48 protein-coding genes, 4 tRNA genes and 6 pseudogenes (1 of these 58 running past the window's edge) are annotated in these 57671 nt (G+C 46.8%); 16 read left to right on the top strand and 42 right to left on the bottom strand.

What is annotated here, in order from left to right; translation table 11 throughout:
• The 9 genes and pseudogenes from D791_RS15800 to D791_RS15760 form a co-directional block, all read left to right on the top strand.
• Window positions 1-12, top strand: partial view of a MerR family transcriptional regulator gene (locus D791_RS15800; RefSeq protein WP_036513664.1) — the 3' portion only. 441 nt of this gene lie to the left of the window's left edge; 12 of the gene's 453 nt are visible here — the last part of the coding sequence; the start codon falls outside the window, past its left edge; it ends in the stop codon at window positions 10-12.
• A gap of 22 nt (window positions 13-34) precedes the next feature.
• A pseudogene (locus tag D791_RS15795) lies at window positions 35-1200 on the top strand (isovaleryl-CoA dehydrogenase).
• 22 nt (window positions 1201-1222) lie between these two features.
• Window positions 1223-2829, top strand: a pseudogene (locus D791_RS15790) (carboxyl transferase domain-containing protein).
• 10 nt (window positions 2830-2839) lie between these two features.
• On the top strand, window positions 2840-3658 hold the full coding sequence (locus tag D791_RS15785; protein WP_036513662.1) for an enoyl-CoA hydratase-related protein: 819 nt from the start codon (window positions 2840-2842) through the stop codon (window positions 3656-3658).
• A pseudogene (locus tag D791_RS15780) lies at window positions 3648-5641 on the top strand (acetyl/propionyl/methylcrotonyl-CoA carboxylase subunit alpha). Before D791_RS15785 ends, D791_RS15780 begins: the two are co-directional and overlap by 11 nt.
• Complete coding sequence (locus D791_RS15775) at window positions 5638-6549, top strand: hydroxymethylglutaryl-CoA lyase (protein WP_036513659.1); 912 nt, start codon at window positions 5638-5640, stop codon at window positions 6547-6549. The pseudogene D791_RS15780 and the gene D791_RS15775 overlap by 4 nt, the downstream one beginning before the upstream one ends.
• Window positions 6539-7114 carry a peroxidase-related enzyme gene (locus D791_RS15770; RefSeq protein WP_036513656.1) on the top strand — a complete coding sequence of 192 codons (576 nt, stop codon included), beginning with the start codon at window positions 6539-6541 and terminating at the stop codon, window positions 7112-7114. The genes D791_RS15775 and D791_RS15770 overlap by 11 nt, the downstream gene beginning before the upstream one ends.
• A gap of 66 nt (window positions 7115-7180) precedes the next feature.
• Window positions 7181-8869 (top strand): AMP-binding protein, encoded by a 1689-nt coding sequence (locus tag D791_RS15765; RefSeq protein WP_036513654.1) that lies wholly within the window; start codon window positions 7181-7183, stop codon window positions 8867-8869.
• 108 nt (window positions 8870-8977) lie between these two features.
• Window positions 8978-9532, top strand: coding sequence for a DUF4124 domain-containing protein (locus D791_RS15760; protein ID WP_157682409.1), 555 nt, complete (start codon window positions 8978-8980; stop codon window positions 9530-9532).
• Between the two features lie 56 nt (window positions 9533-9588).
• Here the strand turns inward: D791_RS15760 and clpX are convergent.
• The 3 genes and pseudogenes from clpX to tig all read right to left on the bottom strand — a co-directional run bounded on the left by clpX (window position 9589) and on the right by tig (window position 13005).
• Window positions 9589-10862: pseudogene (clpX, locus tag D791_RS15755) on the bottom strand (ATP-dependent Clp protease ATP-binding subunit ClpX).
• Between the two features lie 65 nt (window positions 10863-10927).
• Window positions 10928-11569 carry an ATP-dependent Clp endopeptidase proteolytic subunit ClpP gene (clpP, locus tag D791_RS15750; protein WP_036513650.1) on the bottom strand — a complete coding sequence of 214 codons (642 nt, stop codon included), beginning with the start codon at window positions 11567-11569 and terminating at the stop codon, window positions 10928-10930.
• 116 nt (window positions 11570-11685) lie between these two features.
• A complete protein-coding gene (gene tig / locus D791_RS15745; RefSeq protein ID WP_036513647.1) occupies window positions 11686-13005 on the bottom strand; it encodes a trigger factor in 1320 nt (439 codons plus the stop codon).
• A 496-nt stretch (window positions 13006-13501) separates the two neighbouring features.
• Between tig and D791_RS15740 the strand changes: the two genes are divergently transcribed.
• Window positions 13502-15364, top strand: a complete 1863-nt coding sequence (locus D791_RS15740; protein WP_420329356.1) for a PQQ-dependent methanol/ethanol family dehydrogenase — start codon at window positions 13502-13504, stop codon at window positions 15362-15364.
• A 76-nt stretch (window positions 15365-15440) separates the two neighbouring features.
• On the top strand, window positions 15441-16088 hold the full coding sequence (locus tag D791_RS15735; RefSeq protein WP_036513645.1) for a pentapeptide repeat-containing protein: 648 nt from the start codon (window positions 15441-15443) through the stop codon (window positions 16086-16088).
• A gap of 32 nt (window positions 16089-16120) precedes the next feature.
• On the opposite strand, the gene D791_RS15730 is transcribed toward D791_RS15735, so the two are convergent.
• The 6 genes from D791_RS15730 to D791_RS15705 form a co-directional block, all read right to left on the bottom strand.
• On the bottom strand, window positions 16121-16780 hold the full coding sequence (locus D791_RS15730; RefSeq protein WP_036513643.1) for a response regulator transcription factor: 660 nt from the start codon (window positions 16778-16780) through the stop codon (window positions 16121-16123).
• Complete coding sequence (locus D791_RS15725) at window positions 16780-18042, bottom strand: sensor histidine kinase (RefSeq protein ID WP_036513640.1); 1263 nt, start codon at window positions 18040-18042, stop codon at window positions 16780-16782. The genes D791_RS15730 and D791_RS15725 overlap by 1 nt, the downstream gene beginning before the upstream one ends.
• Before the next feature lie 251 nt (window positions 18043-18293).
• Window positions 18294-18369: transfer RNA gene (locus D791_RS15720), tRNA-His, on the bottom strand.
• 24 nt (window positions 18370-18393) lie between these two features.
• A tRNA-Leu gene (locus D791_RS15715) sits at window positions 18394-18478 on the bottom strand.
• 19 nt (window positions 18479-18497) lie between these two features.
• Window positions 18498-18573: transfer RNA gene (locus D791_RS15710), tRNA-His, on the bottom strand.
• Between the two features lie 30 nt (window positions 18574-18603).
• Window positions 18604-18680 (bottom strand) — tRNA-Arg (locus D791_RS15705).
• 239 nt (window positions 18681-18919) lie between these two features.
• Here D791_RS15705 and folD point away from each other — a divergent pair.
• The 5 genes from folD (at window position 18920) to D791_RS15680 (ending at window position 22613) form a co-directional block, all read left to right on the top strand.
• A complete protein-coding gene (gene folD, locus D791_RS15700) occupies window positions 18920-19774 on the top strand; it encodes a bifunctional methylenetetrahydrofolate dehydrogenase/methenyltetrahydrofolate cyclohydrolase FolD (RefSeq protein WP_036513723.1) in 855 nt (284 codons plus the stop codon).
• 193 nt (window positions 19775-19967) lie between these two features.
• Window positions 19968-20888 (top strand): MotA/TolQ/ExbB proton channel family protein, encoded by a 921-nt coding sequence (locus D791_RS15695; protein ID WP_081763914.1) that lies wholly within the window; start codon window positions 19968-19970, stop codon window positions 20886-20888.
• Window positions 20878-21276 carry an ExbD/TolR family protein gene (locus D791_RS15690; RefSeq protein WP_036513638.1) on the top strand — a complete coding sequence of 133 codons (399 nt, stop codon included), beginning with the start codon at window positions 20878-20880 and terminating at the stop codon, window positions 21274-21276. The genes D791_RS15695 and D791_RS15690 overlap by 11 nt, the downstream gene beginning before the upstream one ends.
• A 3-nt stretch (window positions 21277-21279) precedes the next feature.
• Window positions 21280-21705: an ExbD/TolR family protein gene (locus tag D791_RS15685; RefSeq protein ID WP_036513636.1), complete on the top strand. Its 426-nt coding sequence runs from the start codon at window positions 21280-21282 to the stop codon at window positions 21703-21705.
• Entirely contained in the window at window positions 21702-22613 is a 912-nt protein-coding gene (locus tag D791_RS15680) for an energy transducer TonB (RefSeq protein WP_036513634.1), read from the top strand. The genes D791_RS15685 and D791_RS15680 overlap by 4 nt, the downstream gene beginning before the upstream one ends.
• A gap of 29 nt (window positions 22614-22642) precedes the next feature.
• Here D791_RS15680 and D791_RS15675 read toward each other — a convergent pair whose 3' ends face one another.
• From D791_RS15675 to D791_RS15525, 33 genes and pseudogenes are all read right to left on the bottom strand, one after another.
• Window positions 22643-24580, bottom strand: coding sequence for a MacB family efflux pump subunit (locus D791_RS15675; protein WP_036513632.1), 1938 nt, complete (start codon window positions 24578-24580; stop codon window positions 22643-22645).
• Window positions 24581-24584: 4 nt separating this feature from the next.
• Window positions 24585-25844, bottom strand: coding sequence for an efflux RND transporter periplasmic adaptor subunit (locus D791_RS15670; RefSeq protein WP_202806893.1), 1260 nt, complete (start codon window positions 25842-25844; stop codon window positions 24585-24587).
• Window positions 25845-26020: 176 nt separating this feature from the next.
• Complete coding sequence (locus tag D791_RS15665) at window positions 26021-28312, bottom strand: TonB-dependent receptor domain-containing protein (protein ID WP_036513630.1); 2292 nt, start codon at window positions 28310-28312, stop codon at window positions 26021-26023.
• Window positions 28313-28451: 139 nt separating this feature from the next.
• A complete protein-coding gene (locus D791_RS15660; RefSeq protein ID WP_036513629.1) occupies window positions 28452-30665 on the bottom strand; it encodes a TonB-dependent receptor domain-containing protein in 2214 nt (737 codons plus the stop codon).
• Between the two features lie 233 nt (window positions 30666-30898).
• Window positions 30899-31420, bottom strand: coding sequence for a heme utilization protein HutZ (gene hutZ / locus D791_RS15655; RefSeq protein ID WP_036513627.1), 522 nt, complete (start codon window positions 31418-31420; stop codon window positions 30899-30901).
• Between the two features lie 22 nt (window positions 31421-31442).
• Complete coding sequence (locus tag D791_RS15650) at window positions 31443-32231, bottom strand: heme ABC transporter ATP-binding protein (protein ID WP_036513624.1); 789 nt, start codon at window positions 32229-32231, stop codon at window positions 31443-31445.
• A 1-nt stretch (window position 32232) separates the two neighbouring features.
• Window positions 32233-33267, bottom strand: a complete 1035-nt coding sequence (locus tag D791_RS15645) for a FecCD family ABC transporter permease (protein ID WP_202806892.1) — start codon at window positions 33265-33267, stop codon at window positions 32233-32235.
• Window positions 33255-34163 (bottom strand): heme/hemin ABC transporter substrate-binding protein, encoded by a 909-nt coding sequence (locus D791_RS15640; RefSeq protein ID WP_051514617.1) that lies wholly within the window; start codon window positions 34161-34163, stop codon window positions 33255-33257. Before D791_RS15640 ends, D791_RS15645 begins: the two co-directional genes overlap by 13 nt.
• Window positions 34153-34668 carry a heme utilization cystosolic carrier protein HutX gene (gene hutX, locus D791_RS15635; RefSeq protein ID WP_036513622.1) on the bottom strand — a complete coding sequence of 172 codons (516 nt, stop codon included), beginning with the start codon at window positions 34666-34668 and terminating at the stop codon, window positions 34153-34155. Before hutX ends, D791_RS15640 begins: the two co-directional genes overlap by 11 nt.
• Before the next feature lie 56 nt (window positions 34669-34724).
• Window positions 34725-35468 carry a TonB-dependent receptor domain-containing protein gene (locus tag D791_RS19260; RefSeq protein WP_051514616.1) on the bottom strand — a complete coding sequence of 248 codons (744 nt, stop codon included), beginning with the start codon at window positions 35466-35468 and terminating at the stop codon, window positions 34725-34727.
• On the bottom strand, window positions 35468-36880 hold the full coding sequence (locus D791_RS19255; protein ID WP_051514615.1) for a TonB-dependent receptor plug domain-containing protein: 1413 nt from the start codon (window positions 36878-36880) through the stop codon (window positions 35468-35470). The genes D791_RS19260 and D791_RS19255 overlap by 1 nt, the downstream gene beginning before the upstream one ends.
• A gap of 220 nt (window positions 36881-37100) precedes the next feature.
• Entirely contained in the window at window positions 37101-37295 is a 195-nt protein-coding gene (gene hemP, locus D791_RS15625; protein WP_036513621.1) for a hemin uptake protein HemP, read from the bottom strand.
• Window positions 37296-37459: 164 nt separating this feature from the next.
• Window positions 37460-38853, bottom strand: a pseudogene (gene cysS, locus D791_RS15620) (cysteine--tRNA ligase).
• A 99-nt stretch (window positions 38854-38952) separates the two neighbouring features.
• Window positions 38953-39981, bottom strand: coding sequence for a hypothetical protein (locus tag D791_RS15615; RefSeq protein WP_051514614.1), 1029 nt, complete (start codon window positions 39979-39981; stop codon window positions 38953-38955).
• A gap of 8 nt (window positions 39982-39989) precedes the next feature.
• Window positions 39990-41671, bottom strand: a pseudogene (locus tag D791_RS15610) (glutamine--tRNA ligase/YqeY domain fusion protein).
• A gap of 131 nt (window positions 41672-41802) precedes the next feature.
• A complete protein-coding gene (locus D791_RS15605; RefSeq protein ID WP_036513619.1) occupies window positions 41803-42573 on the bottom strand; it encodes a hypothetical protein in 771 nt (256 codons plus the stop codon).
• Window positions 42570-43448, bottom strand: coding sequence for a metal ABC transporter permease (locus D791_RS15600; RefSeq protein WP_036513616.1), 879 nt, complete (start codon window positions 43446-43448; stop codon window positions 42570-42572). Before D791_RS15600 ends, D791_RS15605 begins: the two co-directional genes overlap by 4 nt.
• Window positions 43448-44164 carry a metal ABC transporter ATP-binding protein gene (locus tag D791_RS15595; protein WP_051514613.1) on the bottom strand — a complete coding sequence of 239 codons (717 nt, stop codon included), beginning with the start codon at window positions 44162-44164 and terminating at the stop codon, window positions 43448-43450. Before D791_RS15595 ends, D791_RS15600 begins: the two co-directional genes overlap by 1 nt.
• Before the next feature lies 1 nt (window position 44165).
• On the bottom strand, window positions 44166-45044 hold the full coding sequence (locus D791_RS15590; RefSeq protein WP_036513614.1) for a metal ABC transporter solute-binding protein, Zn/Mn family: 879 nt from the start codon (window positions 45042-45044) through the stop codon (window positions 44166-44168).
• Window positions 45041-45568 (bottom strand): DUF6162 family protein, encoded by a 528-nt coding sequence (locus D791_RS15585; RefSeq protein ID WP_036513612.1) that lies wholly within the window; start codon window positions 45566-45568, stop codon window positions 45041-45043. Before D791_RS15585 ends, D791_RS15590 begins: the two co-directional genes overlap by 4 nt.
• Complete coding sequence (locus tag D791_RS15580; RefSeq protein ID WP_036513610.1) at window positions 45555-45857, bottom strand: hypothetical protein; 303 nt, start codon at window positions 45855-45857, stop codon at window positions 45555-45557. Before D791_RS15580 ends, D791_RS15585 begins: the two co-directional genes overlap by 14 nt.
• A gap of 14 nt (window positions 45858-45871) precedes the next feature.
• Window positions 45872-46693, bottom strand: a complete 822-nt coding sequence (locus D791_RS15575; RefSeq protein WP_036513608.1) for a DUF4198 domain-containing protein — start codon at window positions 46691-46693, stop codon at window positions 45872-45874.
• Complete coding sequence (locus D791_RS15570; RefSeq protein WP_036513606.1) at window positions 46690-47190, bottom strand: DUF2271 domain-containing protein; 501 nt, start codon at window positions 47188-47190, stop codon at window positions 46690-46692. Before D791_RS15570 ends, D791_RS15575 begins: the two co-directional genes overlap by 4 nt.
• Window positions 47191-47647: 457 nt before the next feature.
• Entirely contained in the window at window positions 47648-47848 is a 201-nt protein-coding gene (locus tag D791_RS15565; RefSeq protein ID WP_157682408.1) for a hypothetical protein, read from the bottom strand.
• Window positions 47849-47983: 135 nt separating this feature from the next.
• Complete coding sequence (locus D791_RS20095) at window positions 47984-48157, bottom strand: hypothetical protein (RefSeq protein WP_157682407.1); 174 nt, start codon at window positions 48155-48157, stop codon at window positions 47984-47986.
• Window positions 48158-48661: 504 nt separating this feature from the next.
• Window positions 48662-49441: a hypothetical protein gene (locus tag D791_RS15560; RefSeq protein ID WP_036513601.1), complete on the bottom strand. Its 780-nt coding sequence runs from the start codon at window positions 49439-49441 to the stop codon at window positions 48662-48664.
• 179 nt (window positions 49442-49620) lie between these two features.
• A complete protein-coding gene (locus D791_RS15555) occupies window positions 49621-50577 on the bottom strand; it encodes a hypothetical protein (RefSeq protein ID WP_157682406.1) in 957 nt (318 codons plus the stop codon).
• A 179-nt stretch (window positions 50578-50756) separates the two neighbouring features.
• Complete coding sequence (locus tag D791_RS15550; protein ID WP_036513597.1) at window positions 50757-51014, bottom strand: hypothetical protein; 258 nt, start codon at window positions 51012-51014, stop codon at window positions 50757-50759.
• Between the two features lie 35 nt (window positions 51015-51049).
• Window positions 51050-51712: a hypothetical protein gene (locus D791_RS15545; protein ID WP_036513595.1), complete on the bottom strand. Its 663-nt coding sequence runs from the start codon at window positions 51710-51712 to the stop codon at window positions 51050-51052.
• A gap of 19 nt (window positions 51713-51731) precedes the next feature.
• Window positions 51732-54539, bottom strand: coding sequence for a toxin VasX (locus D791_RS15540; RefSeq protein ID WP_036513593.1), 2808 nt, complete (start codon window positions 54537-54539; stop codon window positions 51732-51734).
• Between the two features lie 108 nt (window positions 54540-54647).
• On the bottom strand, window positions 54648-55946 hold the full coding sequence (locus D791_RS19250; protein ID WP_051514612.1) for a DUF4123 domain-containing protein: 1299 nt from the start codon (window positions 55944-55946) through the stop codon (window positions 54648-54650).
• Window positions 55947-55987: 41 nt separating this feature from the next.
• Entirely contained in the window at window positions 55988-56245 is a 258-nt protein-coding gene (locus D791_RS15530; protein ID WP_036513591.1) for a PAAR domain-containing protein, read from the bottom strand.
• A 3-nt stretch (window positions 56246-56248) separates the two neighbouring features.
• Window positions 56249-57671, bottom strand: a 1423-nt coding sequence (locus D791_RS15525) for a type VI secretion system Vgr family protein (protein ID WP_051514610.1), incomplete at its 5' end; no start/stop codon positions are given.

Genomic DNA, 57671 nt, shown 5'->3' with positions numbered 1-57671 from the left:
TCCTTACATTAAAAATAACAAACAGGTAACCAACATGATTTCACAATACTCAGAATTAAATTTTGGACTTGGTGAAACACTGGACATGCTGCGTCAGCAAATTAATAGCTTTGCTGCTGCAGAAATTGCCCCGCGGGCAGCCGATATTGATCACGAGAATGTCTTTCCGGCCGATTTATGGAAAAAATTTGGCGACATGGGTTTGCTCGGCATCACAGTCAGCGAAGAGTTCGGCGGTGCAGGCATGGGTTACTTGGCACACGTTATTGCGATGGAAGAACTCAGCCGCGCATCTGCATCTGTTGCCCTCTCCTACGGAGCCCACTCGAACCTTTGTGTAAACCAAATTCATCGCAACGGCACACAAGCGCAAAAAGAAAAATATTTACCCAAACTGATTTCCGGGGAACATATCGGCGCACTCGCCATGTCAGAACCCAACGCAGGCTCCGATGTGGTCTCGATGAAATTGAGCGCACGTGATGCCGGCGACCACTATGTTTTGAATGGCAATAAAATGTGGATCACCAACGGTCCAGACGCCAATGTGTACGTTATCTATGCCAAAACTGACTTACAAGCTGGGCCAAAAGGCATTACAGCGTTTATCGTTGAACGAGACACCGAAGGCTTCACTCAGGCTCAAAAGCTCGACAAGCTGGGAATGCGCGGCTCTAACACCTGCGAACTGGTTTTCCAAGACTGCAAAGTACCGAAGGAAAATATACTGGGAACACTGAACGGTGGCGTCAAAGTTCTGATGTCCGGGTTGGATTATGAGCGCCTGGTTCTCGCTGGCGGCCCCTTAGGCATCATGCAAGCCGCTATGGATGTTGCGGTACCTTATATTCGTGATCGAAAGCAATTTGGCAAAGCATCGGTGAGTTTGAGCTCGTTCAAGGCAAAATTGCAGACATGTATACGCGCATGAATGCGGCTAAATCCTACGTATATATGGTCGCACTCGCGGCTGATCGCGGTGAAACGACACGTAAAGATGCCGCAGGTGTCATTTTGTACTCGGCTGAGATGGCGACTCAAATAGCTCTTGATGCTATCCAGCTTTTGGGTGGGAATGGCTACATCAACGAATACCCGACGGGACGTCTATTACGCGATGCCAAACTCTATGAAATCGGTGCAGGCACCTCTGAAATTCGCCGCATGCTGATAGGCCGCGAACTTTTTCTGAACAACTAATCCGGCTCGTGGAGGCTTACAGATGCCAATTCTACAAACAAAAATAAATGCGCGTTCTGAAGAGTTTAAAGCGAAAGCAGACGCCATGTCTGTGGTGGTTGCAGATCTCAAAGAAAAAGTAGCCAAAATTCAAGAAGGCGGTGGTGCTGCGTACCAAGAGCGCCACCTTGCACGTGGAAAATTACTCCCCAGAGAACGCATCAATCATTTAATTGATGATGGCTCCCCTTTTTTAGAATTATCGCAACTCGCAGCCTACCAGGTCTATGATGAGGATGTCCCTGCCGCCGGAATTATTACCGGGGTGGGTCGTGTATCCGGCATTGAATGCATGATCATTGCCAATGATGCAACCGTTAAAGGGGGCACCTACTACCCCCTCACCGTCAAAAAGCACTTACGTGCACAGGAAATCGCAGAGCAAAACCACCTGCCCTGCATCTATCTAGTCGACTCTGGCGGCGCCAACCTGCCTCGTCAAGACGAAGTCTTCCCTGACCGAGACCATTTTGGGCGTATTTTTTACAACCAAGCGCGTATGTCAGCTAAAGGGATTCCACAGGTCGCCGTGGTAATGGGCCTTTGCACGGCGGGTGGCGCCTATGTCCCAGCAATGGCAGATGAGTCCATCATTGTCAAAAACCAAGGCACTATTTTTCTTGCAGGCCCCCCTTTAGTTAAAGCCGCAACAGGCGAAATCGTCAGTGCTGAAGACCTAGGCGGAGCTGACGTGCACTGCAAAGTCTCTGGCGTAGCAGATCACTATGCCGAAAACGACCAGCATGCCTTGCAAATTGCACGCCGCTGTATTGCCAACCTTAATAAAAAGAAACAACTCCTGCTTGCGGTTAAAAAACCTCAAGCCCCTTTATTCGATCCCGCCGAACTCTATGGCGTTGTCGGCACAGATCTTCGCAAACCCTTTGATGTTCGCGAAGTGATTGCACGGCTGGTTGATGGCTCGGAATTTGACGAGTTTAAGCAACTCTATGGCACCACACTAGTGACAGGTTTTGCCCACATTCACGGCTACCCTGTCGGCATTATTGCCAACAACGGTATTTTATTTGCGGAGTCCGCGCAAAAAGGCGCTCACTTTATTGAGCTCTGCTGCCAACGCAATATTCCCTTATTATTCCTACAGAACATTACAGGGTTCATGGTTGGCCGCAAATACGAGGCTGAGGGTATAGCCAAACATGGTGCGAAAATGGTCATGGCCGTTGCCTGCGCCAATGTTCCTAAGCTCACTATTTTAATTGGCGGCAGCTTTGGCGCGGGTAATTATGGTATGTGCGGTCGCGCCTATAATCCTGACTTCCTCTGGATGTGGCCAAATGCCCGAATCTCTGTTATGGGCGGCGAGCAAGCGGCAGGGGTGCTGGCCACCGTGCGCCGTGAAAGCTTGAACGCGCAGGGAAAGAGTGGTCAAGCGAAGATGAAGCGACGTTCAAAAAGCCCATCGTCGACACTTACGAGCACCAAGGGCACCCCTATTTTGCAAGCGCAAGACTCTGGGATGATGGCGTTATCGACCCTATCCAAACACGTGAAGTCATCGCATTAAGTCTTTCAGCCAGCTTAAATCGCCCTCAAGAACCCACGCGCTTTGGCGTGTTCCGCATGTGAGACTGACATCATGACAGACACCAACACCTACAGTACGCTAACGGAACGTCGTCCCGGGATTTTCGAGCTCACGCTCAATCGTCCTGAAAAGCACAACGCCTTTGATGATGCGATGATTCAAAACCTGATCACACTCTTGGATCAAGCGGAAACAATTGAGCACCTTCGCCTTCTCGTCGTCAGATCCGAAGGTAAGCATTTTTCGGCAGGTGCAGATCTTGGCTGGATGAAGCGCATGGCAGGCAACAGCCACAACGAGAATCTGATCGATGCACGCCAACTGGCCAAATTGATGGATAAGCTTAACCACTTTTCTCGTCCAACACTCGCCTTGGTACAAGGGGCAGCCTATGGTGGCGCGGTCGGTCTGGCCGCGTGCTGCGATCTTGTCATTGCAAGTCGAGATGCACGCTTTTGCCTAAGCGAAGTCAAAATTGGTTTAATCCCAGCCGTGATCAGCCCCTATGTGATTCGGGCTATCGGTGAGCGCCAAGCTCGGCGCTATTTTTTAACAGCAGAAGCCTTTACTGCTGAAGAGGCTCAGATGTTTGGCTTGGTTCATAAGGTTGTTGACACGTCTGCGGACCTGCCGCATAGCGCTGAAACCTTCATCCAGCAATTGAGCTTAAACAGCCCTGAAGCAATGATGGCGGCAAAATCACTCATTTTTACAGTCAGCCAGCACGCAATAGACGCTGAATTAATTGAAGAAACAGCAAAGCGTATTGCGGATATTCGCGTCAGCGCTGAAGGTCAGGAAGGGCTCAATGCCTTTTTAAACAAGCGCCAGCCTAACTGGATACAGGAGAATAATAACAATGTTCAGTAAAATCCTGATTGCAAATCGCGGTGAAATTGCTTGCCGCGTCATTCAAACAGCCCATCGGCTTGGTATTCGTTGCGTTGCCGTGTATTCAGAAGCCGATGCCAATGCTCGCCATGTTGCAATGGCTGATGAAGCCTTCTTACTCGGCCCCGCCCCCAGCGCTGAGAGCTACCTTCGCGCTGACAAGATCATCGACATTGCCTTACAGTCGGGTGCACAAGCGATTCATCCAGGCTATGGTTTCTTATCGGAAAATACCAACTTTGCGGAAGCCTGTGCGAAGAATAATCTTGTCTTTATTGGCCCTCCTGCCAGCGCAATTGCCGCCATGGGATCTAAGTCAGCGGCGAAAGCATTATGGAAAGCGCAGGCGTCCCTCTGGTTCCGGGTTACCATGGCGCGGAGCAATCGGTTGAGATTCTTCGTGCCGAGGCTGAGAAATGCGGCTTCCCCTTATTACTGAAAGCCGTTGCAGGCGGTGGCGGTAAAGGGATGCGTGTGGTCAACCAAATGTCGGAGTTTAATGACGCGCTTGCCGCCGCTCAACGCGAAGCCAAAAATGCTTTTGGCAATCCAGACATGCTGCTTGAGCGCTATTTAACACAACCACGCCATGTCGAAATCCAAGTATTTTGCGACACTCAAGGCAATGGCGTTTACCTCGCCGAGCGGGATTGCTCTGTTCAGCGCCGCCATCAAAAAGTGCTGGAAGAAGCACCGGCTCCCGGCCTGTCACTCGACACTCGCAAAGCCATGGGTGAAGCCGCCGTTAAAGCCGCACAAGCCATCAACTATGTCGGTGCGGGTACCGTTGAATTTTTATACGATGTCGATGGCTCATTTTTCTTTATGGAAATGAACACACGCTTGCAGGTTGAACACCCTGTCACCGAGATGGTTACAGGACAAGACCTTGTCGAATGGCAGTTGCGTGTCGCCTATGGTGAGCCACTCCCTCTTCAGCAGGACGAACTGCGTATTCGCGGCCATGCCCTTGAAGCTCGTATCTATGCAGAAGATCCAGATAATGACTTTTTGCCTGCAACAGGCACCTTAACCTACTTGCGCACACCGGATGAAAGCACTCATGTGCGTGTGGACACTGGGGTTGTTGAAGGCGATGAAGTCAGCATTCATTATGACCCGATGATCGCCAAGCTAATTGTATGGGACGAAAACCGTGATCAAGCGATTAATCGAATGGTCCAAGCACTAGAGCAGTATCGCATTAATGGTGTTAAAACCAATATTCGCTTTTTACATGCGCTTTCAGACTCGCAGCCCTTTCGTGAAGCACAGCTAGACACAGGCTTCATCGAAAAACACCGCCCTCTGCTATTCCCTGCTCCACGCCTGGATTTGCATCGCGCATTAATTCTATCTGCAGGATTTTTGCTTGAACAAGCCAGAGTGACCTTGCCGCACAATCAAGACCTGTGGTCGCCCTATGCTCAGCAAAATAGCTGGCGTTTAAACTCTGAATACGCAAAGCCGCTTCTACTTCGTGTCGATGAACAACTTTACGAACTTAAAGTACTCGAAAAGAATCATGCATACGAGATCTCGATAGGTGAAAGCTTCTATCGATTGCACGCAGAGCTCGTCAATGATCAATTAAAAGCCGTTATCAATGGCCACCGGATTTCAGTGCACGGCGCTTTAAATGAGCGTGAGCTCGTCTTATTCCATGAAGGCGAATCCTTCCGTTGCGAGCGTCATGAAGAAACCTTTGGCGAACATGAAAGCACGAACCTGGGCAGCTTAACCGCACCAATGAATGGCTCTGTCGTCGCCGTGATGGTCAACCCCGGCGATCTTGTCAAGGCAGGACAAACCCTGGTGATTATGGAGGCCATGAAAATGGAGCATGCAATACGCTCCCCGGTTGACGGCACCGTTGATGAAATTTACTTCAATGAAGGTGAGCTCGTTCCGGAAGGTGCCGAACTGCTTGCCGTGACAGCCAACGAAGAGGTCAGCGCATGAGTTTTCCAAGCACGGTGCGCCTGTTTGAAATGAGCGCACGAGACGGCCTGCAAAATGAGCCTGGTGACTTTATCGCCACGCCCATCAAGATTGAGCTCATTGAACGACTCGCCGATGCAGGCCTAACACACATAGAAGCGGCCAGCTTTGTATCACCTAAATGGGTGCCACAAATGGCAGATGCGCATGACGTTTTATCTGGAATTCAGCGCCGTCCAGGCGTGACATTCGCCGCTCTAACACCCAATTTAAAAGGACTTGAGGGCGCCATTGCCGCTAAAGCAGATGAAGTCGCTGTCTTTAGCGCAGCATCTGAAGCCTTTACCCAAAAAAACATTAATTGCTCGATCGCAGAAAGTTTAGAGCGGTTTATTCCCGTCATTGAAACCGCTCGCCAGAATGGCATACGGGTTCGCGGCTACGTGTCGACTGTGATGGGATGCCCTTATCAAGGCGAGGTTTCACCGTCGGCGGTCGCTAAAGTCGCGCAGCAACTAATAGAAATGGGCTGCTATGAAGTGTCCCTAGGTGACACCATCGGTGTAGGCACCCCGCTAAAAGCAAAGCGTATGCTTGAAGCCGTGACTCAACACGTGCCAATTGACAAACTCGCTGCACATTTTCACGACACCTACGGTCAAGCCGTTGCAAACCTATACGCCGTCCTTGAAGAAGGCATTCAGGTTATTGATGCCTCGGTTGCTGGCTTAGGCGGCTGTCCTTACGCAAAAGGGGCGTCGGGAAATGTTGCAACCGAAGACGTCCTCTACTTGCTAGAAGGGTTAGGCATCGAAACAGGCATTGATTTACAAAAACTAATTAATACTGGCTTTTGGATTACTCAGCAGCTGAAACGGAACAATGGATCAAAAGTCGCTTTAGCAAAAGGAGCGTGTCATGGCCTCTAAACCCATCACTGGATTAGCTCTGAACATTCCGACATTGGACGCCCTTCCAGACGATATACAAAGATACTTCAAGAAATGTGAAGAAAAGCTGGGAATGATTCCCAACGTACTTAAAGCCTATAGCCACAACCCGGCGCAACTTGAAGTATTCAGTCGCTTTTACAACGAACTGATGTTTGGCGAAAGCGAGCTCTCTCCCTTGGAAAGAGAAATGATTGCGGTCGTTGTTTCTTCCGAGAACAAGTGTTTTTACTGCTTAGTTGCACATGGCGCAGCCGTCAGAGAGTACAGTCAAGACCCGAGTCTTGGCGAGCACTTAGTAATGAATTACCGCAGTGCCGATTTATCAAAACGCCACAAAGCCATGCTGGATTATGCTTCGTTGCTAACCCGAACCCCATCTATGGTCACACCTGCGGAGTCCGACACATTGAGATCTGTTGGATTTAGTGATCAGGGCATTTGGGATATTTGCAACCTTGTTGGGTTTTACAACATGACCAACCGAGTCGCCTTGGCGGTCGATATGCAACCGAATTCCGAATACCACGCTCAGCATCGCTAATCCTGAGCACTCAGGGCAGATATATCCTGGCCTATTGGCTATAAAAACAATAATGGAGTCAGTACGATGAATACGTTACCGAGTTACACCAGCGGTGTAAGCGCCAAACCTCTGCTGGGCATGACCATTGGCGATATGTTTGACGCAACCGCTTCCCTTCACCCAGACAACGATGCCTTAATCGTATTGCATCAAGGTATACGTTGGACCTATCGGGAGCTGCAAAACCAAGTCAATATCTGTGCAAGAGCCATGCTTGCTGCAGGGGTACGTCGCGGTGATCGCGTCGCCATTTGGTCACCTAATCGCTATGAATGGACCCTTACTCAGTTTGCAACGGCAAAAGTAGGTGCTATTCTGGTGAACATCAACCCGGCCTATCGGACACATGAGCTTGAGTATGCACTTAACCAGTCCGAAGCACGCTTTTTGATCACCGCCGATAAATTCAAAACATCTGACTATCGCGGTATGATTTATGAGCTAGCGCCTGAACTTAAAATGAGTGCAGAAGGCCAATTACACGCCCAAAAACTCCCGGAGCTCAAGGGGGTGATTAACCTAGACAACGTCAAACATCCAGGTATGTGGCGTTGGCAAGATTTTATGGACTTGGCCGATGAAATTCCGCAAGAAGTGCTTGATGATGTTCAATCAGGCCTACAATTTGATGACCCTATCAATATTCAGTACACCTCTGGAACAACTGGTTTTCCGAAAGGCGCCACACTGTCGCACCACAACATTCTAAACAATGGTTACTTTGTTGCTGAGAGTATGGGGTTTACACACCTCGACCGCTTAGTTATCCCCGTTCCGCTTTATCATTGTTTCGGCATGGTAATGGGCAATCTTGGCTGCGTCACCCATGGTGCCACCATGATTTATCCAGATGAAGGTTTTGAGCCGGGATCCGTTTTGAAGGCCGTTCATCAAGAACGCGCAACGGCGTTGTATGGTGTACCCACTATGTTCATCGCAGAACTGAACCACCCTGACTTTGCCCACTCAGACCTATCATCACTGCGCACAGGCATTATGGCAGGCTCACTCTGCCCAACCGAAATCATGAAGCAAGTCATTCACAAAATGAACATGAAGGAAGTTCAAATTGCCTACGGAATGACAGAAACCAGCCCTGTATCCACCCAAACAGGGGCCAATGATCCGCTTGAAAAACGTGTGACAACGGTTGGACGCACCCAACCTCATTTAGAGTCCAAAATTATAGACCCAGTGACTGGGCGTATTTTACCCAGAGGCCAAGTCGGTGAACTGTGTACACGTGGATACAGTGTCATGTTGAAATACTGGAATAATGAAAAAGGCACGGCTGAAGCCATTGATGAGTCAGGCTGGATGCACACGGGTGATTTAGCCAGCATGGATGAAGAAGGCTATATTCAGATTGTTGGCCGGATAAAAGACATGGTGATTCGAGGCGGCGAGAACATCTATCCGAAGGAGGTTGAGGAGTTCTTGTATACCCATCCAAGCATTGCAGAAGTCCAAGTAACGGGAATTCCAGATGCCAAGTATGGTGAAGAGCTTATTGCGTGGATTAAATTGCAACCGGGTGCCGATGAGGTGACTGAGGAAGCACTTCGTGACTTCTGTAAGGGCAAAATCACTCACTTTAAAATCCCACGTTACTTTAAATTCGTCGACACGTTTCCAATGACTGTCACCGGAAAAATTCAGAAATTCAAAATGAGAGAGATCTCCATTAAAGAGTTGGGACTCGAAGACGTCTAAACGGTCCAGGCCGGGCTGTTTTTAGGCCTGGCCACTTTCATTAACGTATTGCAGTTCAACCTGAAGCAATTTAAGCTTAAGGCAAGCGTTAAATGTCAGGAGTTAATCGTGAAACACTTTCTATGGATGGTCAGTGCCAGCCTCCTAAGCGTATCTCTGAGCGCACAGCCTATTTATAAATGCGTCCATCCCGATGGACGGCTGATTTTCTCTGATACCCAGTGTGGTGATCAAGCCGAAATCCTGGAACAGGAAGGCTCTCTTAACTCAATTCCATCCTTTGCTCAACCGGCTGAAGCGACACGCTCGGAGCCCACCACCGATAGCAAGCCCGAAGCGCTCAGCATATCTGAACGAAACCAACTCAATAATCGTTACACACAACTCTCTAGAGAAATAGATGCCTTCTTCCTCTACTCTGAGCGCCATGAGTTGCAGCATTTGCAAAGTGTCTTATCGCACAATCATCAAGCCGCGCTCGCTGCAACATCGGTGGCTCAAGATGCGCATGCCATTAATCAGCGCTTTAACAACCAAGCCCGAGATCTTCGCACCCGCCTTTGGCAAAACAAAAAACTCATGGCTCGCGAATTGATCAAACTTGAAGCACAACGTGATGCTGCGCTTTATGGGCTCGCCTCGTCTAAGCAACGACGCCCGTAACGGATTTATGACAATAAAAAACCCAGCATTTGCCGGGTTTTTTTATTGGAGTCTCATCAATGATCAGGAGCCGCCTTCGCGTGCTCTTGGTTTTCATAGATTAAGATCGGATCTGAGGTGCCTTGAATAACACCCTCATCGATCACAACCTTAGATACATTTTCCATTGATGGCAACTGGTACATAATATCCAACAAGGTCGCCTCAAGAATTGAGCGCAGACCACGAGCACCTGTTTTACGCTCCAACGCCTTATGAGCAACAGCACGCAGCGCTTCTTCACGGAAGTTAACCTCTGCACCTTCCATTTCAAAGAGTGCGGCATACTGCTTGGTTAGACTGTTCTTAGGCTGAGTCAAAATCTCTATCAATGCTTCCTCATCCAATTCTGATAAGGTTGCAATCATCGGTAAACGACCCACAAACTCAGGAATCAAACCAAACTTAACGAGATCGTCCGCTTCAACATCGTGCAGAACATCGCTGAGATTGCTCTCATCTTTGCTCTTAACCACAGCATTAAAGCCGATAGAGCTTTTCACACTGCGATTACGAATCAGCTTTTCAAGCCCAGCAAATGCACCGCCACAAATAAACAAGATATTCGAGGTATCAACTTGCAAAAACTCTTGCTGCGGGTGCTTACGACCGCCCTGTGGTGGAACGGATGCAACGGTTCCCTCTATCAGCTTAAGCAAAGCCTGTTGGACACCCTCACCAGAAACATCACGCGTTATCGATGGGTTATCAGACTTGCGCGATATTTTATCGATTTCATCGATGTATACGATGCCGACTTGCGCTTTTTCAACGTCATAGTCACATTTCTGCAAAAGCTTTTGAATGATGTTTTCAACATCTTCGCCCACATAACCCGCTTCGGTTAATGTCGTTGCATCGGCAATGGTGAAAGGCACATTGAGCATACGAGCTAAGGTCTGAGCTAACAGGGTTTTACCGCTACCCGTTGGCCCAATCAGTAAAATATTACTTTTACTTAACTCGACATCTGAGTTTTTGTCCTTGTAACGCAAGCGCTTATAATGGTTATAAACTGCCACAGCAAGAACTTTCTTGGCCCGCTCCTGACCTATGACGTAATCATCTAGGCCTTTCTTAATTTCGGCAGGCAAAGGCAATCTATCCCCTGCTTCTTGCTGAACGGTATCTTGCATCTCTTCGGTGATGATGTCGTTACAAAGATCAACACACTCATCACAAATAAACACTGAAGGCCCCGCAATTAATTTGCGAACTTCATCCTGCTTTTGCCACAAAAAGAACAAAACAGCTTGGTGCCATCACCCTTACCTGTGTTACCGTCTGACATCCGGTTACCTCGAACTTGCAAAAAACACGTCTTCAAACACTTTTATGAACACGTGTGTAAATTAGTTAAACCCCTGGTACAGCTCGCTTATCCAATACTTGGTCAATTAAGCCGTATTCTTTTGCGGTTTGCGGATCCATGAAGTTGTCGCGCTCAGTATCTCGCTCCAAAGTTTCAATCGATTGACCACTATGCTCAGCAAGAAGACGATTTAGTGTTTCACGAATCTTCAAAATTTCACGCGTGTGGATTTCGATATCCGTTGCTTGACCCCGGTAGCCGCCTAAGGGCTGGTGAATCATGACACGTGAGTTAGGCAGCGCATAACGCTTGCCTTTTTCGCCCGCAGATAAAAGAAACGCACCCATGCTGGCCGCTTGTCCTATACACATGGTGCTGACTTGTGGCTGGATGAACTTCATCGTATCGTAAATTGCCATACCTGCCGTCACCGAACCACCAGGGGAGTTGATATAAAGATGTATATCTTTTTCCGGGTTTTCAGCTTCTAAGAAAAGCAACTGAGCAACGATCAGGTTAGCCATGTGATCTTCAACCTGCCCAACCAAAAAGATAATACGCTCTTTGAGCAAACGCGAGTAGATATCGTAAGCACGCTCACCCCGTGAGCTTTGCTCGACAACCATAGGCACTAGGCCACCCGCATTGGTAATGTCACTGGAACGTCCGGTGTAAATCTCCGACATGCGTAAACTCCTAAAACCTGTAAGGTATTAACCCTGTAAAGCGAAAAACGACAGTAGGCTAGCCTAACTGTCGCTTTACAATAATTAATCAGAGAATAAAAGCAATAATATGCTAATTATTCAGCCGCCTGACGCTGAGCTGGCTTGATCGCCTCTTCATAGCTAACGTTAGATTCTGTCACTTTAGCACTGTTGATCAGATGATCCAATACTTGATCTTCTAAGACCAGCGCCTTGATTTGATTCAAAATCTCATCGTTACCGTAATACCAGTCGATGACTTCTTGTGGATCTTGGTAAGTCTCTGCCATCTCTTCAATGGTTTCACGAACTTTAGCATCTTCAGGTTTGATTTCATTAACCTTAATCAGTTCCTGAATCAACAAGCCAACAGTCACTCGACGCTTCGCTTGATCAACAAACATTTCTTTTGGCAGCATGTTTGGATCGAACTGTGCATTAGCACCACCGAACTGTTGAACGGCCTGCTTGCGAAGTACGTCAATTTCACGATCAACCAATGCAGTTGGTACGTCGATCTGGTTTACTTCGATCAACTTGGTGAAGACTTGATCTTTTAGCTTAGTTTTCAAAGCATGCTTGAGTTCACGTGCCATGTTTTTGCGAACTTCTGCACGGAAACCATCAAAGGTTGTTTCTTCGATGCCGAAACGGCTGAAGAACTCTTCGTTAAGTTCTGGCAATTTTTGCTCAGACACAGTCAAAACGGTCACTTTAAAGAGTGCTGGCTTACCTTTTAGGTTTTCAGCGTGGTAATCTTCAGGGAAGGTCACATTCAGCTCAACGTCTGCATTTGCAGCAGCACCAACTAGGCCTGCCTCAAATCCTGGAATCATGCTGTTTGAGCCGATAACAAGATCCATGCCTTCCGCACGACCGCCGTCAAACGCTTCACCATCAATGAAACCTTCGAAGTTGATGCGAACACGGTCATTTTCAGCTGCAGCACGCTCAACTTCAGTCCACTCGGCTTGTTGCTTACGCAGAGTGTCGATCATTTTGTCCAGATCTTCTTCAGCAATTTCAGCCGATTGTTTTTCAATTTCAACGCCAGAGAAGTCTTGCAAAACAATTTCAGGGTACACTTCAAAAGTCGCAATGTACTCTAGATCTTCACCCTCTTTATCTTTACGAAACTCGATATTAGGGCCACCCGCAGGCATTAATTTTTCCTGGTCTACAGCCTTGTAAAAAGTCTCTTGTACTACTTGGCTCAGAACGTCTTCACGAATGGCTTTACCAAACATACGCTTAATAACAGAGACCGGCACTTTACCAGGACGGAAGCCATCCAAGCGGCGAGTACGTGCCTGCTGTTGAACCAGCTTGTTTACATCCTGATCAATTCGCTCAGCAGGAACAGTTACAGTAACCTGACGTTCAAGGCCGGAAGTCGTTTCAACAGAAACTTGCATGGAATTCCTCACAGTACATTGCAGTATAATATAATGGCTTGACTGCAACCCACTTTGACTGCTGCAATCAGCAGACCAAAGGACAAGATGCCAAACCTTAATTCTAAAGGGCAAAATTCTCCGTGAACTCTACTCAATAGTCAAGTGATTGCCGTTGTCCATGCACAAAAGACTCCTTTTTTATCCTACATCCCTTTTCTTTTTTGACGTTTCTGGCCTGATTTAAGGTCTAAATGATTTTTTTAAACTCAACGCTAGTATACGGCTCAGGAATGAAATACACTGTCCTTAAGTCGTAAAACTTTACGATAACACATTGTTTAATTTGGGAAATATTCCCTACCACCTTCCTTTTTCCCTTTTTTTAACTCTCTTTATCCTTAACATTAAGGGTGCTATTCCATCGCTGTTATTTTGCCTGCTCACCATAATACCCATGCACTAAGGCATTGAACTTAACTCAACTGCTGAGTTCCTCTTTCAACAGGGTATTATTATGATGCATACAAGAAAAATAACGTCACGTCACACTCCTTTAGGCTATGCAATTAAAGCGGCCCTTCTATCCACAGCAATAGGCCTGGGTAGTGTATCGGCTCACTCAGCTTCATCGGTCACGTGGGACGACATCGTTAATGATCCAGACAACACTCAAACAGTCTTAAGTTATGGCTTTGGACCCAAAGCTCAACGCTACAGCCCAATGACGATGGTGAATGCGGAAAACGTAAACCGCTTAACTCCCGCTTGGTCTTTTTCGTTTGGTGATGAAAAGCAACGCGGTCAAGAATCACAAGCATTGGTTCATGAAGGCGTTATTTATGTCACCGGGTCTTACTCACGCGTATTTGCGATTGATGCCAAAACAGGCAAACAACTCTGGAACTACGCTGCTCGCCTTCCCGATGACATTCGCCCATGCTGCGATGTCGTCAATCGCGGCGCTGCAATTTTCGAAGATAAAATTTTCTTTGGCACGCTGGATGCGGCGATGGTTGCTTTAGATAAAAACACCGGACGCGTTGTCTGGCGCAAGAAATTTGGCGACCATTCAGCAGGCTATACCATGACTGGCGCCCCTACGATTGTTAAAGATCAGGCAAGTGGACGCACACTGCTAATCCATGGTTCATCTGGAAATGAATTTGGCATCGTCGGCAAACTCTTTGCACGCGACCCTAACACGGGCGAAGAAGTATGGATGCGTCCTTTTGTAGAAGGTCATATGGGCCGTCTTGACGGCAAAGACAGCACACCAACCGGAGACCCAAGAGCCCCCTCTTGGCCGGATGACCCCAACACAGAAACAGGCAAAGTTGAAGCCTGGAGCCATGGCGGTGGCGCCCCTTGGCAAAGCGCTAGTTTTGACATCGAAACCAATACCATTATTGTCGGTGCAGGCAACCCAGCCCCTTGGAACACTTGGAAACGCACATCTGAAGGCGGCAACCCTCTCGATTATGATAATTTATATACCTCTGGCCAGGTAGGTGTTGACCCAAGCACTGGTGAAGTCAAATGGTTCTACCAACACACACCAAATGACGCATGGGACTTCTCTGGCAATAATGAGCTGGTTCTCTTTGAGTACGACGACAATGGCAAAACCGTTAAAGCCACCGCCCACGCGGATCGTAATGGCTTTTTCTATGTTGTTGATCGCGAGGATGGTAGCTTTATTCGCGCCTTCCCATTTGTTGACAACATTACTTGGGCCACTCACATAGACCCTGAAACAGGCCGCCCAGTCGAGGTAGAAGGCCAACGCCCACCACCGCCAGCACCGGGTGAAGAGCGTGGCGAATCCATTGAAGTATCTCCACCCTTCCTCGGTGGCAAAAACTGGAATCCCATGGCCTACAGCCAAGATACTGGCTGGTTCTATGTGCCTGGCAATCACTGGAAAGAGGATTACTGGACCGAAGAAGTCACCTACAAAAAAGGATCAGCCTATTTAGGCCAGGGCTTCCGCATCAAAAAAATGTATGACGATCATGTCGGTATTTTACGGGCAATGAATCCTCTGACGGGTGAGATTGAATGGGAACACAAAGAAGCCCTTCCGCTTTGGTCGGGTGTACTCGCCACCAAAGGAGACTTGGTTTTCACGGGCACCAGTGATGGATATTTCAAAGCCTTCCATGCCAAAACAGGTGAAGAGCTTTGGAAATTCCAAACAGGATCAGGCATCGTTTCCAGCCCTGTGACGTGGGAAATGGATGGCGAACAGTACATAGGCATTGCGTCAGGCTACGGTGGCGCCGTACCTCTATGGGGTGGTGACATGGCCGTATTAACACGCCCTGTCCCACAAGGCGGCGCTTTCTGGGCCTTTAAGCTTCCATCTTGGGCTCAGTAATACCCTAGTCGTATACACAGTATTTACATGGCTTTGAGCCTGTTATGACAGGCTCTTTTTTTCAGGAAGCTATCTTATGAAGCCTCTATCAGCCTCTATCCTTCTATTTTCTTCATGTATAAGCCTAATCGCATTCGCCGAAGACTGCCCCTTTACCCCAAACGCCGACTGTGCAAATGGGCAATTTGAATCCATTAAACTGGCCGGGAAGGACTTGCGCTACATCAACCTCAGCGGTGCAGATCTTCGGAACGCTGACTTACGCCATACCGACTTACGTGGTGCTAACTTACAAGGCGCTGACCTGCGTCATGCCAAACTGACGCGTGCCAATCTAGAAAAAACCAATCTACGTGGTGCAAAACTTGACCATGCTAATCTGCAATCTACATCCGCTTGGGCGATGTTTGGCCAAGGCGCCTCTTTCAAGCACGCACAACTAGACGGTGCCGACCTGACCTTTGCTCGCTTAACCCAGGGCAAGTTTGAGAACGCCAGTTTCTATGCAGCCAATCTAGAAATGGCTTGGTTGACCAAAGCAGACCTTGTCGGAGCCAACTTTGAAGATGCCAATCTTCAAGAAGCAAAATTCAATAATGCCAACCTTGAAAACGCTAAGTTCAATGGCGCTATCTTTCGCTTCGCGACCTTTCAAAACACCTACATGGACGGGTGTGACGGCTGCCCACACGACTGGATGATTCCTAAAAACTACACAGACTAAAGCAACCTAAACACTACAAAGCGGAGCTCAAATCAACTCGATAAAACACTTCCGCTTTGTATTTCCCCAAGCTTAATGATGCCAAATTGAATCGCCAAATGAACAAACTGCGCAGTCGATGTCACCTGCAGTTTACTTTTGAGCAGCGCCGTATGATTTGACACAGTTTTAACACTCACACACAAATGCTCGGCAATGTCTCTTGGCGGCATTCCTTTTGCTAAAAGTACAAAAATCTCAAACTCTCTTGGAGTCACATCAGGCAAACCACCCTCTTGTACAGGGCGGTGCATCGCTAAGCGCATTGCCAGTTCGTGCTCAACATAAGGCTTTCCCTGCATGACACGCGTGACTGCTTCCAATAAGACTTTTGGCGATCCACTTTTTGAAATATACCCCAACGCTCCCACATCTAATGCTTGCTGCACCATCGGCAATTCATCGTACATGCTAAAAAACAGAATACGCGCACTTGAGTTACGCTCGATGATGCGCCGCCCAACTTCAAGCCCCGTCAAATCCGGCAAATGTATATCCAATACAATCAGATCCGGAGCATGCTGCTGCCATAGAGCAAAGCCTTCACTGCCCGTGCTGGCTTCTAGAATCTGACATGACTCAAGCATTGCAGATAACAAGCTAGAATACCCCTGCCTAACAACCGCATGGTCATCAACCAATAAAATTTTCATTAAGACACTCCCTCTTGGAAACAAGGAACCTGTAAGATGATTTTTAACCCTTGCCCTGCGTTCGAAACAAACTGCAAATGAGCATTCATTGACCTTGCACGCTCATACATAGATCGCAACCCTACTCCCTGCACCATATTGGCCTGTAAACCTTGCCCATCGTCATCAACAATAACCTCTAATCCCTTCTCCGTTAAATTCATTGTAACCAACACCCTATTGGCACACGCATGACGCGCCACATTGTTTAGCGCTTCCTGCACCAAACGATAAATATGCGTCGCGGCATCTTTTTGCAGAGGTGGCAAAACCTCTGGAAGACATACCCTGCATTTAATGCCACTGGATTGCTGCCACTGCACAACCAATCCCTGCAAAGACTGACTAAGCCCCAGCGGCTCAAGCATCACTGGGTGAAGACTGCGCACTAAACGCAAAAAGCCTTCCTGCATCGCTTGGCAATGCTCGATTATTCGATCCGCCGTCTGCTTCACCAAAGCGGCGTTCTCTGGCGCTTGGGAAATAAGATAAGACTGCGCCCGAATGCCCGTCACGTACTGACCAAGATCATCATGCAGTTCCCGCGCTAGGTAGGCGCGCTCTTTTTCCTGAAGCGCCATTAGCTCTTCCGTTAAACGCTGATTACTTTTTTGCTCCAACTCCAAGGCATCAGACATTTGCGAGAAACAGGCCGCCAACTGACGGGCTTCCGGTACATCATAGGCATTTAAGGAGGCACTAAACTGAAAGGGCTTTTCTGGCTGCACATAAAGGGACGATAGTAACTGCTGAAATGGCTTAACCCCTATACGTCGACCATAGTAGGCGGCCAAGATAGCAATACTGAATGCGACAACAAACAAGACAAACACTAAGACGACCGACTCCCAGACCTCCTCAACTTCATCAAAAGGGTTCGCCACTAACCACATGCGCTGGCCATCGGGTAGCGATACAGTAATCGCATTTTGAAATAGATTTTCACTCCAAATCATCCGATAAAACCAAGCCGGTATTTCATCATGCCCATCAAAATCTTGAAACGTTAACGAATGCTGGACTTTAATCACGAGATGACGCACCTGTGCCTCTTCAAGTAAAGCTAATCGCTGGGGATTATCGTCCGCTAACTGAAACAACAAGCCTGCTAACGCTTGACCGGCTGAAAGCTCACGCTGAATATCAGACCGCCCTTGTTGCACCAAACCAAAAAAAGTTAAAAAAAACAGACAACAAAACACCAGAAAGACGATAATCGACATTCTTAGGAATCTAGGCATAACCACTTACTCATCTCGGATAAAATACCAATCGATGAGTATAACAAGTGAACTGGGCACCCATAGGAGTGAACTTAAGCAGAATATTGTTAGTACTTTAGTCGGAAAATACACGAAGCGGAATTCAAAAGCGCAACGGCCTTTTCTGAATCAAAGGCAAATAGAACATAAAAAGTGTAAATTTATGTATTGAGACAGCTATTTAAACAATGGAGGGATTAAACACAAGACAATGGGGTGGACGATGGGGCTTGAACCCACGACCGCCGGAATCACAATCCGGAGCTCTGCCAACTGAGCTACGCCCACCATAGCGATTTTTTACATTTGAATTGGTGCGGATGGAGAGACTCGAACTCTCACGCCTCGCGGCACTGGAACCTAAATCCAGCGTGTATACCAATTTCACCACATCCGCATATTGATCGTTGTATAAATGGGGTGGACGATGGGGCTTGAACCCACGACCGCCGGAATCACAATCCGGAGCTCTGCCAACTGAGCTACGCCCACCATAACATCTATACAATTTGTTCAGGTTACTGGTGCGCCCGGCAGGAATCGAACCTGCAACCTACGGCTTAGAAGGCCGTTGCTCTATCCGATTGAGCTACGAGCGCTTTTAGCCTGAACACTTACTAAGTTGCAGTAGTGTTGCGCCTCAGAAGTGGTGCGTATCTTAAGGAAGACTTTCACCTTCGTCAACACTTATTTTTAATTTTTTAACAAAAACAAGAAAATGTCGATTTCAGCCCTGCTTTTTAAGTGGCTTAAGGCCTCATCCTTGTTTATGCATGGCGCAGTTTATGCGAAAATTGTCGCATTAAGACAAACTATGTTTCGGGAAACCCTTCTAACAATGAGCGCTTCAATCATCGATGGTAAAGAAATTGCTAAATCTGTCCGCGCAAACGTCAAAGAGGCCATTCAACAAAGAGTAAAAGAAGGCAAACGCTCCCCCGTCTTGGCGGTGGTTCTGGTTGGCCAAGACCCGGCTTCTCAGATTTATGTTAAGAATAAAAAAATGGCCTGCGAAGAGGTCGGCATCACCTCTGTTAGCTATGAGCCAGACGCCAACATTACTCAGTCTGAATTACTAGCACTGGTTCATTCGCTTAATAACGACGAGCAGATCGACGGCATTTTAGTACAGCTTCCCTTGCCCACTCATTTAGACTGCACCGAAATTCTTGAAGCGATCAAGCCCGAAAAAGATGTCGATGGATTTCACGCCTTCAATATTGGCCGACTTGCTCAACGTATCCCTGCACTGAGACCCTGCACACCTAAAGGCATTATGACCCTTCTAAAGTCCACTGGGGTTGACCTTTACGGACAAGAAGCCGTCATTGTGGGCGCCTCTAATATTGTCGGCCGCCCCATGACACTAGAACTGCTCTTAGCCGGTTGCACAACCACAACAACACATCGCTTCACTCGTGATTTGCAAAGCCATGTTGCGCGTGCCGATATTGTCGTGGTAGGTGTGGGAAAACCCGGAATTGTTAAAGGCGAATGGATCAAACCTGGTGCTATTGTCATTGATGTGGGCATTAATCGACTTGATGATGGCTCTGTCGTTGGTGATGTTGAGTATGCAATTGCTGCTGAGCGCGCAGGCTGGATCACGCCAGTCCCTGGAGGTGTGGGCCCTATGACAGTTGCCAGCCTTATGGAAAACACCTTAGAAGCTGCAGTTAACGCAAACCCTTAATCACCGCCACTTCCTATGGCATGCCCTAGTCATTGGGGCATGCTCCGCTCCTGTCTAAGCCTTGCACGCCTTCCAAACATAGATTCAAACAACATTTAACCCATTACGCTGATTAGAAGATCTCACTGTTGATAACATAAACGATAATGTTTATCATTAGCTCTTTATTAGTAAGGATCACTCTGAGACGATTATGAATACTTCCACCCCCTTAAACAGTGAAGAAACTCATCTCGACGCCAGCGTTAATGAAGCCGTAACGCCAGATATTGAGACATCTTTCAACACGGACGCTCAAATTGAATCCACACTTGATACGTCTCTCGCAGAGGCTTCCGCCGAAGTCACGGACATCGAAACAGCTGAATCAGCACTCGACGCCGTTGCTGCGATTGTGCCTGACTCAACGGCAGACCAGATCATCAACTTACTCGAAATCGGCGGTCCTGTTGTTTGGGTCTTAACCGTATTTTCAGTGTTTGCCCTTTCCCTCATTCTTTTGAAATTCTGGCAATTGTCGGTTGCTAACATTGGGGCCAAGCGCAAAACCCTTAAGGCGATAGACGCTTGGAACCGCGGAAAAACCTCCGATGCCATAAATGCACTTAATTATAGTAGCCAATCGCTGCCAAAAATGATTGGCGTTGCCATGCGCGGCATGAAGTCTCAGGGAGATACACCTAAGCTTCGCGAAGAGCTTGGCCGTCTCGCCAGCATGGAAATGGAAAATCTTCGCGCCTATTTGCGCCCTCTTGAGGTCATTGCCAATTTGAGCCCGTTACTTGGTCTACTTGGTACGGTACTGGGGATGATCGTCGCCTTCCAGCAAATGGAAATGGCGGGAAATCAAGTGGATCCAAGTGTTCTCTCTGGCGGTATTTGGCAGGCACTCCTAACAACAGCTGCGGGCCTGACTGTTGCCATCCCAGTATTTATGGCACACAGCATTCTTGAGCGTAAAACAGAGCGCATTGGACATGATATGGAAAATCTGATGACCTGCGTGTTCACACGCAACTGCTTAGATGAAAGCTGCGCATGCAATATACCCGAGACCGTAAAAGAAACTGAGGAAGCTTGGGATAAGAATGGAGCTGCCATTCATGCAGCTTAATCTCAACAAAGGCATACGACGCAAAACGATCAGCATGACACCGCTGATCGATGTCGTGTTTATTTTGCTGTTATTTTTTATGCTGACGTCCAGTTTTATAAAATGGCAGCAGATGCAACTTGCTGTCTCTGCTCCCTCTACCGCATCGGTCGCAACGTCAGACAACCCACCTCTGATTGCGCGCTTATCATCCGACGGACAGGTGTCATTGGGTGGAGAGTCCTTTTTAAGCCATGAAGACGATGCACTCAAAGCCTTTATTGATCGACATGAGCCGTCGCGCATACTGCTCACAACAGATGAAGAAGCTTCCATTCAACAAATCGTCAGTCTTATTGATCGCTTCCAACGCTTAGGGGCCACAAACGTCTCATTTAACGTAGATTAAGCCATGAAACTTTTTACGTCTGCCCAAAACCGAAAAGACAAAGACGACAATTTGATCCCTTTGATCAATGTCGTCTTTCTTATGTTGATTTTTTTCATGCTGGCGGGGCAAATCACCGCTAGCGATGCCTTTAAAGTCACCCCACCCTCCTCTTTAGTCGAGGCTCCCGTTTTAGAAGCTCTCGAATTTGAAGTACTGTTGAATGCCGATGGTGACCTCGCCTTAAACAACACACTAATGGCCCTAGAAGACATTAAATCACTCTTATCGGAGAGCAAGCAAAGCCAGCAAGATGTAGAAATTAACGTGGCATTAAAAGCCGATGCCGATGTTAGCGCCGCTCAACTCAAGCCTTTACTCACGGCACTCACTGAGATCCAAGTAAGTCAAGTAACGCTCTATACACGCCAGGTGATGACTCAACCATGACTCTTAAAAAACGACACGGACTTATCGCCTTTGTGTTTGCGATTTTTTTTCATGTTGGCCTAGTGGTCTTAATTACCTATCGATCTACGACGGTCGCAGAAGAAAGCGCAGAGCTTCCCGGATATGCAGGTGTTACTGTTAGCCTTGCCTCTGCGGGTGATCTCTTGGCTGCCTTGGAACAAAGCGCGGCCGCTGAGGCAGCGGAAGCAACTCCGGAGACCTCACCAGAACCTGCGGTTGAACCGACTCCAGAGCCAACACCTGAACCTACCCCCGAGCCGGAACCTGAGCCAGAGCCCATTCCAGAGCCCATTCCAGAATCTAAACCAGAACCCATTCCAGAGCCTAAACCAGAACCGAAGCCTGAGCCTAAACCAGAACCGAAGCCTGAGCCTAAACCTGCACCTAGACCCGAGCCACGACCTGAACCTAGACCAGAGCCCAGACCCGAACCAAGGCCAACACCTCAAGCCACAGCGACAACGACCACTGCAGCCGAAAGCACTCAGCAAACAACCACGGATGTTTCGGCTGAGCAAACATCCACGCCAACAACGGCGGGAGCCAATGCACCTGGACAACAAAAAACAACGGATACAGGTGGCGACCCCGCTGCACAAGCCACCTATTTTTCGAGCTTAGCGCAACATCTCGCTCGCCATAAACGCTATCCAATGGCAGCAAGACGCCAGCAACGCCAAGGGACTGCAGAGCTTGAGTTCACACTTGATCGAACTGGTAGAGTTATTGCCAGCCGAGTCGTACGCAGTAGTGGTCATAACCTTTTGGATAAAGAGGTTCTCGATATGCTGGTTCGAGCCGCCCCCTTACCGGCTTTTCCAAGCAGCATTACAGAGTCAACCCTTGTGATTACCCTGCCTGTTACATTCAACCTCAGCGAACGTTAACCCGTCGCTGGGGTTTTCCTCCCCAGCTTTTATTCAGAGGCTAGCGCAACGACAGGATCCAAATGTGCGGCTTTCCTGGCAGGTAAGAAGCCGAACAATAATCCCGTCAAAAAGGCACATCCAAATGCCATCGTCACTGGCAACAGGCTAAACATCACAGGCGTTCCTAAATAACCAACCAGCCAGGTCACCCCTAGCCCTAGCCCAACGCCTATCAAACCACCCAACGCCGACACCAGTACCGCCTCAACTAAAAATTGTTGCATGATGTTTATGGTTCTGGCACCTGTAGCCATTCGCACCCCAATTTCGCGAGTACGCTCAGTCACTGAGACCAGCATAATATTCATCACGCCAATACCGCCAACCAACAGCGAGATAGCGGCAATCGAACCCAGCAACAACGTCATCGTATTCTGGGTTTCTGAAACCGATTCGATGATTGATGCCATATTTCGTATTTGAAAATCTTCCGTTCCATGACGAGACAATAAGAGATTATGCACTTGCTCTTGCATCTGATCGATCTCACTCAGCTCTTCAACTGATACCGTAATACTTCTTAAGTGCCTTTGCCCAAATAAACGCAAACTGCCTGTTTGGTATGGAACAATCACCACATCATCTTCATCTCGACCAAATGGAGAAGCTCCCCGCGTACTCATCGTGCCTATGATTTGAAACATAATGTTGTTAATCATCACATACTGGCCCACGGGGTCTTGACCCGGAAACAGCGCATTCGCAGCCGTTTGCCCCATTAAGGCTACAGATGAGTAATTCACATCATCGTCGGGTGTAAAGAAGGTTCCTCGCTCTACGTTCCAAGCGCGTACAATTGGAAAAGCAGATGATGTTGCCATGACCTCAGTTTGGTGATCACGCTCACCCGCGCGTAATGTAACCGAACCACTCAATTCTGGAATGGCTGCCAAAATACCGGGCAACTCATTAATGGCATCCACGTCTTCCGGTGTTAAGGAGGTCGCTCCCCACCCCCTCTGATTGGGTGCACCGGGCCTAATCAGCAAGAGATTAGAGCCCATCGAACTAATGCGATCAACAACCGCTTGCTTTGCTCCATCGCCAATTCCCAGCATGGTAATGACCGAAGCAACCCCTATCACAATCCCTAGCAAGGTGAGAGCTGTTCTAAACAGATTGGCACGTAATGCTCTCAATGACATCCGAAATGCTTCCACCAAGTGACCTGAGCTCCCTGAGTGATAAGACTCGGATTTCTCCTTCGGCACTGAATTCAATACTTGACTCGTTCCCGGATCGGAGACAATCACACCATCACTGATTTCAATAATTCGATCCGCATGTGACGCCACCTTCTGATCATGTGTAATTAGAATTAGGGTATGGCCTTGTTGCGCCAAGGTTGCGAACAGTGCCATTACCTCTTTACCCGTTTGGCTGTCGAGAGCCCCTGTTGGCTCATCTGCCAAGATGATTTGCCCACCATTCATCAAGGCACGGGCGATAGAAACTCGCTGTTGCTGGCCACCTGATAACTGACTGGGACGATGATCAGCTCGATCCCCCAAACCCAGAGACTCCAATAATGCAAACGCACGCTCTTCGCGCTCATCGACGGGCATCCCGGCATAAACGGCAGGCACCTCGACATTTTCCAGCGCTGTTGAACCTGACAATAGATTGTAGCTTTGAAAAACAAATCCAAACGCTTCACGTCGCAAACCCGCCAACTCATCTTTTGATAAATCCGACACATCCACGCCGTTAAATAAATACTGCCCGGATGTCGGGCGATCCAGACATCCAAGAATGTTCATCAGAGTTGATTTACCAGAGCCAGATGAACCAATGATTGCCACAAACTCACCGGGCATAATTTTAAGATCAAGTCCTTTCAGCACATCCACAGTCCCGTCTCCGCTGGGAAAGGATCTCTTAATGTTCCTTAATTCAATAATAGGTTTAGCGTCTAGTGCATCCATGAAACTACCTCATACGTGGTTGCGCGGCATTCATCGGCCCCATGGACGGTCCAGCGGACGCATTCATATTCGATCGTGCAGCCGATCGATTTATCTGTAAAAGAACCTGATCTCCTTCACTAAGTACTCCGTCCATGATCTGTGCATTCACGCGATTGGTGACACCGACTTTCACCTCTAACTCATCAACTCCCCCCTGCTCATTTAGCCGCAACACAGTTGCCTGCCTCTCTCTCGTTTGTGAAGGGCGACCTTCAGAGTTAGAAGACTGCCTTGCTGACTCAGGCCTAGCGCCCTCATTTCTGTATTGAAGTGCGGAAATAGGCAACTGCAATACATTTTCAGCCGACGCAATCACAAAAAATACCTGAGCGGTCATTTGTGGCATTAAACGACCTTGAACATTTTCAACATCAAATAAAGCGTTGTAGAGGACCACATTGCTCTCGACAACAGGCGTTGGCTCAATACGACGTAAGTGTCCATACCAACGCTGCAGAGGGTTGCCTAAGGTCGTGAAATACGCGGGCATGTCATCGCGTAAACGACTAATATCAGCCTCGGACACTTGAGCCTGAACCGTCATAACAGATAAATCAGCAATTTGTAAAATAACAGGTGCCTGCTGATTGGCATTTAAGGTCTGACCCTGACGAGCCGAAATGGATACAACAGTGCCGCTCATAGGTGCATAAATCTTGGCGTAGTTTAAGTTCGCCTCTTCCGCTCTCAAGGTTGACTCTGTCTGTTCAATTTGTGCTTTAATGGCACTGACTTGAGCACGCGCTGAGCGCAAAGTCGCTTCAGCTATTTGCAGTGATTCTTGAGAAGTAGCACGTGTTGTCATCAGGTTTTGCTGACGTTTATACTGAAGGTCAGCTAAGGTAAGTGAGGCTTCTCGATCTTCGAGTTGCGCCCGCTGATTACGAAGCTGAGCTCGGATTGCATCGACACCCGCACTCAAAACCGTCGGATCGATTTCAGCCAACAACTGCCCTTCTTCAACAAAATCACCTACTTCAACATGAATATGTGTGAGTTGCCCAGACACCTGAGCGCCAACATCTACATAATTGCTGGGTTGTAAACGTCCAGTCGCAGTCACGACATTTTCAATATTTCCACGCGTCACGGATACAGTGACCTGCTGAGCTTGGCCATTCTGACTTTGCGTCCAATAGTATCCTCCAATGAGCGCTCCACCCAGCAATAAAGCAACCCAGATAAACAACCAGGCCTTAGATTTACGCTTCTTTCTCACCATAACCTTTATCATTCCAAGTCAATTGAAGATGCCTATTATCAAGTAGTGACACCTCCTTCACAATGTAAATTCCCTGACTTTACATGTCTTTACATTGCTTTATACAGGTTAAAACCAAAAAAGCCGCCATGCTCAATATAAAGAGCATGGCGGCTTTAAAAAATGTGGGATTAAAATCAGAAGCGATAATTCATACTTAACCAGAAGTTTCGAGACTTCGCTTTAATATTGTAATCATCTCTATAAGTGGCCGAATAACTACCGTCAGCATTCTGTGTGAAGCTTGTCTGATAGCTGGTAAAGTCCTCATCTAAGAGGTTATTCACCCGCGCTTGTAGTGTTAAGTTCTTATTGAACTTATAACTTCCCCCTAAGTGGAATACTTCATAATCCTTGTAGAAAAGCGCAACGTCGTTGGCCGTGTCCCAACTGCGGTAGCGCTTAGAACGAGCTTCCATTGTTAAATATAGATTTAACGCCGAATTAACCTGCCAATCCAGTGTGGTGTTGAGCATATGTTTGGCAGTATTGTTTAAAGGACGGCCTTCTTGCGGACCACTCTTTTGCTCAGAGTCTGTATAGGTGTAATTTCCACGTAAGGTTAACTGAGGTGTGATTTTATAGCGTCCTGCCAACTCTAAACCACGAATATCCACGCGATCGATATTAAACTGTTGCGAAAAGCTTGTGAAACCTAAATCTGCCCAACCCTCACCAATATTTGCGCAACGCTCTCCGGGCGAGGCAACTTCACAGTTTGGAATACTGTCTCCACGGGCAATTTTGTCTTTAAACTTATTGGCAAACACGGTTGCATTAAAATTGTGACCTTGTGGTGTGTCCCAATAAATGGCAAGCTCACTATTGATACTCGTCTCTGGCTGCAAATCAGGCGAACCGACAAACGGGCTGGTTCCCTGACCACCAAAGCCTGTAATTCCAGAAAATAAATCACTGGTTTTAGGCGTCTTGTAGCCCGTGCTCACACCACCTTTTAACGTCCAATCAGATGCTAGGTTCCAGACACCATAGGCACGTGGACTGACCTGACTGCCGAACACGTTGTGATTGTCATAACGAACACCACCTGTTAACGTCACATCTTCTAGGACATCCCAGTTATCTTCGACAAAGAGTGCCCACTGTTTATGGGGCTGCACCGTTCCTGAACGGAATCCATCACCGTACATACCAAACACACCGTCTTCTTGTTCAGCATCTATATACTGACCACCAAAAATAAGCCAATGATCACCCTGTACAGTATCAAACTTAACATCCAGTGTTTTTTGACGTGTTTCCATCACGCGCGCTGGACGAGGCAAAAATGCATCCAATTCTGCACGCTGCACCTCTGTCAGATTATTTAAATTTCCACCAGCTGCATCCCATAGATCTTGAAGACGCCCACGCTCTTCAACAGTAAATGGAAGCGTACGGCCATTATTATTTGTCTTCACATAGGAGAAACTAATATCACTATTAATATCACCCCACTCTGCTTCATGAGTGATCGACCATTGATCGCGTGTAAATTCTTGATTATCGACATAGCCTACCCGTGGCTGCACGCGACCACGTGATGCACGCCAAACAGTCTCTAAGCTGTCTAGTGTACCTAACTGACTGGAGTCATTATCGTATCTCTGAACCGAGGTATCGTAATCAAAAATAATATCGTGTTTTTCATGGGGCTTAAAAGCAAGGGTTAAACCACCCGTCCAGTTGTTATTGTCAACTGTACGCCCTCCTCCGCCAAAGCCTGAGGTGCGATTAAATACCGTTCCATCTGGAGCCGTAACGGACGCATAGGTCGGATTTGACTGATCTCGATCATAGTAACTACCGCGTACAGACAAACCCAAAACATTTTCAATTAACGGGCCGCTGACACTAAAATCAGTGGTCGTGTCATTGCCAAAGTCTTTGTTCGTTTCGTATGTACGACTGTGGGTTATAGAGCCCGTCCATTCATCTGACACACGTTTAGTGATAATGTTAATGACCCCACCCATGGCATCCGCTCCATATAAGGTCGACATAGGTCCACGAATAACTTCTATACGCTCAATCGTATCTAATGGAGGTATGTGGTTAAACTGATTGCCTCCGAAGCTGTTCGGATAAAGATCACCCACATTGTTTTGACGTTTGCCGTTAATCAATATCAAGGTATAGTCCGAGCCCATACCGCGCATACTGATACTGCCTTGGCCCGTTTTATCTGATGTTTCTCCAACATCAATACCCTCGACATCACGAACCGCATCCAACAACGTCATATAAGGTTTTGATGCCAAATCTTCCTTCGTAATCACTGAAATACTGGCGGGAGCATCGGTTATTTTTTGTTCAAACCCTGATGCGGAAATAACAAGGCTGTCTAATCGAACATCTTGATTTGCATACACACTGCCAGCCGCAACGGATATGGACATAAAGAGAAGGGAGTGATGGAATCGTTTCATGGATAATTTCCTTTCGGAGTTAATACAGAATTCAAAGGATTCTCATCGACAGTTTATTGTGATTATTTTATAAAGGTTTTCAAAAAAACCGCCCTATTCGGGCGGCTATGAAAAGTCTACACGTTGAAGTTTTTTGACATTAAAAAGTCAAATTGGCGGACAACCACAAACGGCGGCCATCTAAAACAGCGCCTTTCGTTGATGCGGTCTGATGACTGTACTCACTTGCGTAACAGGTTCCTGTTGAGCAAGCAAATGGCTTGTAGGATCTAAAATCTTTGTTTAACAGGTTTTCGATGGTTCCGCTAAAACGAAGATTTTTAGTCAATTGATAACTGCCACCTAAATCAAAGAGGCTATAAGCTTTGATGTCGCCAACGGCTTCATAGAGCGCCAGATCATCGGTACCAGCAGCTGGCAGGGTATTAAAGCGACGGCTTTCTCCACGATAACTCGCATTTAACCAAAGGTTGGCTTTAGGGGTTGCTTGCCAGTTGAGGCGCGCATTGGCCATATGACGAGGCGTGTCACTGAGCTTCCCGACGACCTGACCTGTTGCATCCTCAATTTCAGTTTCGGTATAGGTATAGTTAAGTGACAGATTCCAATTATCGGCAATCGGCAGTCGTGCCGCCAACTCTATACCTTCAGATTGCGCCCTATTTAAGTTCTCAGTCCAGCCCACTGTACGTTGATTATCAAAGCCGACTAGATTATAGCAATCAGCCGGGGGGGGATTAATCGGGTTGGTGCTACCTGTATAGTTGCAATTATAGCGTGTTGTGCTGCTGAATCGGTCTTTTAAACGACTTTGGAACACAGTGGCATTTGCGCTAAAACCATTGTCTTGTTGGTAATAGAGCCCCAACTCTCCATTGGTGCTTTTTTCAGGGTTTAAACTGGGGTTACCAACCGTTGCGATCGTACCCTGACCGGATATTCCATTTACACCAGCATATAAATCATCAACATTCGGTGTTTTATACCCAGTGCTAATTCCTCCTTTTACGGTCCAGTTATCATCAAGACTGTAAACGGCATATGCTCGAGGCGTAATATGTCCACCAAAGAACTCATTGTGATTGTAGCGCGCACCCAGCGTTACTAACAACTGATCCATCACGGCCCATTCGTTCTCAGCAAACAATGACCAATCTTTCTGAGTAAACTTATTGGGCGCCACACCATCTATCATTTCAGCATCCCAATACTGACCACCCACCGTTAAAAAATGGCTGTCACCGATGGCCTGCATGTATTTGGTATCAAATACAATATTGGTGGACTCAAGCTCACGCGCATCTTTAACATTCTTCCCAGGAATGCCTGTATTGCTTGGATTGTTAGGATTTCCGGGTATCGTACGACCAATCGTTTCAGTTTGATTGTGCATCAAACTGGACTCTAGGGTGCCCTGACCGATACGACTGGTGTGGCCAATCGTAAATTGATCTCGATCATGGCGCAGATCATCGGCGTAACCTCTCCAGTTGGTTGGCGTATCGTTCGCACTCAGTTTACGATTACTAGGATCACCGTTGTCGTATTTTTGGCGCGAAAGGTCAAAATCAAACCACACGTCATGATTCTCGTGTGCCAACAGATCCAAGCGTCCACCAAAACTGGAGATTTTTCCTTCAACCTTGCTCTGACCACGAGAGTTAAGCTGGATAGTCTGCCCAGCAACACCCTGCGCGGTCAAATTGTAATCGTCGCGTTCAAAGTAACTGCCTCTGAGGGTCAAACCAAGCCGTCCTTCAATCAAAGGGCCACTGGTGTAAAAGCTGGTTTTACGGCTGTCCCCAAACTCAGACTCTTCCTGAAGCGTGACTTCTTGAGTTAATGAGCCCGTCCACTCGTCACCCACTTTTCGCGTAATAATGTTGACCACGCCGCCAATTGCATCCGAGCCATAAAGCGTTGACATTGGACCACGAATTACCTCTATCCGCTCAATGGCATTCACGGGAGGGATGAAGCTGGTCGACATTTCACCAAATCCATTCGGAGTAATATTACCGGCTGCGCCTTGTCTGCGACCATCAATGAGAATTAAAGTGTATTCGGATGGCATTCCTCGAATGCTGATATTGAGCCCACCCGTTTTACCAGTATTACCCAATACATCAATGCCTTCCACGTCTTTCAAGGCTTCAGCGATGTTTGAATAATTCTTTTGTTCCAAATCTTCACGAGATACAACAGAAATACTGGCGGGGGCATCGGTAATTTTTTGCTCAAAACCGGATGCTGTTATCACCATGCTCTCTAAACGTACATCTGAGTTAGCTGAAACGAGGCTTGCTGTAGATGCCACGGCTACAACCAGTGCTTTTAGCTTAAATTGACTCACGAAAGAACTCCATTATACCAGCAGGTATTCTAAAATTTCGAAACTAACAATAAATTTATACGTATTGATAATGCTTATCGTTCATTTCAAGATTCTAAACATGTTTACTGATAATAGCCATTACTTAACATAACTTTACAAATAAATTTGTAACGGCACGGAACTTAATTAGAAAAGATGAAACAGGGGGGGGTAAGGTACGTTATCTTCTGATTGACAACGCACCTCGTCGATTAAGACACTTTGCGCTGATGGCCTTCTTTTAGGTGAACGAAACTGACAAGATCATCACCGGATACTTGATAGGCTTGACCAAACCCTTTTACATACAATCCTTGCTTTGGCATGAGTCGATATAAGCGGAAATCACCCAATTGCGACAAGTTCACGACGATCTCGCCATGGCGCTGCGAAAGTGCCTCAATGACTTGCGACCATTGCGAGGTATCACGTTTGATCTCCTCTGCTACAGCATCAAAGGTTAAACGTTTGCGTGCGTATATTTGGCGAGAATCGTTTTCATCGGCAATCAACATAATGGATACATTTGGGCACACCTGTAAATTCTGACCATGACGTGCAATATCACTCACCAATATGTAGTAACCATTTTCCATAAGAACAAAGGGAGCATAACTTACATTGGGCTGATGATCGTCATTCAGTGTTGCCATCAGTAGGGTTTTACAACTGTCTCGAAAGTCTCTAATTTCCGGCTCTAGACGTTCTTGTAGTTTTGCTGTTGTATCATTCATCTACATTTACCTATATTAAAATTTATGCAACCAACGAATAGTGAGCTGGGATGACCAAAGGCCATCCACCGGGATGTTCAATAACGTCTATTGGATACTCATATACCTCGGTTAATTGAGTTGCATCCAGCACCTCTTTCACCCCTCCTAACGCAACACCGCGACCCGCCTTCATCAGCAGGATACGATCTGCGTATTGAGCCGCAAGGTTCAAATCATGGAGAATAACCAACACCGCACGATTTTTTTCTTTAGCCATGTTTTTGAGCACTTGAAACACTTGATGCTGGTGGGTTAAATCAAGGCTCGACGTGCATTCATCAAGGAACAGATATTGGGGTTCTTGAATCGGAAGTGTTTCTAATTGCGAAATGACTCTGGCCAATTGCACACGCTGTTGCTCACCACCGGATAACGACAAATAGTTGCGGTGGCGCAGGTGTTCAGCGTCAAAAAGTGACAACATCTGCTGGATATGTGTATTTCGTAATGCGCTTGGCATAGGGTGACGTAAACTGGTCTCAATCACCTCTTCGACCGAAAACGCAAAGGTGAGTTGCACAAACTGTGGCATAACGGCTCGATACTGAGCCAAAGATGCGGGAGTCCAATGCTTCAAGCGCTTACCATTAAGCGAAATAGAGTGCGCGAGTTCAGGAATATCGCCACTGAGCGCTTTTAGCAAGGTTGACTTACCCGCTCCGTTTGGGCCGAGCACAGCCAACATTTCGCCTGGCTGCAGCGTCAAACCAACATCATCCAATATGACCTTTTCGCCGATTGATAAGCACAGTTGATTTGCACACAACATATTAGAACCCCGATTTTGCTCTTTGCTTTAACAGAAGACCTAAGAAAAAAGGCCCACCAACGGATGCCATCACTAACCCGATCGGCAATTCGGCAGGTGCGATCAAAAGACGTGCGACCACATCGGACAGCACCACCAATACTGCGCCCATCATGGCACTCAACGGCAGAACCCAACGGTGATCAGGCCCTGTGAGCAAGCGGACTAAATGCGGTGCCACCAATCCAACAAAGCCTATCACGCCACTGACCGCCACCGCCGAGCCAACAGCCAATGCCGTCAATGCAATCACAATCTGTTTCATACGTTTTACATTAAAGCCCATATGATGGCTCACGGTTTCACCCATAAGAAATGCATTCAAGGCACGGGAAAAAAATGGCAAACAACAGCAAGCAACCAAAATTGGGATTCCTGCCATGGCAACGTCTACCCAAGATGCACTGGCTAAAGATCCCATGGACCAGAAGGTTAAGCTACGCAGTGCCTCATCCGAAGCGTAATAGGTCAAAACACCCGAAATCGCACCCGTAATGGCATTAATTGCAACGCCCGCAAGCAGCATGGTCGCAATATCGGTTCGTCCTTGAAAAGTTGCCACTTTATAGATAACCCAAGTAACGAGCACACCTCCCATAAACGCTGCTAGCGGCAATGCAAAATACCCCCAAAAACTCATCCATTGTTTGAGGTAGGTTCCACCCAGAACAATCACTAAAATGGCGGCCAAGGCAGCCCCGCTGGAAACACCAACCAAGCCAGGATCCGCTAAAGGATTGCGAAACAAGCCTTGCATTGATGCCCCAGCAATTGCCAACCCAGCACCAACAATAGCGCCTAACAAAACCCGTGGAAGCCGAATATCCAGAACGACTAGGCGTGCAAAGGCATCGTCAATTGATCCTGTTAAAACCCCCAAGACTTGCCATATATTGAGCGAGATCGCACCTTGAGTTAAAGACAGACTTAATGTCACCATCAAAGCAATCAACAAACCATACGCCGCATATTTCTGTGACGTGATTATTCGTTCCATGCAGCCAACCTATCGAGTAACTTTTTGTTATTAGAAGAATTTAGATTGACTTGTTGATACAGATCTTCAATTTGAGCGGGCAAGTCTGGTCCAAAACTCAGAAGTCGTGCATCGACAACTAAGACATTTTTCTGCTTGCCAGCGCGTGTCAAACGTATGGCAGGATCCTGCAGAACTTGCTCAATACCACCCCCCATGTCGGCACCTTGAGACATGGTGATGATAATGTCAGGATTCGCCTGTATCAGTGCTTCTGCGGATACTGATTGGTAATTTTGAACCTGATCTGAAAATGGATTATGCAAACCTGCCATTCGCAACAACGCATCCGCTCGGCTGCCACTGCCCGCAACCATCATGCTGCCATTTCGAATACCCAACACAAAAATAGCGCTAACAGGTTCTTGGTGCTGCGCTTTAATTGTATTCTGTATTCGCATCATCTCGGCGTCTAGCGATGCAACCAGTTCAACACCCTTTTCATATTGTTCAACAATGCGTGCAACCGATAGGATCTTTTGTTGAACACCTTGCAAAGAGTAATCATTCTCGATTATATGAACATTAACACCCGCTGCTTTTAATTGATCAAGCACAGATTGAGGTTGAGCGTCAGCCGTGACTAAAATTAAATCCGGCTGCAAAGACAACAAGCCTTCAGAAGACAGTTGTCTCATGTAGCCAACATCAGGCAACTCTTTGGCCGCTTCTGGCCAAATGCTCGTCGTGTCTCGCCCAACCAAGCGATGCTGCTGTTCTAGTGCATACAGAATTTCAGTGATGGACCCATCAACCGAGACAATTTTTTGGTACGAGTCTGAATACACATTCAAACTGACCAATACAGCACAAAGCATCATCGGAAGCTGTTTTGTTAAACGATTATTAAGCAACATTCTGACCTTCCTTCAACGCATGAAAAGCGGCGATTTGATGAGTGAAAATATCTCCTTTATCATCTCTCCCCAAATAGATTTTAAAAATACATGCACCATCCTCTGCGTAAAATAAAATGGCATGTGTCTCTTTTCCCCTTAATGGTCGGCTCAACAAGGCAATATCCGTTACGGCATCAAGTTTTAAATGCCCTTCCAAACCGCCACCACCTCCTTGCAGGTTGTAATAGCCAAAACCAAGCTTGCCCTTGGGAAAAGCGTCTTTGAATTCAAAGACAAACCCCTTTACCTCTATTATTGTGGTCACCTTACCCCAATCTGAGATACTCTCCAGAATGGACTGCGCCATTAGACCGGGCAAAGCCACAAACTCATCGGCACCAAACTGGCTAACAATCTCCCACTCCGACACACCTAGCTGCCTTGCCATTTCCACAGGTCGAATCATTGGCTGCGAGGCTAAAAGTTCGCTAATACGATCCGATAGCGTTAATTCAGAACTCATACATCACCTTTGTTAGTAAATTGAGGGCAAGGTTACCCTCGCCCTCTTCAGTCTCTCTAAAACTGATAGGTAAAACTGACTTTGAAGTTACGCCCAGGCTGAGTAAACGCATCAACGACCTGACTATCGGCATTAAGGCTGCGAACATCTGCCCAATGGGTATAACTCTCATCGGTTAGATTAAAAATACCCGCCTGTAAGGATGCATTGCGGCTCAACTGATAACTACCCAACAAGTCGAACGTTGTATAGCGACCTGGATTAAATCCATCCGCTCTGGAATTTCGTCTTTTGGCTTCAACATGCGTCATAATCAACTCAGACCCATAGCGCCCGTTATCAAAATGCAAACCAGCCACTAGCTTCGCCGGGTCGATTGTATCCAAGTTCACCTTCTCACCGTCTTCCTTACGATGGCCACGATGCTTAGCATAGGTGCCTGACAGAGCCCAATTTGGGTGATATTTCCAACGCAAACTGGCTTCAATACCCGTCACTTCTACACCATCGCGATTCACACTTTGATAGGTTAGAGGATCAGAAGGCCTCCCTGTGCCAGACACTTCAGCATTTTCGATAAAGTTTTTATAGTCTGAGCGGAAAAGACTAACGCTATAGTTAAGTGTTTCATCTCGACCACGCAGCCCCACTTCATACATCTTACTGCTTTCTGGTTTCAAATCAGGATTGGCAATCGTTCTATAGGCAAAAAATGGACTGCTTAAGTTCGTAAAGCCACTGTTCACATCACCCGGCGTGGGTGCACGAAAACCCTCAGAGTATTGTGCAAACCAATTCATCAGTGGGGCTTGTTTCCAGACCAGGCCCATTTTGGCAGAAAGTGCACTGTCTGAAAGCTCAACTGGCGATAAGCGCGGTACAAGGGATCATTCGAACTAGGGGACAGCTTGTAGGAGTCATAACGTAACCCCGGTATGATACTCAGCCGACCGACACTCATTTCATCTTGAACAAAAACACCTAACAACCTGTAATCTGTATCTGGAAATGGCTTATCAGGAAAACTGGTTCCTGCAGGATCGCCATTGCGTAAAGCACTTATATCTGTAACAGAAAAGTCAACGCCATAGTTAATACGATGACTTACCTGCCCCTCGATATTGGTCTCCATAACTGCATTAAGGCCGCGTATCTGTTCCGAATACGCGTTGTCACGCGTCCTATCTCCAATACTTCTTCGTTCATCGCTAAACTGACGATTGCTTGAGTCTTGTTGATACGCACTCACCCGTGCATATTGCAACCAAGGATTCAACTCAGACTGATAGACATAGTCAGTCTTGTAAAGATCACGACGCACACGATCATTGGCAGTTAAACCCGTGGTCGTACCCGTCACTCCTGTAAGCACATCCGTGGCCGTTAGCCGATTAATTTTCTCGGCTGTCAGCTTAATTTGATGCTCATCCGTCACATCGTACACGAGTTTAGATAGCCAATATTCAGCCGACTTATCCTGAGGGTTCGGTAAGGTTCTTGCATTTCCCGTACCTTCAATAGAGCCTTGGTTTTTGAGCCCCTCCCCATCACGCGCTGTAAACAATAACATGCCGGCAAGCTTTTCATTTCGGCCAGCGAAAGCGGGAGTGACAAAATAGCTTTTATCTTCAGACGCATAGCCTGCCCGAAGAGTGACTTGTTGGTCCTTCCCTAATGTCAGCAAATCAACAGGATCTTTCGTGACAAAACTTACAGCACCCGCTAAACCCTCACTACCGTATAAGGTTGAGCTTGGCCCCCTAAGCACCTCGACTCGCTTATACCCTTCAGGCTCTAAATAATCGCCTCGTCCAGTCAGCATAGGTCCAAAGGTATAAATCGCCGGAAGTCGCACACCATCGGTTTGCAACATGACCTGATTCCCTTCAAGCCCCCGAATATTGATCCCTTCGTTACCTCCACGACCAATACTGCTTAACGCCGCACCCGAACGCATAGGTTGCGCTTTGACAGAGACTCCCGCTTCGTAGCGAAGTAAGTCTTTAATATCCGATGCTTGCAGCCGCTCGATATCGTCTGTTGTCATCACCGTTAATGTGTTGGCAACATCAAGCACATCTTGCTCTGTATGCGAGGCCGTAACGGTTATTTCTTTTAAGTTCGTCACTCCCTGACCTAGCGCCCAAGTGGACACGGATAAACTCACGGATAAAACAAGCAACTTCTTTGGAAAATGATGGGACGTACGCATACAGAGTTCCTAACGGATATAAATACAAATTCAAACCGGATGGTATTCACGGGCAAGTCTCATATCGTTATCCGGAAGGATTCTATCGGGATGAGCAGCCTATCAATATTCTCCGAGGACACATCATGGATGTTATCCGCGAAGCTGGCTGCCTGGGGGCGTTAGGTGGCTGGCTGAACGTGCGGGATACAACAACTCTTTACAACTGAGCACATCGCTTTTACTTGGTTAATATAAGCTTGCCGTTTTTGGTTCGAGTTAAGCGATAGATCTCAGTGTCATGCTCGATCTCTAAACGACCTTGCTCTGATAAAAGCTCTTTACTGTTTATTCTCTTGACTGCTGTGACCTTTGACAATAAAGGACTCACAACTCCCGCTGTCGAATCGACAGACTTATTTCCTGATAATGCCATACACTCCTCCTTAACACTAATAACAACCATTATCGTTATCATTAATGAATTGTCAACAACTATTCCCTATCAAAGATTGGCTTCAGTCAAAAAGGGAGGCATAGAGCATAAAAAAACGCCCAAGCGTAAACTTGGGCGTTTTCTAGGAAGCAGACGATCAGGCATTACTCAGATTCACGGTACCAAGTGGTTCCTTCACGACTGTCTTTTAGCACAACACCTTGCGCCAGCAAAGCTTGTCGTATCTCATCCGCACCGGCAAAGTCTTTTTGTTGCCTCGCTTGATTACGTGCCTCGATTTGGGCTTGGATTTCCTCTGCAGAAATCATCCCCTCTTTATCAGCACCTTTCAAAAAAGCGTCTGGATCTTGCTGGAGAAGACCCAGTACATTTGCCAAACGTTTTAATTCAGCGGCATAGGGTGCCGCCTGTGCCACACCTAATCGCTTGTGCGTATTCAACTCATTGACTAAATCAAATAAGACGCTAACGCCTTCGGTGTGTTGAAGTCGTCTTCCATTGCATCAACGAAACGCTGCTCATATTCAGGCGCCACACTATCGGCAACCACACGTGTATCAATCCCCTGTAAGGCTTGATAAAAACGCTCAAGCGCAGAGCGTGCTTCTTTTAGGCTTGATTCAGAGTAATCAATATAGCTGCGATAATGAGCACTCGTCAGAAAATACCGAACCACTTCAGGATTATAGTCTTTCAAAACCTCACGAATCGTGAAAAAGTTGTTCAATGACTTAGACATTTTTTCCTGATTCACTCTAACAGGGCCTGCATGCATCCAATAGTTCGCATAGGTACAGCCATTCGCCGCCTCCGACTGAGCTATTTCGTTTTCATGGTGCGGAAACGGAAGATCAGGCCCCCCGCCATGAATATCAAGCGTCTTGCCAATGCAGCAGAGTGACATTGCGGAGCATTCGATATGCCAACCAGGACGCCCATCACCCCAAGGCGATGACCAGCACTCTTCACCGGGCTTAGCAGCCTTCCAAAGCACGAAGTCTAAGGGGCTTTCTTTAACATCCCCCACTTCAACTCTTGCACCCGAACGCAACTCTTCAGTTTGTTGACCACTGAGCTTGCCATAGCCTTCAAACTTCTCAACGCGGTAATAGACATCGCCATTGGACGCCGCATAGGCGTAGTCTTTTGCAATCAAGCGCTCAATAAAAGCGATGATGTTGTCCATATTTCCGGTCACACGCGGTTCATGATCAGGCCGCTCAACAAACAATGCTTTTTCGTCTTCATGCATGGCGGCAATCATGCGATGGGTTAATGACTCAACAGACTCGCCTCGTTCTGCTGCGCGCTTCATAATTTTGTCATCAACATCGGTAATATTGCGGACGTAATTGACGTCCCATCCTTGCCAACGCAAAAAGCGCGTCATGACATCAAACGACACCATCACCCGTGCATGACCAATATGACAATAATCGTAGACTGTCACACCACACACATACATGCCAATTTTACCTTCTTGTAAAGGCGTAAAGGGTGCTTTTGTTCGAGTCAGAGTATTGTATATCTGTAACATGGAGTGAACTCTTGGATAATGAATAAGGCAGTATAAATGTTACTTTATACCAAACGGCTGTAGATTATAGACTAATTAAATACCAAAAACCCAGATCCCTTACGGCAAGGTTATTTTAGCGAGTTGAGCACTACCCAGAACACTGCGTTCCCGCGTCAACCAAAGATCACCCTGGTGCCAAAGAATCGCCTCCCACTGCCCGGCGGGGTCTAAACGGTGATAGCTGGCATTGTCCCAATCCGGCAATTGCCCCTCTTCAGGCACGGGCAAAATCCAGATAAAGGAAGACACCGATAAAAATCCAATTCGATAACCAAGCAGAGCCAAACGTCTTGACTCTGGATCAAAGTCCGCTGCCGTTATCAACCCTTTAACGGGATAGGTTGCACTCGCCGTTAGTGACTGTTTAGATTTACGCGTATCCACTCGATACAAGCGCGTTGCTTGATCTTTCCAATTTTTGGTAAACAACCAAAGCTGACCATCGACATGCGCGAGGGCTTCGCAGTCATTATTGTGTGCGTGAAGCTTAGATTCCGGACGTGTATCGGACAGCCTGATGTCCATTTGAGCAGAGGAGACAACGCCGCGATGCTTCGATTGAAGTAAATCCGACCAAGGAACAGAGTAAATCTGGAAAGAGTGCCGATCACCACGATTATTGCCACAATCCGCAATATACAAATGCCGATCATCTTGTGCCAGCGCTTCCCAATCTCGGTTTTCGCTATTTAACGGGTGAACTCTACGGAGAACAGTGCCATCTTGCTGGGAAACTTCATAGAGGGCTGCACTATTGCCACTGTCATTCATCGTCCACCATGTGCCTTGATGAAATGCAAGTCCTGATGTTTCATTCAGCTCAGTGGCTAGAGTGGCAATCGGCTCAGCGTTGAGTCTATTGGGCAGAGGAGAATAACTGGCTTCAGCAATCGTCTCAAACACCTGATCCAGATCCTCTGGATCTAGCAAATCGGATCGGTCTGGATCATCACGGCTTGAGTCCAGTATTGAAAACGCTGAAGAGTCTGGCGCCTCTAATCGATCCGCTAATACAACACTTTCTTTACTGGGTACACTGCAGGCCAGTAACAGCGTTACCAGCACTGACAGCATCACCACTTTCACAAAACAACTCATCCGTTATTTTGAACTTTCGCCCATGAGTCGCGAAGCGTAACCGTGCGATTAAACACCATTTTTTCATCAGTTGAGTCAGGATCAACGACAAAGTAACCCAAACGCTCAAACTGATAATTGGTTTCCACCGCTTGATCTTTAAGCCCAGGCTCCGCACGTGCATCCGTTAGCACAACTAAAGACTCAGGATTCATAAACTCCAAAAAGCTTTTGTCTTTATCGGCTTCGGGATTGGCTTCGGTGAACAACCGATCGTACAGGCGTACTTCACAGGGAACAGAGCGCTCCGCATTCACCCAATGAATAACACCATTGGCTTTGTACCCTTCTGGATTTGCACCTTTCGTTGCGGGATCGTAACTGCACTTCAGCTCAACAATTTCGCCTTCCGCATTTTTAATCACTTCTTCGCAACGAATCACATAGGCCCCACGTAAACGCACAGCCTCACCAGCGGCAAGTCGCTTCCATTTGCGCGGTGCAACTTCTTCAAAGTCTTCTTGCTCTATCAGTAAATGACGACCAAACGAAACGCTGCGAACCCCCATTGACTCATCTTTTGGATGAGCAGGTAGTTCAAACCACTCCTCTTTACCTTCTTCATAGTTGACTAAGGTGACTTTTAAAGGACGGGTAACACACATGGCGCGTGGTGCGTTTGCATCGAGGTCATCACGAATCGCAGACTCCAACATCGCCATATCCACGGTGCCATTTGAACGAGTCACGCCGATCATGTCACAGAACTGACGAATCGCAGCAGGCGTGTACCCACGGCGACGCAAGCCCGAAATCGTTGGCATGCGTGGATCGTCCCAGTTCGTTACATGCTTTTCATCCACCAGTTGCTTCAGCTTACGCTTACTGGTGATGGTATAGTTCAGATTCAAGCGTGCAAACTCATACTGACGCGGAACAACTGGGACAGGTAAATTTTCTATCAACCAATCGTACAAAGGACGATGATCTTCGAACTCTAGGGTACAAATAGAATGCGTAATCCCTTCAAGTGCATCCGATTGACCATGTGCAAAGTCGTAAGACGGATAAATACACCAGTCATTGCCTGTTTGATGGTGATGCGCATGGCGAATACGGTAAATAACAGGGTCTCGAAGATTAATATTGGGGGATGCCATATCAATTTTAAGACGCAATGAACAGATACCCTCTTCTAGCTCGCCTTTTTTCATTTGCTCAAAAAGGGCTAGGTTTTCGTCAGCACTACGATCACGATAAGGCTGTTACGACCGGGTTCGGTCAAGCTGCCACGGTATTCGCGCATTTCGGCAGCATTCAAGTGATCAACATAGGCTTTACCCTCTTTGATCAAATGAACGGCCCAATCATAGAGTTGCTGAAAATAATCAGAGGTATATTTAACCTCTCCAGCCCACTCGAACCCCAGCCAACGGACATCACGTATAATGGAGTCGATATACTCTTGGCTTTCTTTTTCGGGGTTGGTGTCATCAAAACGCAGATTGCACTCACCACCATACTTAAGCGCCGTGCCAAAGTTTAAACAAATTGATTTAGCGTGTCCTATGTGCAAGTAGCCATTTGGCTCAGGCGGAAAACGGGTCACGACTTTACCGTCATTCAGATTTTGCTGTAAGTCTTGCTCAATGATCTGATGAATAAAATTGGTGGACTTAGGAGCGTCATTCTTGGTCATATAGGCAACTTATGAAGGCTAAATTAACGGGCGGGAAACAACCGCACTGAACAATAAACCACTATTATAAACGCAGTTTACCGATTAAAGCACGGCTATCATCCGCTAATTCATCAAGAAATGATCGACAATTATCGTATTGCTTTTTGCAAGGACGCTAGCTGATCGTTTAACCACCCTTCTAACCCATCTGTTTTGCGAATTAAGGGATCAACGACCCAAATCATCTGATGGTCAGATTCCTGATGAGATAAACTCAACACTAAATCGGCCTCATCACGCTCTACAATCGGCAAACTCAGAGACATCGCCAAGGGCAGCAACCGATCATCTGTGACAGCCAACCTAGACACATCCTGCTCTAACAGTAATTGATCGACGGCCAATGTCATTTTTTGAATTTCACGTTGCAACTTCCGACGCTGCTCTTCAATACTTCCAGCCGACTCCGGCCACACACGACTTAAATCTCGCGCCGAGATATTGACCATTACGGTTAAGTTATTGCTGTCTAGCCAAAAGAAGTCTTCATCTGCCTCAGGACGCAAACTAACTTTAGCCCCCCCCGGTGACAATTCGTAAGCAGCATCTATTGGGATTGTTCGAATTGAAGATTGGCGCAATACAGGATAGAGACTCAATGTCGGCACAACCGACTCAATCGTCAATACGGCATCCGCCACAGGCAAACTCGCTTGATCGGCACGTGCAAGCCAACCAGCAATTCGGTTCATCGGTAAGCGTTCGGGCGGCAAGTACAGAGTTTCTATATCCGTCGATTGCAGCAATGACTCACTTAGAGCAAACGTAATAGGGGCGACAGTCACGACAGACGCGGACTGAGAAACAGCCGCAATACTAGACAACAACACCCCAATACAGACGTGTTTTACACACTTCATTGAATCACTCTCCAACGACGAATAATTAACGATAAGACAAAACCTAGCGATGCAATCATGACAATGGCAGCACCGGATGGAATGGGTAAGGCTCCAGCCATCGGCAGCAAAATACCCAAAATACAACTCAGGGTTGAAAACAAAACGGAATAGGCAAAAAACTCTCGACCATTACGACTGATCATTCGCGCCGACGTCGCCGGAATAAGCAAGAGCGCCCCCACAAGAATTGCCCCGACCACCTTCACCGAGGCCACGGTCACTAAAGCAATCAGCAAAATAAAAATATAGTCGTACAAACGTATATTCACACCTCTGACACGCGCGAGATCAGGGGAAAGACTGGCCAACAGAGCCCGGTTAGCCCCCTTGATAATAAGCACAGCTGAAACGGCCGTGATGAGCAACAACACCCAAATATCCATATCTTTAACGGTTAAAATAGAACCGAAAAGAACATTTTCCAAAATATGGACATTGACTTTTTTGGCAACATAGAGAATCAAAGCCGCGCCTAATGCAATTGCAAAGGATAAAAACACACCCACCAGTGCGTCATAAGGAATGTCAGTTCGACTCTTAATCCAATGCAATAACATGGCGAACAGAATGCAGAAGCAGAAAAGTGCAACGAAGGGCTGGGTTGCAGGCTCACCCAACAAAATCCCTAACGCCACCCCCGTTAATGCGCCATGCCCAACCGCCTCAGAAAAAAAAGCTAGGCGCTTTACAATCACCAAGGGCCCGAGCGCACCTAATAGAGGTCCTATTAGTAAACCCGCAACCAACGCGTTGGTTAAAAAAGCATATTGAAACATCGACGGAAGCACGCCGATTTCATAGAGGCCAAACACCCATTGACGAATAAACTCCATTACGCAACTTCCTCTTGATCACAGCGCATCACGTTGGATGTTTTACGTCTCACCGTACTCATGGCATGTAAGTTCACTTGATGACCCGCCAAGCCGCCATTAATTGACCACACCTCATCTGCATAGTCTGAAACCCAATCGGGATCATGATGCACAACTAATAGCGTAACGCCTTCAGTCCTCAAGGCGAGAAGTTCCTGAGTAATTAATGCTTGAGCCGTGACATCTAGCCCTGTCATTGGTTCATCGACACACCACAAATGTCTCTTTTGACCCAGTGCTTGGGCAAACATTAATCGCTGGCGCTCTCCGCCCGACAATTGCCCAAGCCTAAGGTGTTTTTTTCCTTCCAACCCTACCCGCTCCAGCAAACCTTCAACCTGCGCACGAATGTTCGATGCGCGCTTAAAAAAAAGCGCTCTGGACGTTAATGTCGTGGTCAAATACTCGTCTATCGTAATCGGTAAGGATGGCTCAAAAGCAAGTTGCTGAGGCACATACGCCACACCCTTATTTTTATCTGGCCAATGACGTTTAATTTGACCTTTATGCGGCATTAACCCCAGCAAACACTTGAGGAAAGATGACTTACCAGCCCCATTCGGCCCAGTGATTGCATGCAAACGACCCGCCTGCAGGGTTGCCGAAATAGGTTGTAGTATCTCGACATCATTTAGCGAAAGGGACATCTCTTTGAGCTGAAGTGTAACGGACATCTTAGCCCCCTGCGGCTTTGGTGAGTGCCAACACTAGGGTTTGTAAATTATGCTCCATTTCGCGCATAACCAGTTCAGCATCATATTCCCCGTGTGTCATGTGCGAGAAGTGAAAAATACCAATACCCGTTGCTTGCTCTATAACGTCAACGTAACGATTTTCCATATTCAACTCAGTGAATAAAACCTGAATGTTGGCCGCTTTGATTCGATCAATGGTATTTTGCAATTGGCTTGCATTTGGCTCGACACCATGAGCGGGTTCAATCACGGTATCAACACCTATACCAAACTCTTGCAAAAAATATCCATACGCATTATGCGTACTTGCGATTCGAACCCCGGTTAAATCAAGATCCATAATACTGGCCTGATAGCGATTTTTTAGGCCTCTCAACTCTCGGGCATAGCGCAATGCGTTGGCTTGAAAATACGCTGCATTTTCGGGATCAAGCCGCCCCAACTCAGCGGCAATTGTATATATTTGACGTATAGCCGCATCTATTGAAACAAAGGTATGCGGGTTATAGGTGTTACTTCCTCGTCCAGAGGACAAAAGTGGCAAGTCTTTATTCGCATATACGACATGCAGGTTCGGTAGATCTAAACCCTCTAATGCATGCGATGCAAATTCATCATGCCCTATCCCATTTAAAACCAGCACATCCATTTCCAGTAAGCGTTTCAAATCAGAAGGCTGTAGCTCATAGCTATGCGGATTAAAGCCACTGGAAATCAAGGGCAGTATTTCGGCCTTATCGCCGACTATCTGGCTGACATAACTGTAATAAGGGTGCAAGGTAATCCCCACAACCAAGGGCTTTGCCCATGCACTGCTTGTCGACAATAAAACACTGAAAACAACAACTAACCATTTCATTTGAGAGTATCCAAACGGTGCCAATCTGAAACATCATGGCATTCACTAATCATGGGAATCGGACTTTCATGAAATAAAATCCGCGCTTCTTCATTTAAGTCCAGTAGAAAGTGGCCATGCATACCAGTGGCTTCAACAAGCAAGTAGCAGCCTTTTTCAATCGTTCGCCAAGTTTGAGATTGATGCGTAAACGGAGGAATTTGTGCCATCATCAGCTGATCAATATCAGGCCAATCACCTGTATTCCCCGTAACAAATTCAATTTCTTGAATCGCTATGGATAACTCCGTCAGTAATTGTTGTTCAAGCGGGTTAAGTTGAACACTCGGCATATGGACATGAGGCTCTGTTCGTATCGAAATACCTATCGCCCCGATGACTAAAACAGCCGCAATAAAAAGCCAAACCCACAGGGTTTCAAGACGACCATCATCTGGGCGAACAGTTTCAATGAACTCAGAGGAAGCACCCGCATCGAAGCCTAAGGCTTCGTTGCGGGACGTGTTGTGACTAGAATTCAGCATAATCATACTCTGCAGGGTCTTCGTGACCTGCATCAAACTGAATGTAGAATTCCTCATCAGACCAGTCAAAGTGGACCTTTGAGAATTGATCCGCTTTTGCACGAGCAATTACGTCATCGTCATAGGTATACATAACGACTTCGCTACCGATCGCATCACTGCCATCACTAAAACCAATTTCACACTCAACACCCTGCGTTGTTTTCTGACAATCAATGTACGGGTAGTGTGCCCATACATTCACCGAACAGACAGCCAACACCGCCGCAAAACAATATTTACTTAGCATTAAACCACCCAAAACTATTCAGGTATCACTTCAAACGAAAGCATGTAAGTCACGCCTGCCTGATCCGCCAAGGGACTCTCAATGGAGCGACGCATATTTGTACTGAGCAAGTGAGGTCCTGTCTTCTCAGGCGTGAAGCGCAAAACACCTTCACTGTCTGTTTTAAGGTCCATTTGCATGCGAGACGAACGCCATGCAGTGCCACCTGGAACTACCTCAACATCCAGATCCGCTACAGGCTCACCATTGAAGGTAAACTTAAAGTTTGCCTCTTCACCGATGACAATATCACTTGGGTGAGTAATCGCATTAAGCTCAAAACCCTGCCCTGTTGGCTCAAGAACGGTTCGTGTTGGTGCTTTTTGAGTGACATAAAATTGAATAATGTTTTGAACCATAGTGGTACGTACATCGCGTGCATCTTCAGGCAGCTGGGAGGCTATCTCTAATTTATTCCCCATGATGCGACGCGCCGTATCACGACCGCCTACCACATAGCTTGTCATATAACGAATCGGAGTGACTAACTCGACTTTATACGTACCCTGCTCATTCAGCTGAACATCAAAGACGCTACGACGCTGACCTTTAAAATAAGGCCCAACGCGCTCACGCTCACCACCTGGGCGGTAAATAGCAACATTATCGACACCGATGGGCTTGTCGAAGCTGAAAACACCGTGAGATGCCGTGGCATCCACTGTAATCCAATGCCCTTCATCAGTAGACAAATTAAATTCGCTTGGCAGCATCCACATAGGGTGAGCAGCCGCATGCCCTGCAAGTAGACCCGCTGACAACACAGCGGCACCCAATAGTTTTTTTGCTTTACTCACTTAGCGTCTCCTGTAGAAAGAATAATTTCGCCCAACTCTTCAGTCGGATCAATGACTATACGTTGATTGGCAACCCCTAACTCAACCGCGCCTCTGACCCAACTGCGATTTCCGTGCTCACGTGCCGCCTCAACATTAATGTAGTAAGTGCCTGCAGGAACAGGTTGGCCTTTTTGATCTACCCCATCCCATGTGACGGTGTAGGTGCCTGGGCGTTTAGTCGCGCCTGTCACGGCATCCAACTCACCCTGATCATAGCGACCAGCTTTTCGCCACCAACGACGCATGTCTTTTAACCAATCAGGCTCTTTGCGCCATACTTCAATGGTTCTGACCGTTTCTTCCTGATCATTTTCCACCCAAATTGCAACATAAGGACGGTAATACATCGGTCCGGCAATTGCTGGGATGGTCACTTCAATATCAACGGGTTGTGCATGTGAATTAAATGCCAATCCACTAACAAGACAGACCCCAAGCACCCATTTACTTTTCACGTTTATCACTCCAAAGATGTAATGAAATATTTAAACCCGCTCAACTCAGCAACATTCTGCACTTCGCAACACAGCTCAATACCGCCACTCATTTTGACTAAAACAAGAAAGCTTAACCTTCGAGACTGGAAGGGTGCTGGACTTAGCACTGATCAAGCGCAGAAAAGGCAATAACGACTCAGCCCAAGAGTCTTCTCGCCACTCACATATGAGTGATTTTTTGGTTAGAAATAAATCCACACAGAAAAACAAGCACTTAATAAGCAGAAAGTTACTATTAATGATAATCGTTGTCAACAACGTTAGCGTTAATGAATTGTAAAGTTACGTTAACTTGCATCTAAGTTGCTAAAAAACCTGATTTTTTGATTTAGTTGAGGCCATTCACGGTTAAGTGAATATTGGGGGATTAAATATTGTCTTGCTCAACGAGCATTGATCAAATGATATTCCAACCTCATAGCTGCTCTTCTACCATTTCAAACAACCACTCCTTGGTTAAACGTCGGGCCGCCTTTGAATCAAACGCGGGCTGATGCTCAAAACCTGGATTTATTGGAAGCGACACCTCACCAAAAAAGTCAGTATGAAGCTCATCAGGTAACGTTTTTTTAGGCTCTTGCCCAAACTGAGCATCAAGCGGCTCAATCCCTTGCATTCGCTTTATCTTCAATCTGTCAAGAAAGACTTCAGGCTTAACAGAAATGCGCTGGATCGGGCCTAACACCACGGGACAGCCTGCCTGAATGCTTTGAAATAGAACCTCCCCCCACTCTTCGGGATACTCTTTTATCTAAACATCCGCTGGTAAAATCTTAGAAGCCCAATGCAGCCAATAGCCATCAAGCGCAACGTCCGCTCTTACTTGCTCCTCGAACTCATGAGCACCCGAGCACTGGACAGCGGCAATAAGCTCGAACAGCTCCCCCTCACGGGATGCGCGACAGAAACCAAGTAAAGGCATCATGGGAAAATAGTGAAACGCTGAGTATGAAAAGAAACCAATCTTAATGGCGAAGAAGCGTTGTGTGCTGAGATCACAAGCTAGATGACGCGAAAATGAGGCGCTTTATGTCCATATGATATTGCTTCCATGTTAATGCTATAACCAAATACAAAAATCACATAAGTAAGCGTGAGTTGTCAACCTATAAGCTTAGTGCGGTTGAGGCTTTTGCAGTAGAGCTGTTTTACTAACCTTCTTACCAGTAGTGTCTGGCAAACGTGCCGAAGATCCAGAGGTGGAAGGCATTTCAGTCGATCTACTTATGACATTTTTAATGAAAATGTCAGTATCACGCATAGGGCAAATAATCCGGATAAAGCTCCGTACGTGGATTTTTCATAAATGCCTCTATCGCCGCTTCCGTCTTACGCTTTTTAAATGGAAACTGGGGTAAAAACTGCAGGCGAGCGAAGTGAAACTGAACATAATCGAGATAATTTACATACTTTGGCTTGCGCTTTGGCCCTAACTGATCGACCCATTGCGCATTTGGTTGGCAATAAAATCGTTAATAAAGTCGCGTAAATAGTAGGCTTGGTATTTCACGAGCGATCGAACAATAGCACAGTTTGCACCTAAGCTGAGCACACCATTTTTTTGATACCTTGGGATGGGTAGCCAAAGATTCAAAGGGCCATTCATATTGTAGGGATCACGTATGTCATTACGCATGGGAATATGCGCTTCTACGACTTGCAAAGGGTCATCTGTTCCTTCCGGCAACTGGATACAAACAAAACTCCCCCTAATCCACGTATATATAATGCGCCGTTTACGATCGATTCGATAGGGATTGCCAACGGCCAGATTTAACAAGATCCAAGGCAGGACTATCAAGCTTATGCAAACAATACCAGCCACAATGCCACGGCCGTGAAAATCCAACTGCTCGATTTTGAATTGATCATAAGGCGTTCCATCACGTAGAAAGCCAGGATTGTCGGAGTCTTCATAAAACTCAAAAGTTGAGATAATATATGACTCACGGTATAACATCTTATGAATTGCCTTATACGCAACCCCTGGCTCCCCATCCTTTGAAAACCACCCCGGATCATAGGCTGGAGCACTTCCTAACATAATGGCAAAAAAGATTAGCTTAAACCATGTATTTAACCCCATAGAGGTCATCGAAGGCACCTCTATCACATCCTCATCTATCCGTGTAATGGATAAGTTCATGGCTTCAATCACATCTGGGTTTTCCGTTGGATTGGGGATAAGTCGTAAAGGGGGTAATTGCATCTGAAAATCCATTTTTGTTTATACATCTGTTGTTCTAAGTCGGTCTTATTAACCCAGCGGCAGTTCCTGTCGCTTAGAGGCCATGTGGCCATGCGACTTTCCGATGACATCGGTCAGATCTGAATTGCCACCGATTTAATATCATCTGATGACAAGATACAAATACCACTGAGTCAGTATCACGCATAGGGCAAATAATCCGGATAAAGCTCCGTACGTGGATTTTTCATAAATGCCTCTATCGCCGCTTCCGTCTTACGCTTTTTAAATGGAAACTGGGGTAAAAACTGCAGGCGAGCGAAGTTAAAAAAGAAATAATCTTGATAGTCTACATACTTTGGCTTGCGCTTTGGCCCTAACTGGTCAACCCATTGTGCATTTGGGTTGGCAATAAAATCGTTAATAAAGTCGCGTAAATAGTAGGCTTGGTATTTCACGAGCGATCGAACAATAGCACAGTTTGCACCTAAACTTAGACCTCCATTTTTTTGATACCTTGGGATGGGCAGCCAAATATTCAAAGGGCCATTCATATTATAGGGATCACGTATGTCATTGCGCATGGGAATATGCGCTTCTACCACCTGCAAGGGGTCATCTGTTCCTTCCGGTAACTGGATACAAACAAAACTCCCCCTAATCCAGGTATATATAATGCGCCGTTTACGATCGATCCGATAGGGATTGCCAACGGCCAGATTTAACAAGATCCAAGGCAAGACAATATAGCTTATGCAGGCAATGCCAGCCACAATGCCACGGCCGTGACCTTTTAATTGAATAGATTTAAACTCTTCGTAAGTTCTCCCTGTGCGGGTGTACCCCAAATTAGCTGGATCTTCCGCTGCATTAAAAGCTACAATTATATATTCTTCTCGATAAAGCATCTTATGAATTGCCTTATACGCAACCCCTGGCTCCCCATCCTTTGAAAACCACCCCGGATCATAGGCTGGGGCACCTCCTAACATAAGCGCAAAAAAGATTAGCTTAAACCATGTATTTAACCCCATAGATGTCATCGACGGCACCTCAATCACATCCTCATCTACCCGTGTAATCGATAAGTTCATGGCTTCAATCACATCTGGGTTTTCAGTTGGATTGGGGATAAGTCGTAAAGGGGGTAATTGCATCTGAAAATCCATTTTTGTTTATACACCTGTTGTTCTAAGTCGGTCTTATTAACCCAGCGGCAGTTCCTGTCGGTTAGAGGCCATGCGGCCATGCGACTTTCCGATGACATCGGTCAGATCTGAATTGCCACCGGTTTAATATCATCTGATGACAAGATACAAATACCACTGAGTCACTGTCATGCATAGGGCAAATAATCCGGGTAAAGCTCCGTACGTGGATTTTTCATAAATGCTTCTATCGCCGCTTCCGTCTTACGCTTTTTGAATGGAAACTGGGGTAAAAACTGTAGGCGAGCGAAGTGAAACTGAACATAATCAAGATAGTTTACATACTTTGGCTTGCGCTTTGGCCCTAACTGATCGACCCATTGCGCATTTGGGTTGGCAATAAAATCGTTAATAAAGTCGCGTAAATAATAGGCTTGGTATTTCACGAGCGATCGAACAATAGCACAGTTTGCACCTAAACTTAGACCTCCATTTTTTGGTACCTTGGGATGGGCAGCCAAATATTCAAAGGGCCATTCATATTGTAGGGATCACGTATATCATTGCGCATGGGAATATGCGCCTCTACGACTTGCAAAGGGTCATCTGTTCCTTCAGGTAATTGGATACAAACAAAACTCCCCCTGATCCAAGTATAAATAATGCGCCGTTTACGATCGATTCGATAGGGATTGCCAACGGCCAGATTTAACAAGATCCAAGGCAAGACTATCAAGCTTATGCAGGCAATGCCAGCCACAATGCCACGCCCGTGGCGTTCTAACATTCCAGCTTTAAACTCCTCATAAGTCCTCCCTGTGTTTGTAAATCCAGGATTATCACGGTCTTCATATCGTTTAAAAGATGAGTGAAAAGCTTCCTCCCAAAAAAACATATAATGAATTGCCTCGTAGGCAACCCCCGGCTCTCCATCCTTTGAAAACCACCCCGGATCATAGGCTGGGGCACTTCCTAACATAATGGCAAAAAAGATTAGCTTAAACCATGTATTTAACCCCATAGATGTCATCGAAGGCACCTCTATCACATCCTCATCTATCCGTGTAATGGATAAGTTCATGGCTTCAATCACATCTGGGTTTTCCGTTGGATTGGGGATAAGTCGTAAAGGGGGTAATTGCATCTGAAAATCCTATTCGTTATTAAAGCTGTTTTGGGTCTTCGATTATTAAAGGCTCAACCATGCTAAAACCCTGTTTGTCTCCATTAGGGAGAATCCGCTCATAGCGAATACCCAAGCGTAGTCTCGGCTGATTTGCATACGAAGACAGGTTGAGCGCCGCAACTCCCGGCCCCATCCATTCTGCCGTTATGCGCCCCCCTCCGACTCTTCGTGGATCAGCTGTATCCTCCCAAGAAGAAAGGAATAAGCCTTGTGATCGTTCAACCCTGATGGACAACTGCCTTACTGCATCGGGGTCCGTTAACCCTGGGAAGTATATTTTTAAATACCCATCCCGATATTTAATATTCTCGACCTCGATATACCAGATAGCCTGCTCAAAGGTCCGCATCTCATGGAAAAAGAAAGTACTCAGCTCATTTCCCTCTGATTTATGTATAGATTCTAAATTCATTAGTTTAATTGATCTTTCAATCTGCTCATCAAATCCATCAGCACGTCTATCCCCCCAATACTGATCACTACTCCCCCAAAACCCCTCATAGACCCATTGTTCTAACTCTGAGCGCCTAACAGAAGCAAATAGAATACCAAACGCGAGTAAAACACCGCCGATAATGGCCAAGGGGAGTGCCGCGATAGACAGTTTAGAACCAATTATTGCTAGTGCGAAAAAACTAGAGCCTGAAAGAAATCCACCGATTAGTCCCGAGGACATCATAATACTGCCAATTGCCTGCAGTGCATGCCCGGTCATCAAGGCATAATCCGAACGCTTATAGCCCTCATAACCTTGCGCGATAGAAATTAACAAACCAGCAGCAAGAGCGACACTTCCTGTTACTGAAGCTATAAAAGCACGACGTGACATATCCCCACTAGACACACCAACCGTTGGACGCTCGGGAATGACAACTCTAGCCCCGGGTAAGTTTGCTGCCAAACGTACACTTAGCCGCCCCGAATCAGAAACCAAACGAATAAGGGCGGGTGATGCGTACAGAGCGCTTGCTGCAGCAACGACACCACTCAAGGCAACACTCAGCTGTACTGCGGGTAAATTTGCTAAAGCGCTCAGTTTGGAGCGAGCCCTGAAATTATTGGCTTGATGCCATTTCTGAACCGTATCAAACGCTCCATACATTGCAAACACCAAAGACATTCCCGACAATCCCAAACTGAGGTTACCTTTGCTCATGTCTCTCACATGTTCGTAGGCCACATAGTCCAGCGTTAAATGCTGTGACATGCTTTGCTTGACACTGGCGTTTGACATACCGGAACCCGTTTGCGCAGATACGGGTTGCTCAAAAATATTGGACATATGTCCACGTAAAAAGACTTCATAGTGCTGGGCAGCAACGTTTGATAAATCACCCGTTGATATCTTTTGTGTACGTCTAACTACGCCTGATAGGGTCTCCATCTCACGAACAATGATACGGCTATTGCCTTCGTAAAACGTGGTAGCAATTTCAGTGTGCAGCTCAAAAAACAGCCTGTTCATGCGCTCCAGCACCTGTGCATCACGAATACTCTCGACCATTTCGGAAGCCACACCAACAAAGGTTGAAAGTAAATTCGCCCAAATCGAATCTTCTTCACTATTGTCTTTTAGTTTGTCCAACACGGTTGCAGGTGCTTGTGAGTTGAGCTTGATTCCGGAGACATAATGGCCGAGTTCACTGGCAACAAACCCAATGCACTTTTCACAGCCCTCCTCTTTCGCACCTTTTAACGCGAGCCGGACCTCATCATGCCAGCGCGGACGATTGGTTACGTCTAACGCCGACCAGAGTTCGATGATTTTCTTTTGAGATTTTTCGCGCTCACTGGGCCCGAACTTCGCAAAACGATGTCGCTGCTCATCGGCGGCACGGTTGAAAGGGTCCGAACTGACTATATTGCGAGCCGCATAGGTCACGTTTTCCCAAAGAAAAATACCTCGCTTACGGTAGCGACGCTCAACATCTTTTTCAAAATATGGAACGGCTGCGATTGCCTTCGCGGTACTTAGAGCATAGTAATGGGTAGTTTCGTAGGCTTGAATATTCGCTTCAAGGACCTCAGCTAAACGCAGCAGGTCTTTTGCTTCCCCGAGAGTATCCTCAATAGCAACAATACGGGCTCGGGAATAACGCTCTTGATGGGTGTCTTTCATACGTTCAAAGGGCGTAATGTCCAAGTCGCCAATGGGGGTGTGACGCAGGACGTTGGCTTCCCGCTCTTCTGGTTTAATATGTTTAAAGTCCTCGATGTTGGCCAATTGGTCAAACGACATCGTGTGCGGATCTTCGCCATGCAAATCAATGGACTGCATCACCTTGTTACGCCAGGTTTCATCACGCTCTAGAGTTTCGAACATAAATGCTGGCCAGCGTTCCTCGCTGTAGGCAATGTACGTATTAATTGCACAGGTATTAACATAGGCAAACGGCTCCGCTTCCATGAGTTGAGCGTCCCAACGGCCTCGGGCTGTTCCATCTCTCCAGGTAAATTGATAATACTGAAATGTTTTTGCACAGGCCGTTGTTTCGTTTGGCGAATTGCAATCATCTGCTCGGGTTTGATAACGAAAAACTAACCAATATCCTTTATCTGTAACACCACGCCCATCAATGCTTAGATTACCGTAGATATACAGATACCCTTGGCGCATAGAGGCCAACTGATGGTGGGGAGCTTGAGTAATACCCGCTGGCCGAGTCAATATTTGGGGTAATTTTTCCGTATCTTCCAACAATATATCGTCTGAAATAACGTAACGACATGGATAAATGGGAATGATTTCCCTTGAGTCGCAACGAGCGATACTGTTTGATGACATATCCTCTGACCTTCCCTGCTTTTTCTTGCAAAACTACATTTGATTGATGACGCGATTTCTTTAACGATTGCCCTATGACAGGATGAACATTTAATTAATCGACTTATTTTACGTTGTATCACTGGACAGCTTTAGGCTCGCAACATTCACCAATCGGTTCAAGCGTGTAGAGTCAGGCATGATACAGCTTTGCTCTAGCTCATCAGCAAGTTCATCGCGATCAAGCAGGTTGTCATTTTCAGATAAGCAAAGGCTCAAGAGTTGTCGAATTGTATTCCGATCTTGAAATTGATGCTTCTCTATGGAACTCATGACGGACTCAAACAGTTCAACAGACATTCCTTCCTGTTCGACGAACTGCTGCCGTAGCCGGAAAACAAAAAGCTCTGTGCTACGACGATTCAATGGGTCAATTAACCTTCGATCAAACGTCAATTCGCAGCCCATTTTTGGCATCCCTTCGATAGGCTGAGTGGTAACAAAATCGATACGATCCATCGAAATGCATAGCATTGAAGAAATTAGATTAGGAGGCATCAATGCAAGCCCCTTAGCAGCCGATACATGCATTAATACTATTAAAAAGAAATTACTTTCCCAAAAGCGGAAAAAAAGCCATTTTCCTTCCTCGTTTTTTACCTTAGTAAAGCGCCTAAAGTGATTGGCTAATTCATCAATCAAGGCGCGTGAACGAACATATACGCCTGGGTACTTATCCCATAGATCGGAAGCCATCCCTGTGACACTAAACAACTGACGTGTGAATCGGTTATCTTCACGCAATTCGACCAGATAGGGTGCTGCCGATTTTAAACTCTGCTCGGCATCACCTTTAAACAGACATTGATAGTCTAAATCAGAACTTTCTAAGCGATCTAGGAGTAAAGGCACGCGCGCTGCATCTAATATTGCATAGGTTCGCATTGGCGGTATCTGCTCATCTTTAGAATATTGCATAATGTCTATGAAAGAAGCCTCCATTTCTGCAAAGAGATAAGGGCGCAGAGATTCTGGCACACTGAGTTTATCCAGTACGCCTTCTTGCAAACCGAGCGGACTGATATCGCTCAACAGGTGTTGTGTAAGCCAATCATCAACGTCAAAATCATCAGGGTTCGGCACATATTCTTTAAATTCGCCGATTTCGACTGGATGCTCCGATGAGATTTGCCGAGCCAGCGCAATCGCAGCAGAGTTTACACCCCGCTGGGCAAGCCATTGAATCGCAGGCATCGCATTCTCTACGGAGTAAAGAATGTAACCTTTGTTTAGCAGAGATTCGCGCGCGACCTCTGTGTAATCCTCAAGGTCTTTCGCCCAAATCGCAACTAAAACAACACATTGGTTTTGCCCATCGGGGGTTACGGTTTTTACGAAACATTGACCAACCCAAGCAAGATAGCTCATAACACGCATTCCTTTACCGTCAGATCTGCTACCAATGTCAATTAAACCTCACTTTGAGAAGCTCCCGACGTAATTTGTCCGCCACCCGATGTTCGGCAACCAACATAGGCGATGGGCTTGCCATCATCTAATGCATGGGCCGCCCCCTGAACAATCACGCAACCGCAAGAGGCTCTATCTCCGACACGCGCCACAGGGCTGCCTTCAACAATTGCAGAACCACCACTCACTATGACTCCCCTACCGTGCCCTTTTCTAGGACAAATATGTGAATCCCCAACCCGTGCTATCGCTGGCATAACTTAATCCTTCTTCTCTTCACATTCTTCACATATCGGTTGAACTTCATTTGCAGCTAAGTTCAACGTAGGAACTTGAGAGCCACCACTTCCCCCCATGGATACAGCCCCCTTAAGGCGAATATTGGGCGCTTCTAATGTGATACCTGAGCCATCAAGAATAATCCTGCCAGCGGGCCCAGAAATAATAAACCTCTCAAACGCCATCAAATGATGCACGCCTGTATTCGTTGTGATTTTACTGCCGACATCAAGCTTATAAGCACCGGAAACCTGACCATCAAAATTGCGTCCTGCTTGATATAAATGATCGCCATGAATGCCTTGTTTTAAGATATTTCCAACATTTTCAATACGATCTTTAGCATACTGTTCGTGCTGGGTACGGCCCACAGAGTAGTGAACATCACGCCCTATTGAGTAATGTGCATCCTGTCCGATGGATTCCTGATGATCATTTCCAACATGTATGGTCTTATTGTTTTCGATACTCTCGGTTTGATCATTGCCAACAGATTTAGACCGATTGTGTCCGATCTGATGCATTTCATCGTTGAGAATCACTGTATTATGGTCTTTTTGGGCATGAAGATAGATTTCTTCATTACCCGCGCTATCCTCAAACGAAAACTCATTAAACCCCTTCCCCTTATGGGTTTTACTGCGAATAGTAGAGCGGGTTTTATTGGCAGGCAGGCTGTTCGGCGGCATCTGCTCAGCATTGTACACTCGCCCGGTAATGATCGGACGATCCGGGTTACCATCGTAAAAGTCGACGATGACTTCTTGGCCTATGCGCGGGATGTAGATTGAGCCCCAGTTTTTACCGGCCCATTGATGACTGACACGCACCCAGCAGGAACTGTTTTCGTTGTTTTGACCGTAACGGTCCCAAGGAAACTGGATTTTGACACGGCCATACTCATCGGTGTAAATCTCTTCGCCCTCAGGGCCGACCACCTTGGCATGTTGTGGGCCGAGCATTTTTGGCCAGCCGGTTTTAAGTGGTGGGCGGTAGACACGCGAAGCGGGCATGCAGACGAATTCGTTTTCGTAGCCGCGACTTTCTTCATCGCGACTGGTGTAACTGTAATCTTCAGCTCGGTGCTGAACGCTGACCAGTAAGTAGGTGTCGAGTTCTTGGGCAGCGTCATCATGGCGCACCAATTCAAACTGATGGCCACTGCGAAAACTGCGGCAGTGGCTTTTGCCAAAGACTTGATCATGCAGGGCTTCGTTATGCTCGGTGCGCAGGCGAATCAGTGGTTCGCCCAAGAGTTTGCTCTTGTAACGGCCCGGATAAGTAAACTGCTCGAAACGCTCAACACCCGGCACGTCCATCATGGCTTTATCAAAGGTTTCCATGCGATCCGAAGGCTTGGTGAAGTCATAATCACGCTGGGCAAGACGCCCTGTGCGAAACTCA

It is taken from the genome of Nitrincola nitratireducens (genome assembly GCF_000585235.1).
Lineage (GTDB): Bacteria > Pseudomonadota > Gammaproteobacteria > Pseudomonadales > Balneatricaceae > Nitrincola > Nitrincola alkalisediminis.
The sequence above is the reverse complement of the archived record's forward strand: the minus strand, read 5'-3'. Positions and strand labels throughout refer to the sequence as shown.

Bases quoted from the DNA above. Each gene is read 5' to 3' on its own strand.
- D791_RS15785 (WP_036513662.1), top strand. From the start codon at position 2,840: ATGACAGACACCAACACCTACAGTACGCTAACGGAACGTCGTCCCGGG.
- D791_RS15775 (WP_036513659.1), top strand. From the start codon at position 5,638: ATGAGTTTTCCAAGCACGGTGCGCCTGTTTGAAATGAGCGCACGAGAC.
- D791_RS15770 (WP_036513656.1), top strand. From the start codon at position 6,539: ATGGCCTCTAAACCCATCACTGGATTAGCTCTGAACATTCCGACATTG.
- D791_RS15765 (WP_036513654.1), top strand. From the start codon at position 7,181: ATGAATACGTTACCGAGTTACACCAGCGGTGTAAGCGCCAAACCTCTG.
- clpP (WP_036513650.1), bottom strand. From the start codon at position 11,569: ATGTCGGAGATTTACACCGGACGTTCCAGTGACATTACCAATGCGGGT.
- tig (WP_036513647.1), bottom strand. From the start codon at position 13,005: ATGCAAGTTTCTGTTGAAACGACTTCCGGCCTTGAACGTCAGGTTACT.
- D791_RS15740 (WP_420329356.1), top strand. From the start codon at position 13,502: ATGATGCATACAAGAAAAATAACGTCACGTCACACTCCTTTAGGCTAT.
- D791_RS15735 (WP_036513645.1), top strand. From the start codon at position 15,441: ATGAAGCCTCTATCAGCCTCTATCCTTCTATTTTCTTCATGTATAAGC.
- D791_RS15730 (WP_036513643.1), bottom strand. From the start codon at position 16,780: ATGAAAATTTTATTGGTTGATGACCATGCGGTTGTTAGGCAGGGGTAT.
- D791_RS15725 (WP_036513640.1), bottom strand. From the start codon at position 18,042: ATGTCGATTATCGTCTTTCTGGTGTTTTGTTGTCTGTTTTTTTTAACT.
- folD (WP_036513723.1), top strand. From the start codon at position 18,920: ATGAGCGCTTCAATCATCGATGGTAAAGAAATTGCTAAATCTGTCCGC.
- D791_RS15695 (WP_081763914.1), top strand. From the start codon at position 19,968: ATGAATACTTCCACCCCCTTAAACAGTGAAGAAACTCATCTCGACGCC.
- D791_RS15690 (WP_036513638.1), top strand. From the start codon at position 20,878: ATGCAGCTTAATCTCAACAAAGGCATACGACGCAAAACGATCAGCATG.
- D791_RS15685 (WP_036513636.1), top strand. From the start codon at position 21,280: ATGAAACTTTTTACGTCTGCCCAAAACCGAAAAGACAAAGACGACAAT.
- D791_RS15680 (WP_036513634.1), top strand. From the start codon at position 21,702: ATGACTCTTAAAAAACGACACGGACTTATCGCCTTTGTGTTTGCGATT.
- D791_RS15675 (WP_036513632.1), bottom strand. From the start codon at position 24,580: ATGGATGCACTAGACGCTAAACCTATTATTGAATTAAGGAACATTAAG.
- D791_RS15670 (WP_202806893.1), bottom strand. From the start codon at position 25,844: ATGGTGAGAAAGAAGCGTAAATCTAAGGCCTGGTTGTTTATCTGGGTT.
- D791_RS15665 (WP_036513630.1), bottom strand. From the start codon at position 28,312: ATGAAACGATTCCATCACTCCCTTCTCTTTATGTCCATATCCGTTGCG.
- hutZ (WP_036513627.1), bottom strand. From the start codon at position 31,420: ATGAATGATACAACAGCAAAACTACAAGAACGTCTAGAGCCGGAAATT.
- D791_RS15650 (WP_036513624.1), bottom strand. From the start codon at position 32,231: ATGTTGTGTGCAAATCAACTGTGCTTATCAATCGGCGAAAAGGTCATA.
- D791_RS15645 (WP_202806892.1), bottom strand. From the start codon at position 33,267: ATGGAACGAATAATCACGTCACAGAAATATGCGGCGTATGGTTTGTTG.
- D791_RS15640 (WP_051514617.1), bottom strand. From the start codon at position 34,163: ATGTTGCTTAATAATCGTTTAACAAAACAGCTTCCGATGATGCTTTGT.
- hutX (WP_036513622.1), bottom strand. From the start codon at position 34,668: ATGAGTTCTGAATTAACGCTATCGGATCGTATTAGCGAACTTTTAGCC.
- D791_RS19260 (WP_051514616.1), bottom strand. From the start codon at position 35,468: ATGAATTGGTTTGCACAATACTCTGAGGGTTTTCGTGCACCCACGCCG.
- D791_RS19255 (WP_051514615.1), bottom strand. From the start codon at position 36,880: ATGCGTACGTCCCATCATTTTCCAAAGAAGTTGCTTGTTTTATCCGTG.
- hemP (WP_036513621.1), bottom strand. From the start codon at position 37,295: ATGGCATTATCAGGAAATAAGTCTGTCGATTCGACAGCGGGAGTTGTG.
- D791_RS15605 (WP_036513619.1), bottom strand. From the start codon at position 42,573: ATGAAGTGTGTAAAACACGTCTGTATTGGGGTGTTGTTGTCTAGTATT.
- D791_RS15600 (WP_036513616.1), bottom strand. From the start codon at position 43,448: ATGGAGTTTATTCGTCAATGGGTGTTTGGCCTCTATGAAATCGGCGTG.
- D791_RS15595 (WP_051514613.1), bottom strand. From the start codon at position 44,164: ATGTCCGTTACACTTCAGCTCAAAGAGATGTCCCTTTCGCTAAATGAT.
- D791_RS15590 (WP_036513614.1), bottom strand. From the start codon at position 45,044: ATGAAATGGTTAGTTGTTGTTTTCAGTGTTTTATTGTCGACAAGCAGT.
- D791_RS15585 (WP_036513612.1), bottom strand. From the start codon at position 45,568: ATGCTGAATTCTAGTCACAACACGTCCCGCAACGAAGCCTTAGGCTTC.
- D791_RS15580 (WP_036513610.1), bottom strand. From the start codon at position 45,857: ATGCTAAGTAAATATTGTTTTGCGGCGGTGTTGGCTGTCTGTTCGGTG.
- D791_RS15565 (WP_157682408.1), bottom strand. From the start codon at position 47,848: ATGCAAGGGATTGAGCCGCTTGATGCTCAGTTTGGGCAAGAGCCTAAA.
- D791_RS20095 (WP_157682407.1), bottom strand. From the start codon at position 48,157: ATGATGCCTTTACTTGGTTTCTGTCGCGCATCCCGTGAGGGGGAGCTG.
- D791_RS15560 (WP_036513601.1), bottom strand. From the start codon at position 49,441: ATGCAATTACCCCCTTTACGACTTATCCCCAATCCAACGGAAAACCCA.
- D791_RS15555 (WP_157682406.1), bottom strand. From the start codon at position 50,577: ATGCAATTACCCCCTTTACGACTTATCCCCAATCCAACTGAAAACCCA.
- D791_RS15545 (WP_036513595.1), bottom strand. From the start codon at position 51,712: ATGCAATTACCCCCTTTACGACTTATCCCCAATCCAACGGAAAACCCA.
- D791_RS15540 (WP_036513593.1), bottom strand. From the start codon at position 54,539: ATGTCATCAAACAGTATCGCTCGTTGCGACTCAAGGGAAATCATTCCC.
- D791_RS19250 (WP_051514612.1), bottom strand. From the start codon at position 55,946: ATGAGCTATCTTGCTTGGGTTGGTCAATGTTTCGTAAAAACCGTAACC.
- D791_RS15530 (WP_036513591.1), bottom strand. From the start codon at position 56,245: ATGCCAGCGATAGCACGGGTTGGGGATTCACATATTTGTCCTAGAAAA.